The organism is Sphingomonas horti, from assembly GCF_009753715.1.
Lineage (GTDB): Bacteria > Pseudomonadota > Alphaproteobacteria > Sphingomonadales > Sphingomonadaceae > Sphingomonas_B > Sphingomonas_B horti.
In genome coordinates, this window is the sequence record NZ_WQMS01000008.1 from 56,136 (window position 1) to 113,328 (window position 57,193).

Below are 57,193 nucleotides of genomic sequence, written 5' to 3' on the forward strand. Positions count from 1 at the left end.
GATGCCGGCGTTCGCGCCACCAGCCGAGCGCGTCGCGGGTGCCGCGGCGGACCAGCACGAAGAACAGCGGGATATAGAAGAGCGCGAGGATCGTCGCGGTCAGCATGCCCCCGATCACCGAAGTGCCGATCGCGACCCGGCTCTTGGCGCCGGCGCCGGTCGAGATGGCGAGCGGCAGCACGCCGAAGATGAAGGCGAGGCTGGTCATCAGGATCGGGCGAAGCCGGATGCGCGCCGCCTCCAGCGCGGAGTCGATGACGCGCTTGCCGGCCTTTTCGGCGGCCTCTGCGAACTCGATCATCAGGATCGCGTTCTTGGACGCGAGCCCCATCGTAGTCAGCAGCCCGATCTGGAGATAGACGTCGTTCTCAAGGCCGCGCAGCGTGACCGCGAACACGGCACCGACCAGGCCCAGCGGCACGATCAGCAGCACCGCGATCGGGATCGACCAGCTTTCGTACAGCGCGGCGAGGCAGAGGAACACGACCAGCAGCGACAGGCCGTAGAGCAGCGGCGCCTGGCCGGTCGACAGCCGCTCCTGGTAGGACAGGCCGGACCAGGCAACCGACACGCCGGGCAGCTGCGCCGCGAGTTCGGCAATCCGATCCATCGCTTCGCCCGAGCTCGTGCCCGGGCCCGCCTGGCCCTGGATCTCATAGGCCGGCACGCCGCCGAAGCGGGCGAGCGAAACCGGGCCGGTCTGCCACGAGGTCGAGGCGAAGGAGGAGAAAGGCGCCATCTCGCCCGTCTTGCCGCGCACGAACCATTGGTTGAGGTCGTCCGGCGCCGAGCGGAACGGCGCGTCGCCCTGCACATAGACGCGCTTGACGCGGCCGCGATCGACGAAATCGTTGACGTAGCGGCCGCCCCAGGCGGTCGACAGCGTGGAGTTCACGTCGGTCTGGCTGAGGCCCAGCACGGCAAGCTTCTGCTGGTCGATATCGACATGCAGGTTGGGCGTGTCGGGAAGCTCGCTGGGGCGGACCCCGATCAGCCTGGGATCGTTCTCAGCCATCTGCAGCAGGCGGTCGCGTGTCGCCTGGAACTCCTCGCGGCTGAGGCCGCCGGTGTTCTGCAACTGCAGCGTGAAGCCGTTCGACTGGCCGAGACCGCGGATCGCGCCGGGCACCAGCGCGAACACCTGCGCGTCGCGCAGGCCGCCGAACGCCCGGCTCATCCGCTCGGTGATCGCGTCGGCGCTGTTTTCCCTGCCGGGCCGCTGGTCCCAGTCTTTCAGGTTCAGGAAAGCGTTGCCCGCATTCTGACCCGACGGGCCGCCGCCACCGCCGCCCGCGACCGTGAACAACACGTTGATATTCCTCGATTCCGGCCCGCGCAGCAGATAATCCTCGACCCGCTTCTGCACTTCCTGGGTGCGCGACAGCGTCGCGCCCGGCGGCAGGCGGATCTGGGCGCTGGCGAAGCCCTGGTCCTCGGTCGGCAGGAAGCTGGTCGGCAGCCGGAAGAACAGCAGGACGAGCAGCGCGACCGTGACCGCGTAGATGGCGAGGAAGATCAGCTTGCGGTCGATCACGTGCTGGACGGCGATGGTGTAGCGATCGACGGTGCGGGCAAAGCCGGTGTTGAAGCGTTCGCGCGCACGCTCGGTAGCCGCCGCCAGGCGTGGGAAGCGGGTCGAGCGGACCTCGCCGTCATGCTTGCGGCGCTTCAGCAGCGTCGCGGTCAGCGCCGGGCTCAGCACCAGAGCGACGACCACCGACAGCACCATCGCCGAGACAATCGTCAGAGAGAATTGCCGGTAGATGACGCCGGTCGAGCCGCCGAAGAACGCCATCGGCAGGAACACGGCGGACAGCACCATCGCGATCGCGACCAGCGCCGTCGAAATCTCGCTCATCGACTGGATGGTCGCTTCGCGCGGCGTCATCTCGGGATTCTCGTCGAGCAGGCGTTCGACATTCTCGACCACGACGATCGCGTCGTCGACCAGCAGGCCGATCGAGAGCACCAGGCCGAACAGCGTCAGCGTGTTGATCGAAAAGCCCGCGATCGCGAACACGCCGAACGTGCCGAGCAGCACCACCGGCACCGCGATCGCCGGGATCAGCGTCGCCCGCCAGCTCTGCAGGAACACGAACATGACGATGACGACCAGCAGGATCGCCTCGAACAGCGTCTTCACGACCTCGTCGATCGACAGCTTGATGAAGGCGGTCGAATCGTTCGGATAGGCATAGGCGAAGCCGGGCGGGAAATTCTTCGACTGCTTCGCGACTTCTGCCTTCACCAGCTCCGCAGTGGTCAGCGCGTCGGCGCCGGGCGCGAGCGACACCGCGAAACCGGCGCCGGGGTGCCCGTTGACGCGGATGATCGCGTTGTAGTTTTCGGAGCCGAGCTCGACCCGGGCGACGTCGCCCAGGTGGACGGTGGCGCCGTCGGGCTGCGTCTTCAGGATGATGTTGCGGAACTGCTCCGGCGTCTGGAGGCGCGACTGCGACGTCACGGTCGCGTTCAGCATCTGCGTGGGCGGCATCGGCTGGCCGCCGATCTCGCCGGCCGTGATCTCGGTGTTCTGCGCCTGGACGGCGGCGACCACGTCGCTGGGCATCAGCTGGAAGGCGGCGAGCTTGGCCGGGTTTAGCCAGATGCGCATCGCATATTGCGACCCGAACACGTTGGTGTCGCCGACGCCCGGCAGCCGGCTGACCGGGTCCTGCAGGTTGGACGACAGCCAGTCCGACACGTCGCGGTTGGTCTGGCGGTCGGTGGTGTCGTACACCGCCACGATCATCAGGAAATCGGGGTTCGACTTGCTGACCCGCAACCCCTGCTGCTGCACCTGCTGCGGCAGGCGTGGCAGCGCTTCCTGCACCCGGTTCTGGACCTGGACCTGCGCGGTGTCGGGATCGGTCCCCTTCTCGAAGGTCAGGCTGATGCCGACCGAGCCACGCGACGACGAGGTCGAGGTGAAATAGAGCAGGCCGTCGATGCCGGAGAGCTGCTGCTCGATGATCTGGGTGACGCTGTTCTCGACCGTCTGGGCGTTGGCGCCGGGATAATTCGCGCGGATGTTCACCTGCGGCGGGGCGATGTCCGGATATTGCTCGATCGGCAGCGAGAACAGGCTGCCCAGCCCGACCAGCATGATCAGGATGGCGATCACCCAGGCGAAGATCGGGCGGTCGATGAAGATGCGGGAGATCATGCGCGGGGCTCGCGCACGCGCGCCGTCACCCCGGACTTGATCCGGGGCCTGCCTGCCTTCGAAAACCGAAGGAAGAAGGTGGGTCCCGGCTCAAGGCCGGGATGACGAAGGGGAGCGGCGGGCAAGGCTCAGCCCCGCCGTCCGCGGCCGCCGCCCTGCATCGGCCGGTTTGGGTCGATCTTCTGCGGCGTGGTTGCCGGGACGGCGCGGACGGGCTGGTTCGCGCGCACCTTGTTCAAGCCCTGGGTGATGATCTTGTCGCCCGGCCGCAGCCCTTCGGTCACGACCCAGTAGGGGCCTTGAGTCCGATCGGCCTTGACCGTCTTCGCGACGGCGTGGCTGTTCGGGCCCACCACCATCACCGTCGCATTGCCCTGAGGATCGCGGCTGACCGCCTGCTGCGGCACCAGGAAAGCTCCGGTCTGGATCGCCTGGGCGAACACCGCGCGCACGAACATGCCGGGCAGCAGCACACCCTTTGGATTGGGGAAGCTTGCGCGCAGCGTCACCGTGCCGGTGTTCGGATCGACGACGACTTCGGCGAACTCGATCGTGCCGGCCAGCTCATAGTCGCTGCCGTCCTCCAGCTTCAGATGGACCGCGGCCTTGGCCGGCAGCACGTCGCCCTGGGCCAGCGAGCGGCGCAGCGCGAGCAGCTGCGACGTCGATTGCTGGATGTCGACATAGATCGGGTCGAGCTGCTGGATCGTCGCCAGCGGATCGGCCTGGTTCGCCGTCACCAGCGCGCCGACCGTGACCGCGGACCGCCCGATGCGGCCGCTGATCGGCGCCGGCACGCGGGTGAAATTCAGGTTGATCTTCGCGGTCTGGAGCGCCGCCTGCTGCTGCTCGACGGCGGCCGCGGTCTGCCGGGCCTGGGCGGCGGCGTTGGTATATTCCTGCTGGCTGACCGCCTGCATCTGCGCGAGCGGCTTGTAGCGGTTGGCGAGCGTGCGCGCGGCCTCGGCATTGGCTTTGGCGGCGGCGACGTTCGCCTCGGCCTGGGCGGCGCTGGCGCGGTAGAGGCTGGGATCGATCTGGTAGAGCGTCTGCCCGGCGCGGACGTAGCTGCCTTCGGTGAACAGGCGCTTCTGGATCACGCCGGAGACCTGCGGCCGCACTTCGGAAACCGCGTGCGGCACGGTGCGGCCGGCAAGCTCGCTGGTCAGCGCGACCTGGGTCGGCTGCACGACGACATAGCCGACTTCGGGCGTTCCGCCTTCGCCGCGACCGCCGCGGCCTCCCTTCGTGTCCGAGGAATTGCCGCCGCAGCCCGCGAGCAGCGCGACGGCGATGAGAAGGGAGAGCGGCGCTGCGCCTTTGTTCATTTGTTCTGCAGTCCGCAACGAGTCGACACGGGCGACCCGGTTAACGAATCCGCGCGATAAGTCGATACCGGTGGGTATCACCGGCTGACATTCGTCGATCCCTGCTGACGTTCAGCCCGGCCGGCGGCGGATCAGCCCGATCGAGGTCAGCGTCATCACCGGCTCGTCATGCTGGTTGAAGACAGTGGTGCGGCCCCGGTACGATCCCATGTCGGGCCGGCTTTTCGACGGCGTCTTGTCCAGGACCTCGCTTTCGGCGCGCAGCGTGTCGCCCGGATAGACGGGCCTCAGCCAGCGCAGCTCGTCGATGCCGGGCGAGCCGAGCCCCGCCTGCTGCTCGGTCCGCATATGCTCGACCAGCATCCGCATCAGCATCGCGCAGGTGTGCCAGCCGGAGGCGGAGAGGCGGCCGAAATAAGTCTGGGCCGCCGCCTCGTCGGAGAGGTGGAACGGCTGCGGGTCGTATTTCGAGGCGAACTCGATCACTTCCTCGCGCGTGACCTCGTAGCGGCCGAAGCTGGACCGCGCGCCGACCTCGATGTCTTCCCAGTAACGCATCAGCGACCCCTTATCGTCACCCCGCGCGGTGTGGGAAGAAGGCCGGTCCCGGGTCAAGCCCGGATGACGATCAGGGGCGTTTCAGCGTCCGCGAGAAGGTGGCGATCGTCCCGTCGCCGGGATTGGCCTTCACGCCGGCGATCCGCGCGATCAGCGGATAGACGTCGACATTGTCGAAGGCCGCCACGCGCTGGCCGGCGCGGAAGGCCGGGCCGCTGGCGATGAACAGCGCGGCCATTTCGCGCGCGCGCGGATCATAGCCATGGGCGCCGCCGGTGCGCGGGCGCTCGGCGGTCGTCTTGCGGATCGTCCAGCCGCTATCGGCCAGGCACTGGTAGGGCGGGACGCGCGGATTGGCGCCGTAATGCAGCGCCGCCGGGAGGTCCGCCTTCTTCATGCAGCGGACATGATCGTGCGGCTTGAAAAGGGCGGCCTCGAGCGCGGCCTCGCGCCCCGGCACCGCGAACAGCGATGCGTAGGGGCCGGTCTCCAGCACCCGGTAGTCGGCCGGATTCGCGAGCTGGTCCATCGGGATCGAGCGGTCGGCGCTGATCGGCGCCATGCCGTGGTCGGCGACGATCACCAGATTCGCGGGCTGGCCGAGCGCGGCGAGCCCGGCGCGCAGCCTGCCGATCGCCGCATCGACGTCGCGCACCGCCTCGGTCGTGCGCGGATCGTCCGGGCCATATTCATGGCCGGCGGCGTCGACCTCGTCGAAATACAGCGTGACCAGCTTCGGCCGGATCGCGGCCGGGCGGCGCAGCCAGTCGAGCACCGCGTTCACCCGCTGCTCGTCGGTCACATAGCCGCTGAACTGCTGCCAGTCGGCGGGGCGCACGCCGCCTTCGAACGGCGTATGAAAGCGATTGGCCTTGTGCCCGCCCCAGGTGACGTTGGAGCCGGGCCAGAACATCGTGGCGGTGCGGATGCCCTGCTTCTCGGCGCTCACCCAGATCGGCTCCGCCTCGTTCCACCAGAACGGGTCCTCGCTCGCCATGGTGAAGATCTCGCCGGGCCGGCGCGGGTCTTCCATCATGTTGCCGACGATGCCGTTGCGGTCGGGGCGCCTGCCGGTGACGAGCGTCCAGTGGTTCGGAAAGGTCAGCGAAGGGTAGGACGGCCGCATCGGCCCGGTGACGCCGGCCTTCGCCAGCGCCGACAGCGTGGGGCTGGCGCCGCGATCCAGATAATCGGCGCGGAACCCGTCGATCGAGATCAGGATCGTGACGGGCGGCCGCACCGGCGCGCGCTTCGCCTTCGCCGGCGCGGCGGACGGGAGGAGCAAGGCGAGGAGGGCCGCGACCAATATCGTCACCCCGGCCTTGAGCCGGGGCCTGCCTTCTTGTCGGTTGCGTGGAAGGGAGAAGGTGGGTCCCGGATCAAGTCCGGGATGACGATCGCTTTGCATGCGGCCGCTACACATTGAACCGGAACAGCATGACGTCGCCGTCCTGAACCACATAGTCCTTGCCTTCCTGACGGAGTTTGCCGGCCTCGCGGGCGCCCGCCTCGCCGCCGTACTTCACATAATCATCGAACGCGATGGTCTCGGCGCGGATGAAGCCGCGTTCGAAATCGGTGTGGATCTCTCCGGCGGCCTGCGGCGCCTTGGCGCCCTTGTGCACGGTCCAGGCGCGCGCTTCCTTGGGGCCGGCGGTGAAGAAAGTGATCAGGTGCAGCAGCGCGTAGCCGGCGCGGATCACGCGGGCGAGGCCGGTTTCGGCAAGGCCCAGATCGGCAAGGAACGCCTGCCGCTCCTCGGGATCGAGCGTCGCGATCTCCGCCTCGATCGCGGCGGAGACGACGACCGCCTCCGCCCCTTCGGCCTTGGCCTTCTCGAACACGCGGGCGGACAATGCGTTGCCCTCGGCTGCGTCGCCTTCGTCGACGTTGCAGACATACAGAACGGGCTTCGAGGTCAGCAATTGCGCCTGCTCGAAATGGCGGCGTTCCTCGTCATCCTTGGGCTGGGTGAGGCGGGCGGGCTTGCCTTCCCGCAGCAGCTCCAGTGCCTGGCCGAGCACGGAAGCGGCGATCTTCGATTCCTTGTCGCCGGTCTGACCGCGCTTGACGAGGTTCGGGACGCGCTTCTCAAGGCTCTCCAGGTCGGCGAGCATCAACTCGGTCTCGACTGTTTCGGCATCCGCGATCGGATCGACCTTGCCCTCGACATGGGTCACGTCGCCGCCTTCGAAGCAGCGCAGCACGTGCACGATCGCGTCCACCTCGCGGATGTTGGCGAGGAACTGGTTGCCGAGGCCCTCGCCCTTCGACGCGCCGCGCACCAGCCCGGCGATGTCGACGAACGCCAGCTGCGTCTCGATCTTCTTCGCGGAGCCGGCGACCTGCTGCAGCTTGTCGAGCCGCGGATCGGGGACGGCGACCTGGCCGACATTCGGCTCGATCGTGCAGAACGGATAATTAGCCGCCTGCGCCGCCGCCGTCTCGGTCAGCGCATTGAAAAGAGTGGACTTGCCGACATTCGGCAAGCCGACGATACCGCAACGAAAGCCCAACGTGATACTCCGAAATTACAGGCAAGGGTTCAGAACGGGTGGACGCGGAACAGCAAGCATCTTCGCCGTGCGCTCGCGGATTTCCCGTGCGCCTTCTCGATGCAACAGCTGATACATGTTTTCGCCGTCCCCGACGCAGATGGCTTCTCGCTTTGCCATCTCGATCCTCTGCCGGGCCGCTGCCTCGATCTCCGCTTGTGATGTCGAACTGTTTGCGGCGATGAATGCATGGATATCGCGAAGAGCGTCGCCAAGTGCCGCGTCGATATCCTTGTCATCCGGATGACACTTTTCGCCGATGGCTTTCATTTCCAGGTTGATCATCCAGCTACACAGCACCGCGCCATTCTCAGCATCTTCCCGAAAGAATTTTGGGTCGGTCTGAGCATTCGGAGGGCCGCGCCCAGCCGCTTCGGTCGCGCCAAAGATGGGAGCCGCGAGAAGGCTGAGACCCATGGCTATTCCGCTGGCGAGGACAAATAATGCGGACTTTTGATGGCCAGGCATAAGCATGAAAGCGTTAGCCGCTCGCCAGCCGCAGCGCCACGTCGTTCATGAAGCGGGCGTCGTCACCTTTCGCCAGCCATTCGGCTTCGGCGGCGATGGCGCCCAGCGTATCGGACAGGGGCTCGATCTCGGCCTTGGCGAAATTGCCGAGGACATGGCCGGTGACCTTGTCCTTGTGGCCGGGGTGGCCGATGCCCAGCCGCACGCGGCGGAAATCCGGCCCGAGATGCGCGTCCAGGCTGCGGATGCCGTTATGGCCGGCGGTGCCGCCGCCGACCCGCACCTTCACCTTGAACGGGGCGAGGTCGAGCTCATCGTAGAACGCCGTCACGTCCTCGGGCGCGAGCTTGTAGAAGCGCATCGCCTCGCCCGCCGCGCGGCCGCTTTCGTTCATGAAGGTCGCGGGCTTCAGCAGCAGGATCTTTTCGCCGCCGATCCGGCCTTCCTGGGTCCAGCCCTGGAAAGCGCGCCTGGGGGGCGAGAAGTCATGCACCTCGGCGATCGCGTCGACCGCCATGAAGCCGACATTGTGCCGGTGCATCGCATACAGCGCGCCCGGATTGCCGAGGCCGACCCAGATTTGCATGGTGCTGGCGATCGTCACCCCGGGCTCGACCCGGGACCCACCTGCCCTTGCAAAGAAAGGTGGGCCCGGGATCAAGCCCGGGGTGACGACGGAGCTTAGCCCTCGCCGCCTTCGGCTTCGGTCGTCGGCGTCTCGTTGTCGCCTTCGGCGCTCTTCAGGCCGGACGGCGCGACGATGGTGGCGATCGTGAAGTCGCGGTCGGTGATCGCCGACTGGACGCCGGCCGGCAACGCCACATGACTGATATGGATCGACTCGCCGACTTCGAAGCCCTTGAGGTCGATCACGATCTCGTCAGGGATCTCGGCCGCGTCGCAGATCAGCTCAAGCTCATGGCGCACGACGTTCAGCACGCCGCCGCGCTTCAGGCCCGGCGAGGCCTCTTCGTTCTCGAAGCGGACCGGCACGCCGACCGTCACGGCCGCATGCTCGCCGATGCGCAGGAAATCGACATGGAGCGGGCGATCGGTGACGGGATGGAACTGCACGTCCTTGGGGAGCGTGCGCACGCCGTTCACCATCACCACCGAATTGGTGAAGAAGCCGGTGTTCAGGAGCTTCATCAGCTCCCGTTCCTCGACGTGGATGCCCTGCGGCTCTTCCTTGTTGCCGTAAATGACGGCGGGCACGCGGCCTTGGCGGCGAAGGTCACGGGAGGCTCCCTTGCCAGCCCGCTCGCGCACCTCGGCCGACAGCGTCAGCGTCTCGCTCATCGCATGTCTCCAAGTGTTCGATGGTTCATGTACAACCGCCACGCCTCCAGGGATGACCATGACGGAAGCCGGGGCGCATAGCGGGGGAGGGGGCAGAATGCAACCAGGCGTTGCCGATCCAGGCTCGCTGCGCTTCGCTCTGGCCCTCACCCTCCCACTCGCCTACAGGGCTCCCCCTCCCGCAGGCGGGAGAGGGGGCTGGATTTACTGCACCCGTTCGACCTTCAGGCCCTGCTTCCGGAGCAGGTCGATGACCGAACCGTTGCCCGCCAGATGGCCGGCGCCGACGGCAACCAGCACGGTTCCCGGCTGATCGAGCCGCTGCTTCAGCCAATCGACCCAGTTGGCGTTGCGCTGGTCGATCAGCACATGCGCGATTTCCGGCGCCTTTTTCAGCTCGTCGTCGAACGTACGGGCGATCGCGCCGGTGTCGCCGGACGACCAGGCCGTGAGCATCTTGCGGAAATCGGCGCTCGCATTCTTCACGTCATCGATCATGCTGACGAGCAGCTTGCGCTGGGTCGCCTCCGGCATCGTGTCGAAATAGCCGAGCTGCTGCTCGGTGGTCTCCAGCCCTTCGACCGGGCGGCCCTTGAACGCGTTGCGGAGCTGGTTCTCGACGCCGTTATCGGCCGACGCGCCCATGCCGGCATACATCGACGCGCCGATCGTGACCGCGACGGCCCAGGTTTCCATATGGTCGAGCTGCTCGGGCTTCAGCCCCGCCTTCCCGATCGCGGCAGCCAGCGCGGCGCGCTTGCTATCAGGCACGCGGTCGAGGATCGGCGGCAAGCCGGGCGACAGGGCGAGGCGGCGATAGACCTCCGCAACCTTTGTCTTGTCGTCCTGGTCGTTGATCTCCAGCACCAGCTCCTTCGCCTGGCCGACGGTCTGGTCGAACCTGGGCGTCCGCCATTTGAGGTCGTCCGGCAGCACATGGACGGTGCCGAACAGATAGATCGTCGTGTCCGGATCGGAGAGCTTCCACATGGCGGGCTTGGCCTGGGGAGCGGCGGGCGCCGCGCTGCCGCAGGCGGCGAGGGCGACGGTGAGGAGGAGAGTGGCGAAGTTGCGCATCGCGCCGGCTTATCGCCGCAAGGATGAACGAAGCGCAACCGGGGAGCGCGAAGAGGTTAAATGACCGGAATTTCCGTCAGCCCAGGATCGCGCCCTTGCAGCCTTCGGCGTTGCCGCGGGGGGCGAGGAAGGCGGGCATCGACGTGGAGCGGCGGTCGACGCAGCGCTCGGCGCGCTGGATCAGGACCGGGCGCAGGCCGGCAGGGAGACCAGGCTGCCGCGCAAGCTGGCGGTAGAGCCCCTCGCGCCATTCGATGTCGGACGTGCCACCCATGGACGCTGAAACGCGCGCCGTCGGGCGGGGATGCGCTCGTTACGCAGGCGGATGAAAAAATTCCCGCGCCGGCGGTCAGTTGCCGCGCCGCGCCGCGGTGATGACGACGGGCGCGGCCAGATACTGGCCTTTCATCACCCCTTCGCCCTTGTTCGGGTCGGTCGGCTCGGCAAGGACCCGCTTCACCACGTCCATCCCCTCGATGACATGGCCGAAGGCGGCAAAGCCCTGGTTGTCGCCGGGCGCGGCCGGGTCCGCGTCGAGCGACGGCGTGTCGCCGACCGTGATGAAGAAGTCGCCCGCGCCCGTGCCCGGCGCATTGCGGGCGAGCGAGATGGTGCCGCTGGTGTGGGTCAGCCTCGTCTTTGTCGTCGGCTCGTGCGCGATCGGCGGCAGCGTCCGCTTCGGCTCGCCGCGCGTGCCGAACTGGACCAGCCCGTATTGCGGATCGTTGGGTGCCTTGGCGACGCGGTAGAAGGCGGCGCCGTCCAGCTTCTTCTGGTCGACATAGCGCAGGAAATTGGCGGTGGTGACCGGCGCGCGCTCCTTTTCCAGCTCCAGCACGATCGGCCCTTGGGCCGTGGCCAGCGTCACCCTGACCGTCGCCGGAGCGGGCGACGGAGACGGCGCGGGGGCCTGCGAAAGGGCTGGAGCGGCGAGCAGCAGGGCGGAAAAGAGAGTAAACAATCGGGTCATGACTCGCTTTTAGCTTGAGCCGGCGGCGGTTGCGACCGTCTTGAAGTGCCATGCGCTCAAGCACATATCCGGGCCGGCCAGAAAACTGGTCCACAGTTAACGATATTCGGCGGGGAACGCGCCCGCATATTCGGCATTGTGGTTTCGGGAGCGAGGGCTAACATGGCCCGAGCTAGCGATGGTCTGCGCTGAGCAGGCCCAAGGGTGAACTGATGACGAAATTGAGCGGCGGGGATTCGAAGAGCACCCTCTACTGCTCCTTCTGTGGGAAGTCGCAGCACGAGGTGAGGAAGCTCATCGCCGGGCCGACCGTGTTCATCTGCGACGAATGCGTCGAGCTGTGCAACGACATCATCCGCGAGGAAACCAAGTCCGCGCTCGTCTCCAAGAAGGACGGGGGCGTGCCGACGCCGCAGGAAATCTGCGACGTGCTCGACGATTATGTGATCGGGCAGAAGCAGGCCAAGCGCGTGCTCTCGGTCGCGGTGCACAACCATTACAAGCGGCTCGCCCATGGCGCGAAGGGCGCCGATGTCGAGCTCGCCAAGTCGAACATCCTGCTGGTCGGCCCGACCGGCTGCGGCAAGACGCTGCTGGCGCAGACGCTGGCGCGCATCCTGGACGTGCCGTTCACGATGGCCGATGCGACGACGCTGACCGAAGCCGGCTATGTCGGCGAGGACGTCGAGAACATCATCCTGAAGCTGCTCCAGGCCTCCGACTATAATGTCGAGCGGGCGCAGCGCGGCATCGTCTATATCGACGAGATCGACAAGATCAGCCGCAAGGCGGAGAACCCGTCGATCACGCGCGACGTGTCGGGCGAGGGCGTGCAGCAGGCGCTGCTGAAGCTGATGGAAGGCACCACCGCTTCGGTGCCGCCGCAGGGCGGGCGCAAGCATCCGCAGCAGGAATTCCTGCAGGTCGACACGACCAACATCCTGTTCATCTGCGGCGGCGCGTTCAGCGGCCTCGAGAAGATCATCGGCGACCGGCTGCAGGGCAAGTCGATCGGCTTTGGCGCCTATGTTGCGGCGCCGGACGAGCGGCGCACCGGCGAAGTGCTGCGCCAGTGCGAGCCCGAGGACCTGCTGAAGTTCGGCCTGATTCCCGAGTTCGTCGGCCGCCTGCCGGTGATCGCGACGCTCGAGGACCTCGACATCGACGCGCTGGTCAAGATCCTCAGCGAGCCGAAGAACGCTCTCGTCAAACAGTATCAGAAGCTGTTCGACATGGAGGATGTCCGCCTGTCGTTCACCGACGACGCGCTGGTGACGGTCGCGAAGAAGGCGATCGCCCGCAAGACCGGCGCGCGCGGCCTGCGCTCGATCCTGGAGGCGATCCTGCTCGACACGATGTTCGACCTGCCCAGCATGGACGGCGTCGACGAAGTGATGATTGACAAGGACGTGGTCGAAGGCCGCAAGGACCCGGTCCGCGTCTATGCGAAGAAGAAGGAAAGCGGGGCTGCGTGATCGTTAGCCCCTCTCCCTTGGGGGAGAGGGCGACTCGCGCGTCAGCGCGAGCGGGGTGAGGGGGCACAGAGCGAAGCGTAGCGAGCGTGAACGGGCCTGACCCTCACCCTCCCACCGCTTCGCGGCGGGCCCCTCCCTCTCCCGGAACGGGAGAGGGGCCAAATGTCCGCCCAGCCACATCCGCCGACCGCGACGCCGTCTCTCGCCTGCTCGCCGCGGCTTTTTTCGACGATGCGGCGATCACCTACATCTTTCCTGATCCGGACGTCCGCCGCGCGCGGCTGGCGCGGTTCTTCGCGATCCTGTTCGACAGCGACGGCAAGGCCGGCCCGCGCTTCGTTACAGCAGGGGGAGAGGCCGCGACCCTGTGGCGCGGCCCCCGCCGGGCGAAGGTCGGCTGGCTGGAAATGCTGGCGACGGCGGGGCCGCTGCTTCGCACCCTCGGCACCGCGCTGCCGCGCGCGCTCCGCGTCGGCGACGCGATCGACGCGCACATGCCGGACGGCGACTTTCTCTACCTGCACATCGCCGGCTGCGATCCGCGCCATCAGGGTCGCGGCCATGGTTCGGCGGCAATCGCCGCGGGGCTGGGGCAGGCGGGCGAGCTGCCGGCCTATCTGGAGACGCCGAACCCGCTGACGATCCCGCTCTACACGCGCCACGGCTTCCAGCTGACCGGTGAGTGGCAAGTGCCGAAAGGCGGGCCGCGCTTCTGGTCGATGCTGCGGCCCGCCGGATCGCTCAGCGCGAGCGCAGCGTAAGCGTCACGCCATAAGTGCGGGGTTCGCCGCGCTCGACAGCCTGGGTCCCGAAGAAGTCGAAGATGCGGTTGTCGACGTAGCGCGTGTCGAGCAGGTTGCGCACCCAGCCGGCGACTTCGAAGCGGCCGCCGACGAGCGCCGCGCGGGCGCCGAGCAGGTGGCGCGCATCGATCCGCTGGCGCGCGAGATTCTCGGGCCCGCTGAAGCTCGCCGAACGGTAGGTCCAGTCGCCCGACAGGTCGAGCTTCAGGTCCGACGCGAGCGGAATGCCATAGCGCAGCTCGCCCGAGGCAGTCAGCCGCGGCGCATAGGGCAGGCGGTTGCCGTCGAGGTCCACGCCGGGCCCGCCGCCGTCCGGAAAGCGATCGAAGGTCGCGTGCGCATAGCCCACGCCCAGCGACAGGTTCAGACGCTCGACCGGGCGCGCCTCCAGGCTCGCCTCGCTGCCCCAGCTCCGCGCCTTGGTGGCATTGCGCAATTGCAGCGAAACCTGGCCGGCGCCCAGGTCGACGAATTGGTCGATCTGATAATCGCCGATCGTCGTGTAATAGCCGGCGAGCGCCAGGCGCAGCCCCGGCCGCGCGAACTTCAGTCCCGCCTCGGCTGAATTGACGCGCTCCGGGGTGAAGCGGATGCGATCGGCGAACTGCGCCGCGCTGAGGAAGTCGACGTTCCAGCCACCGCTTTTGTAGCCATGGGCGTAGCGCGCATAGAGGTTCAGGTCCGGCGTCGCCGCCCAGCTGAGCGCCACGCTGGGGTCGAAGCTGTCGTTCGACTGGCGGTCGGCGAAGCCCTCGATCCGGCCGAGCCCGAACACCGGCGAGCCGAAGCTCGAATAGTCGTCGAGGCGCAGCCGGTCGTGCGTGAAGCGGCCGCCGATGTTCAGCGTCAGCGTGTCCGCGAAGCGCCAGTCGGCGGCGCCGAATGCGGCGTAGGAGCGCGTCTTCACTTGGGCCAGCACCTGCGCGGAAAGGCCGGGCGCCAGGCCGAACGGCAGCAGGCCGACCTGGCTGCCGGCGATCACCCGGCGATCGGTGCGCGCAGTCTCGTCGAAGACATAGAGTCCGGCGACGCCGTTCAGCCGATCCGAGGCGAAGTTCAGCCGGACCTCCTGGCTCGTCTGCGCGAAGCGGTCGCGATAATCCATCATCGCGAGGTCGAGCGGAACATAGTCGAGGTCATTGCGGCGGTGCCAGGACGTGCCGCGATAGCCGGTGATCGACGTGAGGCTGAGCCCCTGGCCGAGCGCCCAGCCGATCGTCGCGGAGCCGCCGCCGGTGCGGATGCGCTGCAGCGGATCGACATTATAGGGCGTGTCGAACGCGCCCGGCAGCGGCGACGGGCCGGTGTTGAACGTGTCGGTCAGCGCCTCGCCGATCGCCTTGTTGGTGCGATCGTGGCTGTAGTCGGCGGCGAGGTCGAGCGTCACGTCGCCGAACTCCGCGCGCATCCGTCCGCGCGCGGAATCGCGGTTGATATTGTCGAGGTCGGTGCCGGTCGGCACGTTCAGCGTGAAGCCGTCGCGCTCCCGGTGCGAGCCGGACACGCGGATCGCGACCTGATCCGACAGCGGCGCGTTCAGCGTGCCGCGCAGCTCGAACAGGTCCTTGTTGCCATAGCCGGCCTGAAGCGAGCCGCCGAAGACATGCCCGGGCGCTTCGGTGACGATGCTGATCGCGCCGGAATCGGTATTGCGGCCGAACAGATGGCCCTGCGGTCCGCGCAGGAATTCGATCCGGGCGATATCCAGCGCGTCCTGGTTCACCGACGCGAACTGGCCGGCATAGACGCCGTCGACATAGACGCCTGCGCGGGTGGTGAAGCCGATGTTGCGCCCGCCGCCGCCGATCCCGCGCACGAACACGGTGTCGATCGCGCCCTGGCGCTGGATCGACACGTTCGGGACCCGGGTGGCCGCCGCGCGCAGGTCGCGCGCCTCACCGCGGTCCAGTGCTGCGGCATCGACCACGTCGATCGACAGCGGCACGTCGTGCAGGCTCTGCTCGCGCTTCTGCGCGGTGACGACGATGGTGTCGAGCGCGTCGCCCATATCGGCAACGGCGGTTTGCGCCGAACCCGCGACAGCCGCGGCGGCGAGAACGGAAACCAGAATCATTGTGGTGCGAGCCCCTGAATGGAGCCCGTGCCGCTAGGCGAGGCTGGTTACCGAAAGGTTAATGCGCGGCTGCGGACCAGAGCGGGCTTGCGACATCTCGCGACAATTTCGTTCGCGCCGCGACATAGTCCTGCGACAGGGCGATGCGAAAAGGTCATTCGACGGCGGATGACCCCTCGCCAGCGCATGACAACTCCCTGAACCAGCCCCGCTCCGCACCCCCGGAGCGGGGCATTTTTTTGGCATAGGGTCCGTCATCGCAGCTTCGGGAAGAAGGCGCCGGTGCGCCGGGCATAGACATCGAACGCGCTGCCGAATGCGACACGAAGCAGCTTTTCCTCCTCGATGATGCGGATGCGAGTGCCAATCGCGAAGACCGGTATCGCCCAGAGCAGTTGCAGGTAATGGCCGGTCGCGACCGCAAGGGCGATCAGGAAAAACAGCATCGACACATAGATCGGATGCCGCACCAGCGCGAACGGGCCGGTCGTGACCAGCTCATGGCCCGCGCGGGTGCGGGCAACCAGACTCCAGTTCCGTCCCATCGTCCTGGACGACCAGCGGAACAGGGCGGCAGCGCCGAGCAGCAGCAGCGCGGCAAGCGCGGCCGCGGCGAGGGAACGAAGGTCGCCGGGCCGAAGGCCCAGCTGAACGCCGCCGATACCGGCGAGCGCGACGCCGAGGGTCTGGAGCAGGATGCCCGCGATCGATCGCCTGGAACGCGCGCGGCCGGATTCGCGTCGCGATTCAAGGCGCGCCGCGAGCACTGCCAGCCCGTAAAGTGCCGAGCCGGCCCAGAATATCCACAGATCAAGCATCGAAACCGGCATATTAACGCATCGTCGCTATGGTCTCTGGCCGCGAAGTGATTGATGCTCCTGGCGTGGGCCCCATATAAAAGGGAAACGCGCCCACCGGCGCAACCGGAGTTTGCATGAGCCAGAGTTTCCCCGTTCTTCCGCTTCGGGACATCGTCGTCTTCCCGAACATGATCGTGCCGCTGTTCGTCGGCCGCGACAAATCGGTCGCGGCGCTGGAACAGGCGATGGCCGAGGACAAGCAGATATTCCTGGTCGCCCAGCTCGATCCGGCGAATGATGATCCCGACCGCGACGATCTTTACGACGTCGGCGTGGTCGCGACCGTGCTGCAGCTGCTGAAGCTGCCCGACGGGACCGTCCGCGTGCTGGTCGAAGGCAAGCAGCGCGCCTCGCTCGATTCTCTCGAGCGCGAGGGCGAGCACCTCGCCGCGACGGTGACGCTGATCGACGAGCAGGGCAGCGAGAGCGTCGAGGCCAAGGCGCTGATGCGCTCGGTCGTCGAGCAATTCGAGAATTACGCGAAGCTCAACCGCAAGCTGCCGGCCGAAACCGCGGTGCAGCTCGCCGACATCGAGGAGCCGTCGAAACTGGCGGACGCGGTCGCGTCCAACATCACCGTGAAAGTCGCCGACAAGCAGTCGCTGCTGGTCGAGCTCGATCCGGCGCGGCGGCTGGAGATGGTGTTCGCCTTCATGGAAGGCGAGCTGGGCGTGCTCCAGGTCGAGAAGAAGATCCGCAGCCGCGTCAAGCGCCAGATGGAGAAGACGCAGCGCGAATATTACCTCAACGAGCAGCTGAAGGCGATCCAGCGCGAGCTGGGCAACGAGGCGGAAGAGGATGGCGACGAGATCGCCGAGCTCACCGCCAAGATCGCCAAGCTGAAGCTCAGCAAGGAAGCGCGCGCCAAGGCGACCGCGGAGCTGAAGAAGCTGAAGACGATGGCGCCGATGTCGGCCGAAGCGACCGTCGTGCGCAATTATCTCGACGTGCTGCTGGGCCTGCCCTGGGGCAAGAAGTCAAAGCTGAAGCGCGACATTCCCGAAGCCGAGCGGGTGCTCGACGAGGATCATTACGGCCTGGAAAAGGTCAAGGACCGGATCGTCGAATATCTCGCGGTTCAGGCGCGCACCAACAAGCTGAAGGGCCCGATCCTGTGCCTGGTTGGCCCGCCGGGCGTCGGCAAGACGTCGCTCGGCAAGTCGATCGCGCGCGCGACCGGCCGCGAGTTCGTGCGCCAGTCGCTGGGCGGCGTGCGCGATGAGGCGGAGATCCGCGGCCACAGGCGGACCTATATCGGCTCGCTGCCGGGCAAGATCGTGACCAACCTGCGCAAGGCCGGCACGTCGAACCCGCTGTTCCTGCTCGATGAGATCGACAAGCTGGGCCAGGATTTCCGCGGCGATCCGGCTTCGGCGCTGCTGGAAGTGCTCGATCCCGAGCAGAACAACAAATTCCAGGACCATTATCTCGAGATCGACGTCGACCTTTCGGACGTGATGTTCGTCACGACCGCCAACTCGCTGAACCTGCCGCAGCCTTTGCTCGACCGCATGGAGATCATCCGGCTGGAAGGCTATACCGAGGACGAGAAGGTCGAGATCGCCAGGCGCCACCTGGTCGAAAAGCAGATCGAGGCGCATGGCCTGAAGCCCGGCGAGTTCGTGCTGACCGAAGCGGGCCTGCGCGACCTGATCCGCTATTACACGCGCGAGGCCGGCGTCCGCACGCTGGAGCGTGAAATCGCGAAGCTGGCGCGCAAGGCGCTGCGCCGCATCCTTGAAGGCAAGGCGGAGCGGGTCGAGATCACGCCCGAGAACCTTGCCGACTATGCCGGCGTGCGGAAGTTCCGCCACGGCATCGGCGAGGAAGAACATACGATCGGGGCGGTAACCGGGCTCGCCTGGACCGAGGTCGGCGGCGAGCTGCTGACGATCGAGAGCGTGACGGTGCCCGGCAAGGGCCAGGTCAAGACGACCGGCAAGCTGGGCGAAGTGATGCAGGAATCGGTGCAGGCCGCCTTCAGCTTCGTGCGCGCGCGCTCGCCCAGCTATGGCATCAAGCCGAGCCTGTTCGGGCGCAAGGACATCCATATCCACCTGCCCGAAGGCGCGGTGCCAAAGGACGGACCGTCGGCCGGGGTCGGCATGGTCACGTCGATCGTCTCGACCCTGACCGGCGCGCCGGTGCGCAAGGACGTGGCGATGACCGGCGAAGTGACGCTGCGCGGCCGCGTGCTGCCGATCGGCGGGCTGAAGGAGAAGCTGCTCGCGGCGCTGCGCGGCGGCATCACCACGGTCTATATCCCGCAGGAGAATGAGAAGGACCTCGCGGAGATTCCGGCCAACATCAAGGAAGGGCTGGAGATCATCCCGGTGCGCCATGTCGACGAGGTGCTGGCGGGCGCGCTGACCCAGCCGCTCACGCCGATCGAATGGACCGAGGCGGACGAGCTGGCGGCGCAGCCGCCCAGCGGCCTGCCGCCAGTCCCGGGCCAGGGCGAGGCGACCGTCCGCCACTGATCCATATTAGATCAGTCTGGCGCCGCCTTGCCGGTTGACGGCAGGGCGGCGCATCGCCTTACTGGCCGCTTGCGTGCTGCCGATTCCTTAAGGGAAATCCGCGCGCCTCAACGAGGGGAAAGGGTCAGATGAACAAGCAGGAACTGATCGGCGCGGTTGCCGATACGGCGGGTCTCAGCCGCGGCGACGCGGGCAAGGCCGTGGAGGCCGTATTCGACACGATCTCGTCGGCGCTGAAGCGCGGCGACGAAGTGCGCCTGGTCGGGTTCGGGACTTTCACCGTGACGCGGCGCAAGGCGTCGACCGGCCGCAACCCGCGCACCAAGGAGCCGATGTCGATCCCGGAAAGCGTGCAGCCCAAGTTCAAGGCGGGCAAGAACCTGAAGGACGCCTGCAACCGGTAGCATCACTCTGGACAGGCTCGCGCCGCTCGCCTAAGGGCGGCGCTCCATCGCGTGGGCGCGTAGCTCAGTGGTAGAGCACACCCTTCACACGGGTGGGGTCGCAAGTTCAATCCTTGCCGCGCCCACCACGCCATAAGCCCCGGAAGCCCAGGCTTTCCGGGGCTTTTGCTTGCCGCTGCCCGCCGCGTCCCATCTCCGTTGAATCACGGACTCGCGAATCCCTCCCAAGCCTCGCATGATCGCGCCGGGCGCGATCCGCCCGGCGAGCGAGCGAGGGGATGCAGATGTCGATCCGTCCGGTTGCGCAACTCGATACCCATGAGGTGTCGAACCAGCCGCCGCCCTTCGAAGACGTGAATCTGTTCACGACCGATCGTGCGCTGGTCGATGCGGTTTCGCGTGCCGGGGGACGCACGCAGCTGGAAATGCTCGGCGCGCTCGGCGCGCGGGCCGGCTCCGCCGAAGTGCTCGATTGGGGCGTGCAGGCCAACCGGAACCCGCCGGTGCTCGAAACCTTCGATCGCTACGGCCGCCGGATCGACGAGGTGAGCTTCCATCGCGCCTACCATCATCTGATGAAGCTGGGGCTGGAAAGCGGCTTCGCCTCGGTCGCCTGGGATGGCAGCCCGGCCGGCCATCTCGCCCATGCCGCGATCCTGTTCCTCACGGGCCAGGCCGACTCCGGCACCAGCTGCCCGATGACGATGACCTATGCGGCGATGCCTGCCCTGCGCGCGGAGCCGGCGGTCGTAGAAGAATGGGGGCCGCGCGTCCTTGCCGGCCGCTATGATCCGGCCGTGCGCCCCGCGGCGGAGAAAACCGGCGTCACCATCGGCATGGCAATGACCGAGAAGCAGGGCGGATCGGACGTCCGCGCCAACACCACGCGCGCGGAGCCGGCGGGCGACGACGGCTGGTACCGGCTGACGGGGCACAAATGGTTCTGCTCCGCACCGATGTGCGACGCGTTCCTGACGCTTGCCTACGCCCCGGGCGGGCTGACCTGCTTCCTGCTGCCGCGCTGGCTGCCGGACGGGGAGCGCAACGCCGGATTCCGGGTTATGCGGCTGAAGGACAAGCTGGGCGACCGATCGAATGCGTCGTCGGAGGTCGAGTATCATGGCGCGCTGGCCTGGCGCGTAGGGCTCGAGGGCAGGGGCGTCGCGACGATCATCCAGATGGTCCAGCACACGCGGCTCGACTGCGTGGTGGGTTCTGCGCTGCAGATGCGCGGCGCGCTCGCGCAGGCGCTGTGGCACACCGCGCATCGTACCGCGTTCCAGCGCCGCCTGATCGATCAGCCGGCGATGACCGCGGTGCTGACCGACCTGGCGATTGAAAGCGAGGCGGCGACGGCCCTTGCGATGCGGCTGGCACAGGCGTTCGACGAAGGCGATCCGCTGGCCAGGCTGCTGACGCCGATCGCCAAATACTGGATCTGCAAGCGCGCGCCCGGCCTCGTCTATGAGGCGATGGAGGCGCATGGCGGGGCGGGCTATATCGAAGCGGGGCCGATGCCGCGCCTGTTCCGCCAGTCCCCGCTCAACGCGATCTGGGAAGGGTCCGGCAATGTGATCGCACTAGACCTGCTCCGCGCGATCGGGCGCGAGCCCGAAGGATTGGAGGCGCTGCGGGCGTTTCTCGACGCCCAGCGGGGACGCAATGCCGGGTACGACGTCTTCCTCGACGCGATCGATCTGCAGCATGCGCAGGAGGGGACCGCCCGGCTGCTGGCCGAACGGCTCGCGCTGGCGGCGGAAGCGGCGGTGCTGCTTGCCTGGGATAATCCGATGGCTGACGCTTTCTGCACGCTGCGGCTCCAGCCGCGCGGCATGGCCTATGGCGCGTTCGACGCCGCAGTCGACACGCAGGCGCTGCTCGCCCGCGCCATGCCAGCGGTCGAGGCCTAGGCGCGCCTCGGCAGCATGCGGCGCAGGACATCGTCGCGGAGCAGATAATGATGCGCGAGGGCGGCCGCCGCGTGCAGGGCGACCAGTGCGTAGCCGGCCGTGGCGCCGGCTTCGTGCAGCTCCTCGAAAATCTCTGCGCGCGATTCGCTCGGCGCCAGCAGCGGCGGCAGCTCCCACGCGAAGAACGGCACCGGCTTGCCCTCGGCGCTCAGAATGGCCCAGCCGAGCAGCGGCAACCCGATCATCAGTGCGTAGAGGCCGACGTGCACCGCCGCCGCCGCCAGCTTGGCCGCGCCCGACTGGGCGCGGTCGCGAGCGGCGGGCGTGAGCAGGCGCAGCATCACCCGCAGCCAGACCAGCACGAACACCGACAGGCCGATCGAGTAGTGCGCCGCCTTCATCGCCTCGCGGGCATCGCTGCCTTTCGGGAAATAGCCGCGCAATTCCATGGTGGCATAGGCGCCGACGATCAGCACCAGCATCAGCCAGTGAAGCGCGATCGATGTCGGGCGATAGCGGGCACCTTCGGCGGGATTCGGCATGCGTACCTCCGCCCGCAAAGTGGCGGCGGTCGTCCTTCGTTGCATTGAGCAGGATCAATGCCGTCCGGTGCCGCGGGCGGCGGCCGGCTAGAAGATCAGATAGGCCGTGATCAGCACGCAGATCGCGACCACGACCAGCCAGATCAGCGGCCACCCTTCTCCTTCGCCTTCCTTGGCGGACGCGGTGTCGATCGGGGCGGGGCTGGTATGGGTGGTGTCGTGCGACGTGTCGGTGGTGCTTTTCAGCGCCGGGTTCAGCGGCGCGTCGGTGGCCGAGTCTCTCGCATTGTCGTTCATTGCGGAATCCTCCCTGCCGTTGGGCCAGCCTGGCGAGCATGGTCCCCGCAGCGCGGCGCGGTCAAGCGCCAGTCGACCATCGCCAGCAGGCAGGTCGTGCCGGGATCGGCGCTGTCGCGGATGCCGGAGATCAGCGTCGCCCAATCCTCCTCGCTCGCGAGCCGGGAGAAGTCCGCGACCGCGGCCCGGACGAAGCCGGTCGGGCTGAGGCCTTCGCCGCGCGCCGCTTCGCGCAGGTTGCCGGCCAGGCCGGGGTCGGCATGGGTGAGCCAGGCCTCGAACCGGCCCGAGGACTCGCGGGCCGCGGCAAGCAGGTCGCCCAGCATCGGCATCAGCCCGCCCCTTCGGCTATTCTGATCCCCTCGACGTCGCCGCGGGCGGCAAGCGCGGCGACATAGCGGGCCGCCTCGACCGACCAGCTGCGCGCCTCCAGCATGTCGGCGATGCGCGGCCGCACCGCCTCGAACGGCAGGATATGGCCCGGGATGCGCCGCTGCAGCCGCAGCACGTGCCATCCGAAGCGCGAACGCACCGGCGCGCGCGCGGTCGTGCCGTCGGCGAGCGCCTCGATGCCGGCTTGGACCGGGCCGACCAGCTCGCCGCGCCTGATCTGGCCGAGCGACCCGTCCTGCTGGGCGGACGCGCAGCCGGAAAAGGCGCGCGCCGCTGCGGCAAAGGCGGCGGGATCGTCGCCCACTTCCGCGGCGATTGTCAGCGCGCGCGCTTCGGCCGCGGCCCATGCGGCTGGGCTGTCTTCTTCCGGCTCGATCAGGATGTGCGATGCCTCGAACAGGTCGGGCGTGCGGAAGCGGGCGCGATTTGCCTCGTAATAGCGGCGGCACTCGGTCTCCCCGGCCCGGGCCGGCTGCACCTCTTCCTCCAGCAGCGCGCGGACCAGCGCGTCGTCGTCCGCCTCGGCGCGTCCCGCCTCGTCATTGTCGGGCTCGGCCTCGATGCCGAGCCGGCGCGCTTCCTGCAACAGCAGCTCCCGCACCGCGAGCGCACGCGCCGCCTCGATCCAGGCCGTCTCGGCGTCCGGGGCAGGGTGATGCTGGATTTCCTGCGCGATCGCCTCGGGCGTGATCTCGACGCCGTTGACGCGCACCTCGCCGAAGCTCGGCGGCGGGGGGAGGTCCGGCTCCGGACCGCCGCAGCCGCCGCTCGCGCACGCGCCCGGCATCACCGGAGCGGGGCGCGCCTCCGGGTCGCCGATGTTGATGACGTCGAGCGGCCGGGTCATGCGCCTTCCTGCCCGCTTTCGGCCATCTGCCGGAGCACCGTCGTGCCGCCAAAGCTGGGCGCGACGCCGACGGGGCCGTGGGTGTAGGAATATTGGGGCCGCTTCGATTTGGAGCGCGACCGCACGATCTGGAAGCCGGGGCGCAGCAGGAACCAGACCGGCGCGCTCCAGATATGCACCAGCCGCGTGAACGGCGTGATCAGGAACAGCGTCAGGCCCAGCACGATGTGCAGCTTATAGACCAGCGCCACGTCGACGATCAGGTCCGCGGCATTGGGATTGAAGGTCAGAAGCCCGTTGGCCCAGCCCATGAACAGCACCATTTCCTCGCCTTCGAGATGCTGGAAGGTCCAGAAGGTCGTGGCGATGCCCAGCACCAGCTGGCACCAGATCAGCACCAGCACGGCGATGTCGCCCCAGGACGAGCTCTGCCGGATGCGGGGATCGAACAGGCGGCGATGGAGGAGCAGAGAGCAGCCGACAAAGGCGCTGATGCCCGCCAGGCCGCCTACGACCAGCGCGGCGCTCTGCTTGAACTTGTGGCTGATGCCGGCGGCGTCGAGCACCGTCACCGGCGTCAGCAGGCCGACGAAATGGCCGACGAGCAGGATCAGCACGCCCAGGTGGAACAGGTTGGAGCCCAGCATCATCTGCTTGCGGCGCAGGAACTGGCTCGATTGGGCGCGCCAGCTATACTGGCTGGCGTCGAAGCGCAGGATGCTGCCGACGATCAGCACCGTGACGGCCAGATAGGGATACCAGCCGAACGCGAGTTGGTTCAGGAAACTGTTCATCGTCCCGCCTCCCTGCCGGCGCGGTTGGCCGCCCGGATCTTGGCGACGACCCCGGTGGGGCCGCCCATTTCGTGCGCGGCGGTGGCGTTGAACGTCACCGGCGCTTCTTCCCAATCGTCGTCGAGCCGGGCCGGGTCCTCGTCCGGCTCCCGTTCCCGCAATTCGCGGAGCGCTTCGACGTCCAGCTTGCCGCCTGCCAGCGCCACCAGCGCGTGGAAGATCGCGGCATAGGGCGTCTCCCGCTTGTCCAGCCGCTCGGCAAGGGCGGCATAGACATGCGCCGGCTGCGCCAGCATCTCGCGCGCCTCCGCCGGCGGCAGGCAGGACGCGAACTCCAGGAACACCGGCACGAAATCGGGCAACTCGCCGCCATCGAGGAAGAAGCCGCTTTCGACATATTGCTGGCCCAGGTCGATCATCGCCTGGCCGCGCTCGCGATTGTCGCCATGGACATGCTCGAACAGGTGCAGCGACAGCGACCGGGAGCGGTCGAACAACTCGCTATAGTCGGACTGGAGGTCGAGCAGGTCGCGCGACTCCAGCCGCCTGAGCAGCGGCTCCAGCCCGTCCAGCGCGGCCCCGGGGAGGGCCGCTTCCGAGCGGAGCGCATCCCGGACCTCGCCGGCATGGGCCTGGAGCTCGGGCGACGGATAGCCGAGCAGCGCCGCCAGCGCGCGCAGCGTCGTCTGCATAGCGGGCGCCCTCATGTCGGCACGTCCATCATCGGCTTGCGCGGCGTGCGCTTCGATCCGCCGAACAGGTTCACCTTGGTCGATCCGGTCGTGCCTTCGCGGAAGCCGAAGCCGGACGAGCCGCGGAGCACATAGGCGTCCTCCTCGAACTCGCGGCGGGCGGTCGGAATCACGTAGCGATCTTCATAGGCGGCGAGCGCCATGATCCGGTACATCTCCTCGATCCGCGCGCGGGTGAGGCCGACACGCTCCGGGATCGACTCGTCGATCCGGCCCTCTACGCTCTTCGCCCGCATATAGGCGCGCATCGCGAGCATCCGCTCCAGCGCCGCCGCGATCGGCGCCTCGTCGCCGGCGGTCAGCAGGTTGGCGAGATAGCGCAGCGGAATGCGCAGCGACCGCACATCGGGCATGCCGTCCTTGGCCGAAATCTTGCCGGCTTCGGCCGCCGACTGGATCGGCGACAAAGGCGGCACGTACCAGACCATCGGCAGCGTGCGGTATTCAGGATGGAGCGGGAAGGCGACCTTCCATTCCATCGCCATCTTGTAAACGGGCGAGCGGGTCGCCGCCTCCAGCCACTGGTCGGGCACGCCGTCGCGCCGGGCCTGCTCCTGCACCGCGATGTCATTGGGGTCGAGGAACACGCCGAGCTGGGCCGGGTAGAGGTCCTTCGGGTCCTCGACCGAAGCAGCTTCCTCGATCCGATCGGCGTCGTACAGCACCACGCCCAGATAGCGGATGCGGCCGACGCAGGTTTCCGAGCAGACGGTCGGCTGGCCGGTCTCGATTCTGGGATAGCAGAAGATGCACTTCTCCGACTTTCCCGACGACCAATTGTAATAGATCTTCTTGTACGGGCAGCCGGACACGCACATCCGCCAGCCGCGGCATTTCTCCTGGTCGATCAGGACGATGCCGTCCTCCGCCCGCTTGTAGATCGCGCCCGACGGGCAGGAGGCGAGGCAGGAGGGATTGAGGCAGTGCTCGCACAGCCTCGGCAGGTACATCATGAACGTCTTTTCGAACTGGCCGTAAATCTCCTTCTCGACCCCTTCGAAATTATAGTCGCAGCTGCGCTTCTCGAACTCGCCGCCCAGCATGTCCTCCCAGTTGCCGGACCATTCGATCTTGTTCAGCAACTCGCCGGTGACAAGCGAGCGAGGACGGGCGGTCGGCTGGGCCTGGAGCTCCGGCGCGGCCTGCAGCCATTCATACTCGAACGTGTAGGGTTCGTAGAAATCGTCGATCTCCGGCAGGTGCGGGTTGGCGAAGATCTTGGAGAGGATGCGCCATTTCGCGCCCTGCCGGGGCACGATCGAGCCGTTCTTGCGGCGGACCCAGCCGCCCTTCCAGCGTTCCTGGTTCTCCCAGTCCTTGGGATAGCCGATGCCGGGCTTGGTCTCGACATTGTTGAACCAGACGTATTCGACGCCTTCGCGGTTGGTCCACACGTTCTTGCAGGTGATCGAGCAGGTGTGGCAGCCGATGCACTTGTCCAGATTCAGGACCATCGCGATCTGGGCACGGACCTTCATCGCGCGACCTCCTTTCTCGCCGCGCGCTGGGCGGGCGTTCCCGTTCCCCAGTCGGCGGTGCCGCCCTCGACGTTCGCGGCGTCATCGGCGGTTTTGTCGAACCAGTTGATCTGGCTCATCTTGCGCACCACTACCCATTCGTCGCGATTGGCGCCGACGGTGCCGTAGTAGTTGAAGCCGTAGGCGAGCTGGGCATAGCCGCCGATCATGTGCGTCGGCTTCATGTTGATGCGCGTGACGGAGTTGTGGATGCCGCCGCGCTGGCCGGTGATCTCCGATCCGACCGTGTTCACCAGCTTTTCCTGCGCGTGGTACATGATCGCGGAGCCAGGCCGGATGCGCTGCGAGACGATCGCGCGGGCGGTCAGCGCGCCGTTCACGTTGAACGCCTCGATCCAGTCATTGTCCTCGATTCCCGCGGCCTTCGCATCGTCCTCGCTGATCCAGAACATCGGCCCGCCGCGATTGAGGCTGAGCATGATCAGGTTCTCGGTATAGGTCGAGTGGATGCCCCATTTCTGGTGGGGGGTGAGGAAGTTCAGCATGATCTCGGGATTGCCGTTTGGCAGCTTGCCGAGCACCTGCCGGACGGTCTTGGTGTCGATTGGGGGGCGCCAGGTAACGAAGCCCTCGCCGAACGCCCGCATCCAGTGATGGTCCTGGTAGAGCGCCTGGCGGCCGCTGAGCGTGCGCCAGGGGATCAGCTCGTGCACATTGGTGTAGCCGGCATTGTAGCAGACCTTCTCGCTCTCCAGCCCCGACCAGATCGGCGACGAGATGATCTTGCGCGGCTGGGCGGCGACGTCGCGGAAGCGGATCTTCTCCTCCTCCTTGCCTTCGGCGAGGTGGGCGTGGTCGCGACCGGTGGTCTTGCCAAGTGCTTCCCAGGCCTTCAGCGCCACTTCGCCGTTGGTTTCCGGCGCCAGCATCAGGATCGTCTCGCAGGCGTCGATGTCGGTGTCGATCTTCGGCCGGCCGGCGGTCGGGCCGTCGAGCACCCGGCCGTTCAAGTCGCCGAGCAGCTCGATCTCGTGTTTCGCGTCCCACATCATGCCTTTGGCGCCGTTGCCGGTGGCCTCCAGCATCGGACCCATCGAGGTGAAGCGCGCGAAGGTCTCCGGATAATTGCGCTCGACGAGCGTGACGTTCGGCATCGTCTTGCCCGGGATCGGCTCGCATTCCCCTTTCAGCCAGTCCTTCGGCTCATACGGCTGGGCAAGCTCGCCCGGCGTGTCGTGCAGGATCGGACTCATCACCAGGTCGTGCTCGACGCCCAGCACTTCCGGTGCGACGTCGGAGAATTTCTTGGCGATTGCGCGGAAGATGTTCCAGTCGCTCTGCGCTTCCCAGGCCGGGTCCACCGCCGCCGACAGCGGGTGGATGAAAGGATGCATGTCCGACGTGTTGAGGTCGTGCTTCTCGTACCAGGTGGCGGTCGGCAGCACGACGTCCGAATAGACGCTGGTCGTCGACATACGGAAGTCGATGTTGACCATCAGGTCGAGCTTTCCGACCGGCGCCTCGTCGCGCCACACCACGTCCTTCGGCCGGTCGATGCCGGCGCCTTCCTCGTCGGTGCCGATCACGCCGTGCAGCGATCCGACCAGGTGCTTCAGGAAATACTCATGGCCCTTGCCGCTGGCGCCGAGCACGTTGGAGCGCCAGAAGAACATGTTGCGCGGCCAGTTGACCGGATTGTCCGGGTCCAGGCTGGCCGGCTTCAGGTTGCCGGCCTTGATCCCGTCGACGACGACGCTGGCCGGGTCGGCGCCGGTCTCCTTGATGTGGCGGCCCAACTCGATCGGGTTGCTTTCCATCTGCGGCGCTGACGGCAGCCAGCCCATCCGCTCCGCCTTGGCATTATAGTCGATCATGCTGCCCGACCAGTCGCCGTCCGGAGCGAGCGGCGAGATGATCTCGGAAATCTTCAGCGTCTCATACCGCCACTGGTCGGTATGCGCGTAGAAGAAGCTGGTGCCGTTCATCTGGCGCGGCGGACGCGTCCAGTCGAGCGCGAAGGCGAGCGGCAGCCAGCCGGTCTGCGGGCGCAATTTCTCCTGGCCCACATAGTGCGACCAGCCGCCGCCCGACTGGCCGATGCAGCCGCACATCACGAGCAGCGCGATGATCCCGCGATAGCTCATGTCCATGTGGTACCAGTGGTTGAGCCCGGCCCCGAGGATTACCATCGAGCGGCCTTTGGTCTTCTCCGCCGTATCGGCGAATTCGCGGGCGACCTGGATGATCGCCTGGCGCGGCACGCCCGTCACCTTCTCCGCCCAGGCGGGGGTGAAGGGCACGTCCTCGTCATAGCTTTTTGCGACATTCTCGCCGCCGAAGCCACGATCGACGCCGTAATTCGCGCAGAACAGGTCGAACACGGTCGCGACCTGCGCGGTGGTGCCGTCGGCCAGCTCCAGCGTCTTCACCGGCACGTTGCGCAGCAGCACCTCGTCATGGTCGGTCGCGGTGAAGTCGTGCGGCGCGGTCGTGCCGAAATAGGGAAAGGCGACCGGCACGATCGCGTCGTGCTGGCCGGCAAGCGTGGTGCGCAGCCTCACCGTCTTGCCGGCGCCGTCTCGCTCCTCCAGGTTCCACTTGCCCTGCTCGCCCCAGCGGAAGCCGACCGAGCCGAGCGGCGCGACCAGCTCGCCCGACAGCTCGTCGAACGCGACCGTCTTCCAGTCCGGGTTATTGGCTTCGCTGAGCGTGCCGGGCACATCGGCGGCGCGCAGCATCCGGTCGGCGACCAGCCGGCCGTCCCGCTCGACCAGCTTCACCAGCAGCGGGAAGTCCGAATATTGCCGGGTGTAATCGGCGAAATACTGCGCCTGCCGGTCGACGAAGAACTCACGCAGCACGACATGACCGAGCGCCAGCGCGAGCGCGGCGTCGGTCCCCTGCTTCGGGTGCAGCCACATGTCCGAGAATTTGGCCGCCTCGTTGTAGTCGGGCGCGATGACGACGCTCTTGGCGCCGCGGTACCTCACCTCGGAATAGAAATGCGCGTCGGGCGCGCGGGTCATCGGGATGTTGGATCCCCAGACGAGCAGGAAGCCGGCATTGTACCAGTCCGCGCTCTCCGGAACATCGGTCTGCTCTCCCCATGTCTGGGGAGAGGAGGGCGGCAAGTCGCAATACCAGTCGTAGAAGGACAGCAGATTGCCCCCGATCAGCGACAGGTAGCGGCTGCCGGCCGCATAGGAGATCATCGACATGGCTGGGATCGGCGAGAAGCCGGCGATCCGGTCTGGCCCATATTGCTTGATCGTATAGGCGTTGGCGGCGGCGATGATCTCGGTCGCTTCGTCCCAGCCGACGCGGACGAAGCCGCCGCGCCCGCGCTTCGATACCCAGTCGCGGCGCTTTTCCGTGTCCTGCACGATCGACTTCCAGGCCGCGACCGGCGCCATCGTCTTGCGCGCCTCGCGCCAGTGGCGGATCAGCCGCGCGCGGACGAGCGGGTATTTGATGCGCGTGCCGGAATAGAGATACCAGCTGTAGCTCGCCCCGCGCGGGCAGCCGCGCGGCTCGTGATTGGGGAGGTCCGGGCGGGTGCGCGGATAGTCGGTCTGCTGCGTCTCCCAGGTGACGATGCCGCCCTTCACATAGATTTTCCACGAGCAGGAGCCGGTGCAGTTCACGCCGTGTGTGGAGCGCACGATCTTGTCCGCCGCCCAGCGCTTCCGATAGGCGTCCTCCCATTCGCGGCTCTCGTTGGTGGTGATGCCGTGGCCGTCCGCGAATTTGTCCCGCTGCCGCCGGAAATAGGTGAGTCGATCGAGAAAATGGCTCATCCTTGGCTCCTTGGGTCAGGCAGAGAGGGCTGGTCTGGGGGCAGACGCGGGGCGATGATCGAGGTTCCGCAGCAGGCCGCCGGGGCCGCTATAGGCAGCCCAGGTCAGCACCGCGCAGCTGAGATAGAAGATCATGAATCCCCACAGCGCGGCGTCGGCGCTGCCGGTCAGGTCGATCGACGATCCATAGGCCTTGGGAATGTAGAAGGCGCCATAGGCGGCGATCGCGGAGGTGAAGCCGATCACCGCCGCCGACTCGCGCTCCGACTGCAGCCGGCGTTCGCCCTCGGGCAGTCCGGCTGCGGTGCGATCGACTTCGGAGCGCATGATCGCCGGCACCATCTGGAAGGTCGAGGCGTTGCCGACGCCGCTGACGAAGAACAGCGCCAGCACCATCGCGAAGAAGCCCGCGAAGCTGTGCGCCTCCAGGAACCAGAGCATCCCCGCGATCGCCGCGATCTGGGCGATGAACACCCAGAAGGTCACGCGCGCGCCGCCGAGCCGGTCGGCGATCCAGCCGCTGCCGGCGCGGGACAGAGCGCCCAGCAGCGGCCCGATGAATGCGTAGCTCAGCGCGTTCTTCTCGGGGAAGACGAGCTTGGACAGCAGCGGGAAGCCAGCCGACATGCCGATGAACGTGCCGAAGGTTCCGGTATAAAGCCAGCACATCGTCCAGGTGTGGAGGCGGCCGAAGATCGTTGCCTGGTCGGCGAAGGAGGATCTGGCGGTCAGCAGGTCGTTCATGCCGAACCAGGCCGCGAGCGTGCCGATCATGACCAGCGGCACCCACACGAAGCCGGCATTCTGCATCCACATCCGGCTGCCGTCCGCGGCGACCTGAGCCTGGCCGCCGAGCGCGCCAAACAGGCTCATCGTGATCACCACCGGCACCAGGAACTGCATCAGGCTGACGCCGAGATTGCCGAGGCCGGCGTTGATCGCCAGCGCGTTGCCCTTCTCGCTCTTGGGGAAGAAGAAGCTGATATTCGCCATCGACGAGGCGAAATTGCCGCCGCCAAGGCCGCAGAGCAGCGCCAGCACCAGGAAGATCAGATACGGCGTGTCGGGGTTCTGGACCGCATAGCCGATGCCGAAGGCCGGGATCAGCAGCGACGCGGTGGACAATGTCGTCCACAGCCGCCCGCCGAAGATCGGCACCAGGAAGGCGTAGAAGATGCGAAGCGTGGCGCCCGACAGGCCCGGCACGGCGGCCAGCCAGAAGAGCTGGTCGGTCGTGAAGCCGAAGCCGATGCCGGGGAGCCGCGCGACGACGATGCTCCACACCATCCAGACCGCGAAGGACAAGAGCAGGCAATAGGTAGAGATCCACAGGTTGCGGCGGGCGACGGCGCGGCCGCCCTTCAACCAGAAGTCCGGCTCTTCGGGCCGCCAGTCCGCGATCGGACCGGCGCGGCGCGGCGGGATCGCGACGCCCGGCTCGCCCAGGCCCTGCATTTCCGGCAGCTCCGGCACCTGCGCCTGGGTGCCCTTGCGCGCGGCGGCCCGCTCCATCTGGCGGATGGCGAAGTGCATCCAGGTCAGCGCCAGCGTGACCAGCACGAACAGCAGCACGAAGCAGCTGGTCCACACGCCGGTGATGTCGTTCAGCGCGCCGAAGGCGAGCGGCAGCACGAAGCCGCCCAGCCCGCCGATCATGCCGACCAGCCCGCCGACCGCGCCGACATGGTTCGGATAATAGACCGGGATGTGCTTGAAGACGGCCGCCTTGCCCAGGCTCATGAAGAAGCCGAGCACGAAGATCGTCACCAGGAACGGGATCAGCCCCATCGAGGTACGGAAGGTGATCGGCCCGTGCACGCCGTCGACGATGTAGGTGGTCGGCGGATAGGAAAGCATAAAGGTGCAGAACACCGAGATGCCGAACGTCACGTACAGCACCGACCGCGCGCCGTAGCGGTCCGACAGCTTGCCGCCATAGATGCGGAACACGCTCGCCGGCACCGAGTAGAAGGCCGCCAGCATGCCGGCGCTTTCCACGTCCAGCTTGTACACGCCGATCAGGTAGCGCGGCAGCCACAGCGCCAGCGCAACGAAGGCGCCGAAGACGAAGAAATAATAAAGCGCGAACCGCCAGACCTGGACGTTCTTCAGCACCGACAGCTGCTCGCGCATCGTCGCGGCGCTGCGCTTCTCCTGCCGCCGCGCCGCGCTTTCGGGGTCCTCGCGGGTGAGCAGCAGGAACACGACCGCCATCACCAGCAGCCCGGCCGCCCAGACCTGCGCGACCGCCTGCCAGCCCATCGCGACCATCACGAAAGGCGCGACGAACTTGGTGACCGCCGCGCCGACATTGCCCGCGCCGAAAATGCCGAGCGCCGTGCCTTGCCTGTTGGCGGGATAGAATTTGGAGACATAGGTGACGCCGACCGAAAAGCCGCCGCCGGCCAGCCCGACGCCCAGCGCCGCCACCAGCAATTGCCCGTAGGTCTGGGCGAAGGACGTGAGGAAGGTCGCGATCGCGGCGAGGACCATCACCGCCGCGAACACGCGCCGGCCGCCGATCTGGTCGGCCCAGACGCCGAGCAGCACTCGCGCCAGCGACCCGGTCAGAATGGGCGTCCCGATCAGCAGCCCGAACTCGGTCTCGGTCAAGCCCAGCCGGTCCTTCACGCCCAGGCCGATGATCGAGAAGATCGTCCAGACAGCGAAGCAGGCAGTGAAGGCGGCCGTGCTCGTCCAGAGAACCTGGCCGGCGCCTGCGGCGGGTCGATCGATGGCCGTTGCCATTTCCCCCCTCCCGTCGGGATCGTTGTCCTAGTTCAACAATGCAACTGCAGCATTCGGGTTCCCGGTCAAGTCGTTACGTGTTCGAATCGGTTCGGGTCAATCAATCGCATCACTTAAGAGGATGAAGACCGTGCGGCCGCCGGATTGAAGCGCGGCCAGCGCGCGGCGATCCAGCTGCGCACCCGGGCCCGCGGATCGCCGCCGGGCTCGGGCTCTTCGAGCGCCGATTCGACCCGCGTCACTTCGGGGACATAGCGCTTGATCGCCTGTTCGATGCCCTGCTTCAGCGTGGTCCGGCCTGACGGACAGCCGCCGCACGCGCCGCCCATGCGAACATAGGCGATGCCGGTTTCGGCATCGAAGCGCAGCAATGTCGCCTCGCCGCCGTCGCGCGCGAGCATCGGTCGCACATAGCGTTCGATCACCTCGACGATCTGCTGCGCGACCAGACCGCCTTCGGCGGGCGGCGGGGGCGCGGGCAGCAGCGAGGCGGGGAGGGCGGGCTCGCCGGAGAACAGGAAGTCGGCCAGCTCGGCCAGCAGCTGGGGCTTCAGCGCGGCCCAGGGAAACTCGGCCGAGCGGCGGACAGCAGTCACGAAATCGGGGCCGATCATGATGCGATCGATGCCGTCGATCGCCAGCAGCGCCGCCGCGAGCGGGGCCTGCGCGGCGGCATCGCCCGGGGCGATCTCGACCGGAGGGCCTTTCAGCAGCGACACGCCGGGAAGCAGCCGAAGCGCGTCGGGATTGGGCGTCTGCTCGACCTGGATGATGGGCGCGTGGATCATCGCCGCTCAGGATATCATCGTGAGGGCGATGCCGAAGAAGCCGAGCGTCAGGAACAAGGGAGGGATCAGCATCCGGATCAGCGCCGCGCCACGGTGGTCACGGCCGGAGACGGTGTCGATGCCCTGACGCATGAACTGCTGGAGCCCGGCGCGCTCGGTGTCTTGCGCTTCGATCTCCGGGATCGGAACCGGCGCGACCTGCGCGCTGACGGGCCATACGGCGGCGACGTCGACTGAATCGATGCGGCCGGACACGGCAATCTTCTCCTGCAGCATTGGCGGTCCTCCTGATCGGCCAGGCCTTGAATGCTGGTCCTGTTCTATGATTCCGCCCCCTGGCTGGACATCTGGATATTCACCCTAAGGGGTTTTCCGGAGGCGCCGGCGCATCATCGACGAGGATGCGCAGGGCTGCCCCCTCCATGTCGTCGAACTGGCCGCTGCCGAGCGCCCAGAAGAACGCGACCAGGCCGGACAGGCCGAGCAGCAGCGCGAGCGGGATCAGGAGGGCGAGGCCGTTCATTGCGGCACTCTCCGCAACCGCAGCGCATTGCCGACGACGATGATCGACGATCCCGACATCGCCAGCGCGGCGACGAGCGGCGTCACCAGCCCGAGCAGCGCGAGCGGGATGGCGACCATGTTGTAGCTGATCGCGATCGCGAAATTCTGCCGCACGATCCGCATCGTCCGGCGCGCGACCATGATCGTCGTGGCGATCGGGGCGAGGCTGTCGCCCATGAACACGGCGTCCGCCGCGGTCTGGCCGACATCGCTTGCCGAGGCCGGCGCCATCGAGGCGTGGCCGGCGGCGAGGGCCGGTCCGTCGTTCAGCCCGTCGCCGACCATCAGCACCTTGGCGCCGGTGGCGGCGAGGCTGCCGATCGCGGCGAGCTTGTCTTCCGGCCGCATGTCCGTCTGCGCAGCCAGGTTGAGCGCCTGGGCGACAGGCGCGACCGACTCGGCCCGGTCGCCGGATGCGATCGAACCTCGGATGCCGAGGCGATCGAGGCGCGCGAGCGTGGCTCCGGTGCCGGGCCGGATCGCGTCCTCAAAGTGCAGGAGGCACGGCTCCAGCCCGTCCATCGTGAAGGCGACCGCCATCTGGCTGTCGGCCTCGTCGGCGCCGGGCCGGCCGAGGGACACCGGCGCGCCCAGATAGCGGCCGCGCATCCCGAAGCCGGGCTCCTCGCGGATCTGCTCGACGGGGGCCGGGGTGACGCCTTGCTGCTCCAGCGCGGTGCGCAGCGCGGCGCTGAGCGGGTGGCGGCTGCCCTGGGCAAGCGCGAGCACGGCCGGCTTCATCACCGGCCGCAGTCTGTCGAGATCGACCGGCTGCGGGCGGCCGAGCGTCAGCGTGCCGGTCTTGTCGAACAGCGCGCGGTCGACCTCGGCCAGCCGTTCCAGCGCCGAGCCGTCCTTGATCAGCACGCCCGACCGCATCAGCGTGCCGGCGGCGACGATCTGCGCGGCGGGCACGGCAAGGCCCAGCGCGCAGGGGCAGGTGATGATCAGCACGGCGGCCGCGATCAGCAGCGAATGGTGCCAGCCCGCGCCCGCCAGCATCCAGCCGAAAAAGGACAGCAGCGCCAGCGTGTGGACTGCAGGCGCGTAGAGCCGCGCGGCGCGATCGGCGATGCGGACATAGCGTGAGCGCGCCTGCCCGGCCTGCTCCATCAGCCGGGCAATATCGGCGATCGCCGTGTCCGGCCCCGCGGCGGTGATCCGCACCGTTAGCGGCGCGTCCAGGTTCAACGTGCCGGCATGCACCTTCGCGCCTTCGCCCACCGGTTGCGGCGCGCTTTCGCCGGTCAGCAGCGCCAGATCCAGGCTGCTGGCGCCCGCCTCGACGACGCCGTCCGCCGCGAGCCGCTCGCCCGCCGCGACGATCATCCGCATGCCCGGCGCCAGCGTGTCGGCGGCTCGCCACTCCGTGGTGCCATCCGGCTTCAGGGTGAGCGCTCCGGGCGCGGTCTGCTTCAGCAGCGCGGCGACCCCGTCGCGCGCGCGGTCGCGCATCACGCTGTCCAGCACGCGGCCAACCAGCAGGAAGAACAGCAGCATCACCGCGCCGTCGAAATAGGCATGGGCGCCGCTGGTCAGCGTCTCGAACAGGCTGAGCGCCGTCACCAGCAGCACGCCGATCGAGATCGGCACATCCATGTTGGTGCGGCCGTGGCTGAGCGCGGCCCAGGCGGACTTGAAGAACGGCCGGCCGGAATAGGCGACAGTGGGGATCGCGATCAGGGCGGACAAAAGGTGGAACAGGTCGCGCGTCGCCCCGGCCGCGCCGGACCAGACCGAAACCGAAAGCAGCATCACGTTCATCGACGCGAAGCCGGCGACGGCGGTCGCCTTCAGCAGGTCGCGACTTTCGGACGGTGCCGGCGCATTGCCCTGGATCGGCTGCGCCTCGAATCCCAGTTTCGCGATCGCTGCCTGCAGGTCGGGCAGCTGGAGCCCCGGCGCATGATCGATCGCGACCTGCCTCGCCGTGAAATTGACGCGCGCCGACGCGATCCCCGGCACCGGCGCGAGGCCGCTTTCCAGCTTTGCGATGCAGCCGGCGCAGCGCATCCCCGGCACGGCGAACAGGGTGCGGGTCGGATCGCCGGCGATCGCGGTCATGACAGATTCTCGATCAGCCGCGCTTCGTTCGCGCCGCTGCGCACGGTCAGGTGGACGAGCCAGCGGCCCGCCGGCAGCGCCTCGACGGAGCGGAGCCGGCCGTCGCCTGCCGGCGCGAAGCGAAGCGGCACGTCGGCCTCCCGCCCGAGCGGGTGGCGGGCGACGGCGCTGGCCGAAAGTCCGGCGAGCGGCTGGCCATCGGCAGAGGATGCCGCGATCGTCACGTGCCGCCGCGCGTCGACGGCGACCGTCTTGGTCCAGCCGAGCTGCTCCTGCGCACGCGCCTCGGCCAGCCAGCGATTGAATTCCTGGCTGGCGACATAGCTGTTGTCGACGACGGTGCCGCCGAAGGTGCGGGTCGCGTACCAGGCCATGACGAAGTTGACCGCGATCACCGTGCCGAAGAAGGCGATCAGGATCGCGAGCATGTGCCAGCCGGTGAAACGCCGCGTCATTGCCCTGCCTCCGGCCGCTCGAAGCGGCTTTCCACGCTCGCCGTCTCGGCTTCGTCGTCAAGCGAGCGCACCTTGAACGAGAAGTCTTCCTTCGCCGCGCCCGAGCCCGGCGCCGCGACGAACAGCTTCAGCTTGGCGACGCTGTCCGCGGGCACGTCGAGCTTCGTGGAGCGCGCGGCGCTTTCGCGGCTGCCGTCGATCGACCAGGCCTTTGCCCCGGCAAGGCCGTCCAGTGCGATCTCGACCTGGCGCGGCCGCGCTTCCATGTTGCGGACCTTGACCGTGTAGCTGTTACGGATCTCGCCGTCCGACAGGCGGACATAGATGGGGTTGCGGTCCTGCTGCGCGCTGATGTCGATGCGCGTGCGTCCGCCCAGCGCGAACAGCATCGCCAGGCCGATCGATGCCCAGACCGCGAAATAGATGATCGTGCGCGGGCGCAGCACCGTCTTCCACAGCGGCTTGGGCGTGCCGCCGGCGGCTTCGATCGCGCAATCGTCCAGCGTCGCATAATCAATCAGGCCGCGCGGGCGGCCGATCCGCGTCATCACCTTGTCGCAGGCATCGATGCAGAGCGCGCAGGTGATGCAGCCGACCTGCGGTCCGTTGCGGATGTCGATTCCGGTCGGGCAGACCGCGACGCACTGGTTGCAGTCGATGCAGTCGCCCACGCCGAGGCCGAGGTCCTCCAGCGTCGCCGCCTTCTTGGTGCCGCGCGAGCGCGGCTCGCCCCGCCACTGCTTGTAGGTGACGATCAGCGACTTTTCGTCGAGCATCGCCGACTGGATGCGCGGCCAGGGGCACATGTAGATGCACACCTGCTCGCGCATGAAGCCGCCCAGGATATAGGTCGTGGCGGCGAGCACGCCGACCGTCGCATAGGCGACATAGGCCGCCTGTCCGGTCACGAAATCGCGGAACAGGGTCGGCGCGTCGGCGAAGTAGAAGATCCAGGCGCCGCCGGTCGCCAGCGCGATCGCGATGAAGACCGCGTGCTTGGTCATGCGTTTCGCGACCTTGGCCGGCCCCCATGGCGCCTTGGCGAGCCGGATCTGGGCATTGCGGTCGCCGTCGATCCAGCGTTCGACATGCTGGTACACGTCGGTCCAGACCGTCTGCGGGCAGGCATAGCCGCACCAGGCGCGCCCCGCGACCGACGTCACCAGGAACAGCCCGATCCCCGCCATCACCAGCAGGCCCGTCACATAATAGAATTCGTGCGGCCAGATCTCGATGCCGAACATGTAGAAGCGGCGGCCGGCGAGATCGATCAGCACTGCCTGGTCGGGCGCATAGGGCCCGCGGTCCCAGCGCAGCCACGGGGTCAGGTAGTAGATGGTCAGCGTGACCGCCATCACCAGCCATTTCAGCCGGCGGAAGCGGCCGTCGATCTTCTGCGGATAGACGGGCTCCCGCTTGGCGTAGAGGCTCTTCTTGCCGACGCCGATCAGGTCCTCAGGGGCGGCCATTGTTCGTCGCTCCCGCCTCGGCGAGCTCCGGCTTCGGCGCCTGCTCGCCGCCGCCCAGCGAGTGGACATAGGCAGCGAGCATCTTGATCGTCACCGGATCGAGGTGATTGCCCCAGCGCGGCATCACGCCGTAGCGGCTGTTGGCGATGGTATGCGCGATCGAGTCCGCGTCGCCGCCATAGAGCCAGATCGCGTCGGTCAGGTTCGGGGCGCCGACCGCGCGGCTGCCCTTGCCGTCGGGACCGTGGCAGGCGGTGCAGTTCTGCTCGAACAGCACGGCCCCGCGGCGGGACGCGGCATCGGGCTTCTGCTGGCCGGAAATGGTGCGGACATGAGCGACCAGGTCGGCGATCTGGTCGGACTTCAGGATGCCGTCCTTCCCGAACGCCGGCATCTGCGACATGCGCGTCGCATCATGGTCCGGCTGCCGGACGCCATGCTCGATCGTGTACTGGATCGTCGCGATGTCGCCGCCCCACAGCCAGTCGTCGTCGTTCAGGTTCGGATAGCCCTTCGAACCAGCTGCGCCGGAGCCGTGGCACTGGGTGCACGACACCTTGAACGCGGCGCGGCCGCCCTCGATCGCCGCCTGCATCAGCTGCGGATGCTGGCCGAGCTGCTCGATCGGCGTGTCCGCGATCGCGCGCATCAGCGGCGCGCGCGCGGCGCGCTGCTGCTGCAGCTCCGCCTCCAGCTGGCCGGTGCTGGTCCAGCCGAGCACGCCGGCGGTCGCGCTGTGCACGAGCGGCCAGGCGGGGTAGAGCACGACATAGACCGCCGCCCAGGCGATCGACGCGTAGAAGGCCCAGAGCCACCAGCGCGGCAGCGGCGTGTTCAGCTCCTCGATGCCGTCCCATTCATGACCCATGGTCTCGGTGCCGGTCGGCTGGTCGATACGCTTGTCAGCCATTGTCCCGCTCCTTGGCCGGGTGGTCGTCGTCGAGGATGATGCGCGCGGCGGCGCGGTTGGCGGCCCGGTTGCGGGGCAGCAGCGCCCAGCCGACCAGCACCAGATAGGTCAGGCCCATGAACACCAAGCCCCAGCTGTCCGCGAAATGACGGAATTCATTGTAGTTCACCGCGCCTGCTCCTGCGCAGCGGCGGCGTCGAAATCGACCAGAGTGCCCAGCATCTGCAGATAGGCGACGAGCGCGTCCATCTCCGTCAGCCTGCCCGGATTGCCGTCGAAATCGCGGAACTTGACCTTCGGGTAGCGGCCGAGCAGCGCGTCATGATCGGCGTCCGGATCGGCCTGCGCCTTCAGGTCATCGTTGGCGGCAGCGATCGCCGCTTCCGAATAGGGCACGCTCACCCGCTTCAGCGCGCGCAGGTCGCGGCTCATGTCGCCGACCTTCAGGTCGCGATCAGCCAGGAAGGCATAGCTGGGCATGATCGACTGCGGCACCACGGCGCGCGGGTCCTTCAGGTGCTGCACGTGCCATTCGTCGGAATAGCGGCCGCCGACGCGCGCCAGGTCCGGCCCGGTGCGCTTCGAACCCCATTGGAACGGGTGGTCGTACATGCTTTCCGCCGCCAGGCTGTAATGGCCGTAACGCTCCACCTCGTCACGGAACGGGCGGATCATCTGGCTGTGGCAGGTGTAGCAGCCCTCGCGGATATAGATGTTGCGGCCCGCCTGCTCGAGCGGCGTGTAAGGCCGCACGCCTTCGACCTTCTTCACGGTCGAATCGATCCAGAACAGGGGCGCGATCTCGACGATGCCGCCGATCGTCACCGCGATGAAGGCCAGCACCGAAAGCAGCGTCACGTTGCGCTCGATGCGGCCATGGTCGAGAAACTTGGTCGCCATGGGTCAGGTCCTATTCGGCGGCGATGGGCATGGGGGTGAAGGTCGGCCGGGCCGGCGCCGGGCGGGCCGCGAGCGGCCGGTCCTTCTCGGGATCATAGGCGGCGTCGCTCATCGGCTTTTCGACGCGCACCTTGCCCTGGATCGTCATCCAGACGTTCCAGACCATGATCAGCGCACCGGCGAGGTACAGCGCCCCGCCCGCGGCGCGGATCAGGTACATCGGGAACATCGCCGCGACGACTTCGACGAACGAATAGACCAGGTAGCCGTCCGCTCCATATTCGCGCCACATCAGGCCCTGCATGATGCCGGCGACCCACATCGCGGCGGCGTAGAGGACGATGCCCAGGGTCGCGCACCAGAAGTGCCAGTTGACCATGCGCTGCGAATAAAGGCGCGTGCGGCCCCATAGGCGCGGCACCAGGTAATAGACGGCGGCGAAGCTGATCAGGCCGTTCCAGCCGAGCGCGCCGGCATGAACATGGCCGATCGTCCAGTCGGTATAGTGGCTGAGGGAATTGACCGCCTTGATCGACAGCATCGGCCCCTCGAAGGTCGCCATGCCGTAGAAGGCCATCGCCATCACCATCATGCGGATGATCGGATCGGTGCGGATCTTGTCCCATGCCCCGTTGAGGGTCATCAGGCCGTTGATCATGCCGCCCCAGCTGGGCATCCACAGCATGATCGAGAACACCATGCCCAGCGTCTGCGCCCAGTCGGGCAGCGCCGTGTAGTGGAGGTGGTGCGGACCCGCCCAGATGTAGAGGAAGATCAGCGACCAGAAGTGGATGATCGACAGCCGGTAGCTATAGACCGGCCGCTCCGCCTGCTTCGGCACGAAGTAATACATCATCGCGAGGAACGGCACGGTCAGGAAGAAGGCGACCGCGTTGTGGCCGTACCACCACTGGGTCAGCGCATCCTGCACCCCGGCGAAGGCCGAGTAGGATTTGGAGCCGAACAGGCTGACCGGCATCGCCAGGTTGTTGACGATGTGCAGCAGCGCGATCGTGATGATGAACGACAGGTAGAACCAGTTGGCGACATAGATGTGCGGTTCGCGGCGCTTCGCCAGCGTCGCCACGAACACGGCCAGATAGGCGACCCAGACGATCGTCAGCCACAGGTCGACATACCATTCGGGCTCGGCATATTCGCGGCTCTCGGTGATGCCGAGCAGATAGCCGCTCGCGGCGAGCACGATGAACAGCTGGTAGCCCCAGAACACGAACCGGGCGAGCGACGGCAGCGCGAGACGAGTGCGGCAGGTGCGCTGGACGACGTAGAAGCTGGACGCGATCAGGATGTTGCCGCCGAACGCGAAGATCACGCCCGACGTGTGCAGCGGCCGCAGCCGTCCGAAGCTGGTATATTCGATGCCGAGGTTCAGCACCGGGAAGGCAAGTTGGAGGGCGATGTAGAGGCCGGCGAGCAGGCCCACTACCGCCCAGCCGACGGTGGCGATCACGCCCCAGCGGACAGGATCGTCGTCGTAGCGGCTCGCGTCCACCGGCGGCGTCGGGCGGCCGCTATAGTCCGCCTGCGTAACGGTCCAGACCAGTGCGCCCAGCGCCGCCAGCGCCAGAATCACCATCTGCACGGCAAAGCCGAAGTCCGCCGCCAGAGCTGCCGCGGCCAGCGCCACGATGACAGCCGTCAGCCATCCGCCTGCCTTGAATGCTATCGTATCCATGCGCCATCCCGCAAAGCCGGCCGCGCTGCAGCGCGCGGCCCGGCCCATCGTTGATCCAGATCAAAGGCAGGCAGTGCGTGACTGCTACCGATTCCGGGCCCGGATAGAGCCGGGCCGGCATCCGCGACATTCGGGACCTCTCCCTAAGGGGAATCCCGGAGTTGCCCCGGCTGTCAGTGCATATGGTGCGATTCGGCCGGCTTCAGCTCGATCATCGGCGCCGGGCGCTTCATCGAACCCCAGCTCTGGCCCTCGGCGGGGATTTCGCTCCACTCGACCGAATCCGTGCCGCAGCTCTGGCGCACGGGAAGATAGAGCGGCCCGGTGCGGCCGTCCGGCAGCTTCAGCATCAGCCCGAAGCCGTCGAACTGGTCGCCCGGCAGCTGCCCGCGCCAGGTGATCGCGGACACGCGGTCGCGAACCTCGCGGCCTTCGGACATCACCGGCGCGGGGAGCGGCGCACGCTCCATCTCGATCGTCCAGCCGGGCTTGGGGCGGGGGCGGGCGATCAGCACATCGGCGGGGATAGTGACCCTGACGGCAGTCGTCGCCGCGTCGCCGCAGCCATGGCCGACGCGGAATTCGCCGGCATAATAGCTGCCGGCCGGCGCCTCGGCCGGCGCGAACACGATATGCGCCCCGGCCGGGACCGCGATCATGGCCGCGGCGGCGATCATCAGCCTCTTCATCTCGTCGACTCCTTCAAAAGCTCAGCTTGACGCCGCCGTAGATCGCGCGGCCGTCGGTGGGGTAATAGATCGCGGACTGGGGCGTTGCGGCGACGACCGCGGACAGGTCCACGACGGCCTTCTTGCCGGTCAGGTTCCGCGCGTCGAGGAACAGCTCGGTTCCACGGTTCAGCTGAAGCGACGCGTGCGCGCCGATCAGCGCATAGCCGGGCACGCGCACGCTGTTGCGATATTCAGCCCAGGCACCCCAAGGCGTCCATTCGATATTGGGGGCGATGCTGAAGCCCTTGCCGCTGTAGCGCAGCTCGCCGCGATAGACGTGGATCGGCGCGGCCGGCAGGCGATTGCCGCCATATTGCGGATCGTCCCTGAAGCGGAAGTCGTCGAGCTGATAGACCTGCCGCAGGACCAGATCGCCCGGGCCGCGCAGCAGCGTCCAATCCAGCCGCGCCTCGATCCCCTGGTGGATCGTGCGACCGGCATTGAAGGTCGCGGCGGGGATGTCCGGGTTGGTGGTGAACTGCAGCATCTCCCCGCGCAATTGCGAGCGGTAGAGGCTGACGTCCCAGGCAAGCGGCCCGTGCTCACCGCGGCTGCCGACCTCCACCGTCCAGGCAGTCTGGGGCGCGAGCGGCACGAAGCCGACCACCGGCTGCTGCACGAGCTCGGAAAAGGTCGGGATCTCGGCCGAGCGGCTGACATTCGCATAGAGCTGCACCTTTTCGCCCGGCGACCAGAGCAGCCCGAATTTGGGCGCCCATTGATCATAGTCGCGCGCGTCGCTGGCGGCGGGCCGCAGCCTGTTGTCGAGCGCGCGGTGGCCGTGGACGAACTGAAGCCCGGCGATCAGCGCCAGCGGCTCGACCGGGTGCAGGCGCAGCTCGCCATAGGCGTCGATCGTGCTGGCCTTCTGGACAGCGTTCGCCGTCAGCGCCCCGCGCTTGCCGCCAATGTTCACGAACTGCTTCGCGTCGATCCGCCCGATCCGGGCCGTCGATCCGAACGTGAAGTCGAGCGGCATGCCGCCGACATGGGTGCGCCCCTCGGCGCGCAGATAGCCGCCCCAATCGGTCGAATCCTGATCGATGACCTGGAAGATCGGGTGGTAGAGGCTTTTCAGATTGGCGAAGGCGCCGAACTCGATCCGCGTGTCGCCCAGCCGCAGCGCGGTGCGGTTCTGCAGCCGCAGCGAGCGGATGTTGCGCGCATAATCGTTCGCGATGTTGATCGCCGGCGCCGTCCGCGGCCGGTGCAGCCCATCGTCGAGCGTGATGGTGCCGGGCACTTCCTGGTCCAGCCGGTTCGCCGACAGATAGAAGCGCGTCTCCAGGTTCGGCGCGAGGCGGATGCCCAGGTTGCCGTTGAAGCGGAGCTTCTCCTGCGCGCTCTGCTGGCGAAACCCGTCTGACGTCGAGCCGGTGACGGTCGCCGCGGCATCGACGGTGTCGGTCTCGAACCCGCCCGTCATGCTGGCGCGGAGCGTCCCGAAGGAGCCGCCGTCGACGCGGAGCATCACCGGGCCGGTCAGATCGTGGCCGGACAAAGTGACGGCGTTGACCGCGCCGCCGAGGCTGGAGCTGCCGTAGCGCAGCGCATTGGCGCCGCGATAGACGGCGATGTGCTGCAGCGCGTTGGGGTCGAGCTCCTGGAAGTCGCCTGAGCCGTCAGCCTGGCTGATCGGCACGCCATCCTGCAGCAGGGTCACGCCGCGAAGGTGAAAGCCGCGGCCGAGGCCGGAGCCGCGGATCGACAGCCGCACTTCCTCGCCGTAGCGGGCCTGCGCGAACACGCCCGGCGACCAGGCCAGCATGTCGTGGAAGCTGACCGCATAGCTGTTGGAGAACTCCTTAGCGTCGACCAGGTCGGCGCCGCCCGGCGTACGGGCGACGTCGCCGCGCGCCCGGACGAGGATTGGAGCGGTATCGGCGGTGACGCGCGCGGCGGTGACGATGATCGTCGCCCCGTCGCCGTCATCGGCGGCCAGCGCCGGTCCGCCGAGGATGAGTGCCATCGCGGCGAGCGATGCGCCGGAAAACGTGCGAAGCGACGTGGACAGGGGGTTTTCCCTTGTTCTTATATTCGAATGGTCGGCGCCTCTAGCCGCGGACCGGACAGCGCGGAATTCCGGTCGTACCCCTAAGGGACTTTCCCGAGTTGCGACACAAGGCCCGCCCCCTGAAATCACGTGCAGAACCAGGGGAGCATGCCTTGAAGCCCGAAATCCTGGCGCGCTACGCCGACCGGCCGCTGCCGCGCTACACCAGCTACCCGACCGCGCCGCATTTCGGCGCCGATGTCGATGCGGCCGTCTATTCGGATTGGCTCGGCACGCTGCCGCCCGGTAGCGCGGTTTCGCTGTATCTGCACGTGCCGTTCTGCCGGTCGATGTGCTGGTATTGCGGCTGCCACACGACGATCACCGCGCGCGACGAGCCGATTGCGCGCTACCTGGACGCGCTGCACCGCGAGATCGCGCTGGTCGCCGATGCGATCCCCGGCCGTTTGCATGCGGGCCATGTCCATTTCGGCGGCGGCACGCCGACGCTGATGCAGCCGGGCCAGTTCATCGCCCTGATGGACGCGCTGCGCGCCCGCTTCGACTTCAACGCCGACAGCGAGATCGCGATCGAGATCGATTCGCGCACGCTGGAGCCGGACATGATCGCGGCGCTTGGCCAAGGCGGCGTCACCCGCGCCAGCCTGGGCGTGCAGAGCTTCGATCCCGTCGTCCAGCACGCGATCAACCGCGTCCAGACCTATGAACAGACGGCGGCGGCGACGGAGGGGCTCCGGGCCGCCGGCGTTGCGGGCGTCAATTTCGACCTGATCTACGGGCTGCCGCACCAGAGCGTCGCGTCGTGCCTGGAAACGGTCGCGCAGGCGGTGTCGCTCGCGCCCGATCGCTTCGCGGTGTTCGGCTATGCCCATGTGCCGAGCTTCAAGCTGCACCAGCGCAAGATCGACGAAGCCGCGCTGCCCGACGGCGCCGCGCGGCACCAACAGGCGGAAGCGATCGCGGCGGCCCTGGTCGACGCGGGCTATGTGCGGATCGGCCTCGACCATTTCGCCCGGCCGGACGACGAGCTTGCCCGCGCCTTCGCGAGCGGTACGCTGCACCGCAATTTCCAGGGCTACACGACCGACGCCTGCGACACGCTGATCGGCTTCGGCGCGTCCTCGATCGGGCGGCTGCCGCAGGGCTATGCCCAGAACGCGGTGCTGATCGGCGAGTATCAGCGGCGGATCGGCGAGGGGCGACTCGCCACCGGAAAGGGCCGCGCCTTCGCTGCCGAAGACCGGCTGCGTGCCGCCGTGATCGAGCGGATCATGTGCGATCACCGCGTCGATCTTGCCGAGGTCTGCGCGCCCTTCGGTGCCAGCCCGGGCCGGCTGATCGACGACAGTGCGCTGGACCAGCTCGTCGCGGACGGGATCGCGCGGCGAGACGACAATGTCGTCGTGCTTGCGGATGAAGCGCGCCCGCTCGTCCGCGTCCTCGCCGCCGCTTTCGACCAATATCTCGGCCAGGCGCCCGCACGCCATTCCCGCGCCGTTTGAGGATTGACGGACCATGCTTGCAGTCCCTCGCACCCCATCCCTCCCCGCCGATCATCCGTGCGCGTCGTGCGACATCCGCATGCGCACGTTCTGCAGCGTCCTAGATGCCGCCGAGCTGGAGAAGTTCCGTTGCCAGGGCTCCACCGCGAGGATCGAGGCAGGTCGGCCGCTGTTCCACCAGGGCGATCCCGCCGACGTGATCTTCAACCTGAAGAAGGGCAGCCTGAGGCTCTACAAGCTGCTGTCCGACGGCCGGCGGCAGGTCACCGGCTTCCTGTTCCCCGGCGCTTTTCTTGGCTTGGCGGTGCGGGACGAGCACGCCTTTTCCGCGGAAGCGATCGAGCCGGTCGAGGTCTGCCGCTATACCCGGCAGCGCTTCGATGCGTTCGTCGAGGGTCACCCGCTGATGGAGCGGGAGCTGTACCGCATCGCGGCACACGAGCTGGCGGTCGCGCGCGAGCAGATGGTGCTGCTGGGCCGCAAGACCGCGGTCGAACGGCTCGCCACGTTCCTGCTGAGCCTGCTGGACCGCGTGCGCGAGCACGAGCCCGGCGCCGACCTGATCGCCCTGCCGATGAACCGGCTCGACATTGCCGATTATCTCGGCCTCACCAAGGAAACGGTGAGCCGGGTGTTCACGGCGTTCAAGACGACCGGGCTGATCCGCCTGCTGGCCGACGACCAGGTGCTCGTGCTCGACCAACTGCGGCTTGAGCAGGTCGCCAATGGCGAGGTGACGTTTCACTAAAACCTGAACTGCGCGCTGGTCATCGCGAAGTCGACGCTCCGCCCGCCGGCCCGTTCGATCGCCGCGCCGGCGCTGTGGTGCAGGTAATAGGCCCTGAGCGCCACGTGCCGGTTGAGCTGCAGCGCGGCGTCCAGCGAATAGACCTGGCCGATCGTCCGCGCCGTGCCGCCGGCCGTTCCGGCGAGCGGCGCCGAGGGGCCGACATAGACCGCATCGCCCGGCGTCTCCCGCCATTTGAACTGGACCGCGGCCTCGACGTCGAGCGCCTTGGCCGGCTTGATCTTCAGGCCCGGCCGCAGCGCCAGCAGGTTGGTGAAGCTGGTGAGGTTCGCTTCGTTGAAATAGGGCCCTTTGGGGAACAGCGGATTGAAGCTGCCGAGCGTGCCGTCGGCGCAGTCGGCATCGCCCGATCCGGCATCGAACCGCAGCCCGATCCGCGGCTTGAGCGGCGCGGCGGCGAAGGTGCGGCCGAGGTCGAGCGCCCCGCCCCAGGCGGCGATGTCGCGGCCGGCGAAGCGTCCGCGCTGGACCAGCGCTTCGGCATCCCAGTCCCAACCGTTCGCGGCGCCGCCGAAGCGGAGGCCGAAGCTGTGGCGATGCTCCTCGCCGGTCACGCCGCCATAGCTTGCGCCCTCGCGGTCGAGGTAGAACCAATAGCCGTCAAGAGAGACGGTCTTGCCGACTGCATAGGCGCCGTACACGCCGCCGAAAGCCTGCTTGTCGTTCGGTTCGTCGTCGAACACGCCGCGTTCGAGCGCGACGGGGCGCGTCAGGAATCCGTCGACGCGCAGCCTGCCGGTCTTCAGCGTCGCCCGCGCCCCGTCAAAGGCCTGGCGGATGTTGGTGCCGTCGCGGAACGACACGAAGCGCTGGGCGGGATTGAACGCCATTTCCTGGCGCCCGACCCGGAGCGACAGGCTTTTCGACGGGTTCAGTTCGACGAACAGCTGCTGGATATCGAGATGATCCTCGTCGGGCGCGGAGAGGATCTTCTTGCCGAACGCCTCGTGCGCGCCGAGCTGTGCGTACACTCTCGCCGACTCCCCGAAGTGGAAGTCGCTGTGCAGCAGCACGCGCTGGAGCAGGTAGCTGTCTGCTTGCGTGCCGCCGATGCCGAAGCGTGGCGCGTCGATCATTTCCAGCCGTTCGCGCACTTCGCCGCCGAACGAGGCAGTGACCGGCGCGGCCAGGGCAGGCGCCGCGACCGAAGCCGCGGCGGCTAACAAAAAAACATTGTATCTCATTACGCTATCCACATTTCGAGTAGCCGCATTCCAGGCAATTGTTGCAGCCTTCGACCTTGATCAGCGCCGCCGCGCCGCATTGCGGGCAGGCGCGGAGCGCGATGGCCTTGGGCTGATCGACCGGATCGGGGGCAGGCGAGGGAAGCGCGGGCTCCAGCCCGGTCAGATGCCGCTCGATCACACCGCCGATCGCCGCCAGCAGCGAAGGGACGTAGCGGCCCTGCATCCAGGCGCCGCCGCGCGGATCGAACACCGCCTTCAGCTCCTCGGCCACGAAGGTCACGTCGCCGCCGCGCCGGAACACGGCGGAGATCATCCGGGTCAGCCCCAGCGTCCAGGCATAATGCTCCATGTTCTTGGAGTTGATGAAGATCTCGAACGGCCGCCGTTCGCCATCTTCCTCGACATCGTTCAGCGTCACATAGACGGCATGGGCACTGTCCGGCCATTTCAGCTTGTAGGTCGTGCCCTCCAGCGCCTCGGCGCGCGGCGCGAGCTCGACCTCGGTGCGTGTCGCCTTGGCGGGCGCGGTGCTGAGCACCGATCCGGTCACGGGGTTGGGCCGATAGGTCGTCAGCCCCTTGCAGCCGAGGTGATAGCCCTCGACGTAAATATCGGCGAAGGCGTCGAACGGAATGTCCTCCGGGCAATTGACCGTCTTCGAAATCGAGCTGTCGATCAGCGCCTGCGCGGCCGCCTGCATCGTCAGGTGATCGGACGGCGTCAGCGTCTGCGCGCTGACGAACAATTCCTCCGGCGGAGGTGCGTCGCCCTTCAGCCGGCGCCACGCCTGCATCGCATAATCCTCGACCGCTTCCTCGCGCGACGTGCCGTCGCCCTGGCGGATCTTGCGCGTGTAGGAATAGGCGAACACCGGCTCGACGCCCGACGAGACGTTGCCGGCGAGCAGCGACGTGGTGCCGGTCGGAGCGATCGAGGTCAGGCAGCCGTTGCGCAAGCCGTGCTCCGCGATCAGCGCGCGCGTGTCCTCATCCAGGCCGACCAGGTTGGGCCGGTCCAGCATGCAGGGATCATAGAGCGGGAAGGGGCCTTTCTCCGCCGCGATCTCGGCCGAGGCGCGATAGGCTTCGCGCTTGATGACGCCGAGCCATTGCCGGGTCAGCGCGACCGCCGGACCGGTGCCATAGGCCGTGCCGCAAAAGAGCAGGGCGTCGGCCAGCCCCGTCACGCCCAGGCCGATCCGCCGCTTCGCTTTCGCTTCCGCCTCCTGCTGCGGCAGCGGATAGCGGGAGATGTCGATGACGTTGTCGAGCAGGCGCACGGCGGTGCGGGTCAGCTCGCCGAGCGCCGCCTCGTCCAGCGCGGCATGGGGGCCGAACGGATCGTCGACCAGCCGGGCCAGGTTGATCGAGCCGAGCAGGCAGGCGCCATAGGGCGGCAGCATCTGCTCGCCGCACGGGTTGCTGGCGCTGATGGATTCGCAATAAGCGAGGTTGTTCTGCTGGTTGACGCGGTCGACGAAGATCACGCCGGGCTCGGCGGTGTCGTAGGTCGCGCGCATCAGCCGCTGCCACAGGTCCTTGGCGGAAACGACCCGGCGGATTTCGCCGTCGAACAGCAGCGGCCAGTCGCCGGCCGCGGCGAGCGCCTTCATGAAGTCGTCGGTCACGAGCACCGACAGGTTGAAGTTGCGGAACCGGGCCGGGTCGCGCTTGGCGTCGATGAACGCCTCGATATCCGGGTGATCGATGCGCAGGCAGCCCATCATCGCGCCGCGGCGCTGTCCGGCCGATTGCACCGTGCGGCACATCGCGTCCCAGCAGTCCATGAAGCTGAGCGGGCCGGACGCATCCGCGCCGACGCCGGTGACCGGGCTGCCCGAGGGCCGGATCGTGGAGAAGTCCATGCCGACCCCGCCGCCCTGCTGCATCGTCAGCGCCGCTTCGCGCAGATGGGCGAAAATGCCTTCCAGGCTGTCCGGAATCGTGCCCATCACGAAGCAATTGAACAGCGTCACGCTGCGGTCCGTGCCGGCGCCGGCCAGCACGCGGCCGGCGGGGATGAAGCGGAAGTCGGTCAGCGCCTCGGCGAACCGGTCCCGCCAATAGGCCCGGCGCTCCGGCGCCTCGGCCTCGGCGACCGCGCCTGCGACCCGCGCCACGGTCGCTTCGAATCCTTCGTCGGCGGCGTCGCCGCCGGGCGCGACGAACCGGTATTTCGCGTTCCAGATTTCCTCGGCCAGCGCGTTTTCGAAGCCCATCGCTCGATCCCCTCCCGAATCCATATGTTGTGGGTGCGAAGGCTATCGAGCCGCGATGGATTGCGAATTGATCCATCTCAATCGTCGGTCGCAAGCAGGCCAATTGATGCAGCGCAACGCCCTTTCCGCGCCTGACGCGCATGACGATCCGGTCACATGCGGACGGCTGTTCCGTCCGCCATCGATGGAGACGAACAATGCGTATTTCGACTCTCGCTGCAGGCGCCGCGGCCGCCGCGTTGCTGGCGTTCCCCGCCGCTGCGAAGGACGTGACCGTCCAGATGCTCAACAAGGGCAAGGCCGGCATGATGGTGTTCGAGCCGGCGCTGGTGAAGATCGCGCCCGGCGACACCGTCACCTTCGTGCCGACCGACAAGAGCCACAATGTCGAGAGCGTCGCCGGCATGATCCCCGCCGGGGCCAAGCCTTTCAAGTCGGCGATGAGCCAGCCGCTGAAGGTCACCTTCACCCAGGCCGGCGTCTATGGCTACAAGTGCATGCCGCACTATGCGATGGGCATGGTCGGGGTGGTGGTGGTCGGCAATGGCGGCGCCAATGCCGCAGCCGCTCAGGCAGCCAACCATCCCGGCAAGGCCAAGCAGGTCTTCACCGGGCTGCTGAGCCAGACCGGCGTCCGGATGGCATCGCGCTAAGCCTTCCCGTTTCAATGAAGGAGGCCCCGGTCAGTTGACCGGGGCCTCTTTTTTGTGCGTTCGCGCCAGGCAAACAAAAGGGCGGCGGGATCGCTCCCGCCGCCCTTGCCTTCGGGCTCTCCTCCCGGTCAGTGGCCCATGCTGGCGCCGGACGGATCGTCCGTCTGGTGCGACCTGAAGATGGCCGGCTGCTCGGCGCCGTCGACCACCAGCAGGCCCTTCAGCCCGCGCTCCATCCGCGACAGGGCATGGTCGACCAGCACGAAGCGGCCGGGCACGTCGACCTTGAACTCCGTCACCGCCGCGCCGCCAGGCGGCACGGTGATCGTCTGCACGTCCGTCATCGGCGCCGAGGTGATCGAGGCGAGCGGATAGGCCTTGTCGAAAATCTCGCCGATCACGTGGAAGCTCGACGTCTTGTTGGGGCCGCCGACGCCGAAGAAGATGCGGACCGTTTCACCGGTCTTCGCCTTCAGCGGCTTCTTGACGAGCGCGTCGGCCGCGCCGTTGAAGACATAATATTCCGGCGTCTCGGCGAGCAATTTGTCGAGGCTCTCGGTCAGCTCGCCTTCGGTGCCGTGCGCCTGCTCGGTGTAGATCTCGCCCTGCATCACATAATATTCGCGGTCGACCTTGCTGAGGCCTTCCTCGGGCTCGACCAGGATCATGCCGTACATGCCGTTGGCGATGTGCTGTGCCACCATCGGTGTCGCGCAGTGATAGACATAAAGGCCGGGCTGCAGCGCCTTGAAGGTGAAGCCTTTGCTGACGCCGGGCTCGGCCATCGTCGCCGCCGCGCCGCCGCCGGGGCCGGTGACCGCGTGGAAGTCGACATTGTGCATCATCACGCTGTCGGCCGCGTTCTTCAACTGCACCTCGACCGTGTCGCCGACGCGGACGCGGATGAACGGCCCGGGCACTTTCCCGTTGAAGGTCCAATAGTGATAGGTCGATCCGTCAGCCAGCTGCCCGGTCACTTCGATCGTGTCGAGATCGACCTTGACCGTCTGCGGGCCGCGCCGCGCGAGCGGGCCCGGCAGGTCCGACGCGTCACGGATCACGTCGCCGACGACGGCTGCATGTGCGTGCGCCGCGGGGGCAGCCGGCGCGGCGGGTGCGTCCGCCGCGAATACGGGCGACGCGAACATGGCCGCGCCGGCGAGGAACAGAGCTAAGCTTTTCATTTCGAACATCGCTTTCATTGCTGAACGATGGTCTCGGCCTAGGTTCGGCCCCCTTTGTGCGAATTGAGCAGGATCAATTGGGCTTGCCCACTTCCCTCCGTAAATGTCCGTAATGGCGGTGCCGCGCCGTTTCCGGTTTAGCGTCTTGGTTTGCATCGGATTCAGGCAGCGACATGGACTACAACCGCATTTTCACGCAGGCGATCGACCGGTTGCATGGCGAGGGCCGGTACCGTGTGTTCATCGACATCTTGCGCAACAAGGGGACGTTTCCCAATGCGCGCTGCTTTGCCGGGCACAATGGTCCGAAGCCGATCACGGTGTGGTGCTCGAACGACTATCTGTCGATGGGTCAGCATCCCAAGGTGATCGCGGCGATGGAGGAGGCGCTGCACGATGTCGGCGCCGGTGCCGGCGGCACGCGCAACATCGCCGGCAACACGCATTACCATGTCGATCTGGAAGCGGAGCTCGCCGACCTGCACGGCAAGGAAGCGGCGCTTCTGTTCACGAGCGGCTATGTTTCGAACGAGGCGACGCTCTCCACGCTCGCCAAGATCCTGCCCGGCTGCGTGATCTTTTCCGACGAGCTCAATCACGCCTCGATGATCGCCGGCATCCGCAACTCGGGTGCCGAGAAGCGGGTGTTCCGGCACAATGACCTAGAGCATCTGGAAGAGCTGCTCGCGGCGGCGGACCCGGAGGCGCCCAAGCTGATCGCGTTCGAGAGCGTCTATTCGATGGACGGCGACGTGGCCCCGATCGCCCGGATCTGCGACCTTGCCGACAAATATGGCGCGCTCACCTATCTCGACGAANGAAAGCGTTCGGCGTGATGGGCGGCTATATCGCAGCCGATAAAGTGATCGTCGACGTGATCCGCAGCTATGCGCCGGGCTTCATCTTCACGACCTCACTGTCGCCGGTGCTGGTCGCAGGCGTGCTCGCAAGCGTGCGGCACCTGAAGCAAAGCTCCGTCGAGCGCGAAGGGCAGCAGGCCGCCGCCGCGACGCTGAAGGCGATGTTCCGCGATGCCGGGCTGCCTGTCATGCCCAGCACCACCCATATCGTGCCGCTGATGGTCGGCAATCCCGTCAAGGCCAAGCGGATCAGCGATATCCTGCTCGCCGAATACGGCGTCTATGTGCAGCCGATCAACTTCCCGACCGTGCCGCGCGGCACCGAGCGCCTGCGCTTCACGCCCGGCCCGACCCACAGCCCCGAGATGATGCGCGAGCTCACCAACGCGCTGGTGGAGATCTGGGACCGGCTCGACGTCGACATCAACCTCGCCGCCTGATCTTCAACGTCCGCTACGGGTGGTTCGCGGACCAATCACCTCTCCCATAGGGAGAGGTCGAGTCAGCGCTTGCGCTGACCGGGTGAGGGGTTGGACCTCGCCACGAAGTCGTGGTCCCCTCACCCCGCTCGCGGCGGAGCCGCGAGTCGCCCTCTCCCCATGGGAGAGGGGCTGAAATCCGCTATCGCTTAGGGCCGCCCATCCGGCCGCGCCCCGAGCAGCTTCGGTCCATAGGTTAACGCGAACAGCAGGAAGGCGCCGGCCCAGGCGGTGCCGGCGATCTCGATCGCGCGCATATAGTCGATCGGCAGCCAGTGGGCCGTCACGCGCAGCGCGGCACCCAAGGTGACGAGCGCGTAGATCGCGGTCGTCCAGCCGTCGGCGCGGAGCGGACGGCCGGTGTGGCCGAGCGTGGCGCGCGTCATCACCGCCAGCGTCATCGACGCCATTGCCCCGGCCGCGAGCGCGTGGATGGCGCTGCTCCGCGGCAGCTCGGGCATGAAGATGCTCGCGCCGAGCAGCAGCAGGCCGATCGGCAGCCAGGCATAGGCGACGTGCAGGATCAGGACCAGCGGATCGCGCACGGTGCGCAGCCCCGACCAGCGGGCGAGCCGCGCGACGTGCAGCGCGCCGGCTGCCAGCAGCAGGATCGCCGTCGCCTGCGCGTCCGGGAACGCGGCCCAGGCGAGCAGCGCAAGCGCCATGGCGCCCAGCGACGCGAGATCGAAGCGGGTGGGCTGGCCGGGCAGGCCGGTCGTCGCCCCCTGCTTCATCAGCCAATTGCGCGTGAAGGACGGAATGATCCGGCCGCCGATCAGGCCGATCATCATCAGCACCAGGCCAAGGCCGAGCCGCCACCCCAGCCCGCCAAGATCGATGCAGCCGAGCGCTTCGCCATGGTCGATCGCGTTGGCGAGCGCGAACAGCAGGATCATCACGACGATCGGCAGGTTGCGGTTCTTCGCGGCGATCACTTCGCGCGCGGCGACGAGGCCCAGCACGACGAAGAAGCCGACATCGACGAAGAAGGCGAGGGTCGAACCGACCGTCGCCGAGAAGAGAAGGGCGAGCCGGGCCGCGAGCCACAATGCCCAGAGGCCCGCCAAGGGGCTGCCCGAGATCGGCAGCCGGCCGGTCCAGTTCGGGATCGCCGTCAGCAGGAAGCCGCAGATCACCGCGCCCAGATAGCCGAACAGCATTTCATGCCGGTGCCAGGCGAGCGGGTCGAATCTGGTCGGCAGCATGATGGCCCCGGACAGGGCGCAGACCCAGAGGACGACGACCACGACGGCCCAGGCCGCGCCGCTGAAAAAGAACGGCCGGAAGCCGCCGCGCAGGACGGGCGGCAATGCCATCAGCCGGTCGTGACGCTCGCTTGCCGAAATACCCGCCATCGCTGTCATCCCATTCTTCTGTCTTCAAAAAGGCAAGGACCCGGCCCCGGCGGACCGGGACCGGGTCCTGCTCGCTTACTCGGCCGGAACCAGGCTCGGGTCCAGACCGATCTCCCGCCGTGCCTTGCGGCCGGTCAGCAGCTTCAGCATGAACACGGCCAACAACACCGGTCCGACGCTGAACACGATGTCCCCGGGAACGCGCATCCAAACCAGCGTTTCCATCACCGGCCCGTGCACGATCTCAGGCGAGCGCGCGTACCAGAAGCTGTGGGTGATGCTCTGGTAGGACTGGTAGATGCCCGCCGGCACCAGGCTCAGGAACACCATCATCGCAAGCCCGATGTTCAGCGTCCAGAAGGCCGGCTTCAGGATCGCGTCCGACCAGACGGCCGAGCGATAGGCGGTGCGGAGGCAGAACAGCATCAGCCCGACGCCGAGCATGCCATAGACCCCGAACAGCGCGGCATGGCCGTGGCTGGGCGTCATGTTCAGCCCCTGGATGTAATAGAGCGAGATCGGCGGATTGATCGAGAAGCCGAGGATCCCCGCGCCGACCAGGTTCCAGAACGAGACCGCGACGAAGAACAGGATCGGCCATTTGTAGGTCTGCACCCACGGCGCCGCCTTCGTCATGCGGTAGTTGTGGAACGCCTCCACGCCCAGCAGCGCCAGCGGCACCACCTCGAGCGCCGAGAACATGGCGCCCCACGCGATCACCGGCGTCGTCGTGCCGGAGAAATAGAGGTGGTGCAGCGTGCCGAGGATGCCGCCGGTCAGGAACACCGCGGTCGAGAAGACCACCGCCGTGTTCGCCGCACGGGCGCGCACCAGGCCGAGCCCCGCGAAGATCAGCGCGATCACCGCGGTCGCGAAGACCTCGAAGAAGCCCTCGACCCACAGGTGGACGACCCACCAGCGGAAATACTCGATCATCGACAGCGGGCTGTGCCGGCCCCAGGTGAGCGCGGCGCCGAAGAACAGGCCGATCGCGATCGTCGAGACGAACACCATGCCGATCAGGCCGCGCGTTTCGCTCGGCCGCTTCAGCGCCGGCCAGAGCGCCCGGCCGACCAGCGTCAGCCAGATCATCAGCCCGACGAACAGCAGGATCGCCCAGAAGCGGCCCAGATCGACGAACTCATAGCCCATATGGCCGAACCAGAAGTTCGCGCCATGGCCGAGCTTCTGCTGGATCGCCATCCATTCGCCCGCGAACGAGCCGATCACGACGACGAGCAGCGCGACCCAGAGGACATTGACGCCGAGCCGCTGGAATTTCGGCTCATGGTTCGACAGCATCGGCGCGACGTAGAGGCCGGTCGCCAGCCACGCGGTCGCGATCCAGAAGATGCCGAGCTGCGTGTGCCAGGTGCGCGTCAGCGCATAGGGGATCAGCTCGGAAATCTGGAAACCGTAAAAGTCCTGGCCCTCGACCGCATAATGCGCGGTGATCGCGCCCAGCAGAACCTGCGCCAGGAACAGCCCCAGCACGGTCACGAAATATTTGGTCGTCGCCCGCATCGAGGGCGTCGGCTTCATCTGCAGGAACGGATCGCCCGCCGGCGCCTCGATATGGTCGTCCTCGCCGCGACGCGCCTGATACCAGAGCAGCCAGCCGATGCCGGCGATCAGGAACAGGACGCTTGCGATCGACCAGATGCCGAGCGAGGCCGACGGCGTGTTGCCGACCAGCGGCTCGTGCGGCCAGTTGTTGGTGTAGGTGATCGTGTCGTCGGGACGGTTCGTGACGCTCGTCCACGAGGTCCAGAAGAAGAAAGCGCCAAGCTGCTCGCGCTGCTTCGCGTCGACGATCGACTTTTCCGGAATGGCATACTGGACGCGCAGTTCCTTCAGCGCCGGATCGCTGCTGAACAGCGACGCGTAATGCCGGCCCACGGCGGCCATCGCTTGCGCACGCTCGTCGGACACGGTGATCGCGCCCGTGGACGCATCATAGCCATTGGTCCGAAGCTCCCGCTTCAGCCGGTCCTTCAGCGCGGCCTGGTCTTCCAGGTTCAGGGCAGCGAAATCCTTCGCCCCTTTTTCCCTCGCCCAGACGTCGAGCAGGGTTAGCGCCTCGCGGTGCAGCCAGTCGGCGCCCCAGTCGGGCGCGACATAGCCGCCATGCCCCCAGACCGAGCCCAGCTGCATCCCGCCCAGCGTCTGCCAGACTTCACGGCCCGTTTCGATATCGACGCGGGTGTAGATCGTCTGGCCGCTGGCCGACACGATCTTTTCCGGCACCGGCGGCGCCTTCACGTAAATCTCCCGGCCGATC

47 protein-coding genes, 1 tRNA gene and 2 pseudogenes (2 of these 50 only partly in view) are annotated in these 57,193 nt (G+C 67.4%); 11 read left to right on the top strand and 39 right to left on the bottom strand.

All coding sequences use genetic code 11. The annotated features are described in order from the left end of the window. The 11 genes from GON01_RS07695 to GON01_RS07745 form a co-directional block, all read right to left on the bottom strand. Nucleotides 1–3,166, bottom strand: the 5' portion of a protein-coding gene (locus tag GON01_RS07695) for an efflux RND transporter permease subunit (protein ID WP_157026794.1). 23 nt of this gene lie to the left of the window's left edge; 3,166 of the gene's 3,189 nt are visible here — the first part of the coding sequence; it begins with the start codon at nucleotides 3,164–3,166; its stop codon lies beyond the left edge, outside the window. A 128-nt stretch (nucleotides 3,167–3,294) separates the two neighbouring features. After that, nucleotides 3,295–4,494 carry an efflux RND transporter periplasmic adaptor subunit gene (locus GON01_RS07700; RefSeq protein ID WP_157026795.1) on the bottom strand — a complete coding sequence of 400 codons (1,200 nt, stop codon included), beginning with the start codon at nucleotides 4,492–4,494 and terminating at the stop codon, nucleotides 3,295–3,297. Between the two features lie 111 nt (nucleotides 4,495–4,605). Beyond that, the gene (locus tag GON01_RS07705; protein WP_157026796.1) at nucleotides 4,606–5,052 is read right to left on the bottom strand and encodes a MaoC family dehydratase; all 447 of its coding nucleotides are present in this window, start codon (nucleotides 5,050–5,052) and stop codon (nucleotides 4,606–4,608) included. A 70-nt stretch (nucleotides 5,053–5,122) separates the two neighbouring features. After that, a complete protein-coding gene (locus GON01_RS07710; protein WP_408640908.1) occupies nucleotides 5,123–6,367 on the bottom strand; it encodes an alkaline phosphatase family protein in 1,245 nt (414 codons plus the stop codon). A 100-nt stretch (nucleotides 6,368–6,467) separates the two neighbouring features. Next, complete coding sequence (gene ychF, locus GON01_RS07715) at nucleotides 6,468–7,568, bottom strand: redox-regulated ATPase YchF (RefSeq protein WP_157026798.1); 1,101 nt, start codon at nucleotides 7,566–7,568, stop codon at nucleotides 6,468–6,470. A 15-nt stretch (nucleotides 7,569–7,583) separates the two neighbouring features. Then, nucleotides 7,584–8,075 (bottom strand): hypothetical protein, encoded by a 492-nt coding sequence (locus tag GON01_RS07720; protein ID WP_198159808.1) that lies wholly within the window; start codon nucleotides 8,073–8,075, stop codon nucleotides 7,584–7,586. 13 nt (nucleotides 8,076–8,088) lie between these two features. Next, nucleotides 8,089–8,661, bottom strand: coding sequence for an aminoacyl-tRNA hydrolase (gene pth, locus GON01_RS07725; RefSeq protein WP_157026915.1), 573 nt, complete (start codon nucleotides 8,659–8,661; stop codon nucleotides 8,089–8,091). A gap of 95 nt (nucleotides 8,662–8,756) precedes the next feature. Continuing rightward, nucleotides 8,757–9,374 (bottom strand): 50S ribosomal protein L25/general stress protein Ctc, encoded by a 618-nt coding sequence (locus GON01_RS07730; RefSeq protein ID WP_157026800.1) that lies wholly within the window; start codon nucleotides 9,372–9,374, stop codon nucleotides 8,757–8,759. Between the two features lie 204 nt (nucleotides 9,375–9,578). Further along, on the bottom strand, nucleotides 9,579–10,451 hold the full coding sequence (locus tag GON01_RS07735) for a TraB/GumN family protein (RefSeq protein ID WP_157026801.1): 873 nt from the start codon (nucleotides 10,449–10,451) through the stop codon (nucleotides 9,579–9,581). A gap of 76 nt (nucleotides 10,452–10,527) precedes the next feature. Further along, nucleotides 10,528–10,725 carry a hypothetical protein gene (locus GON01_RS07740; RefSeq protein WP_157026802.1) on the bottom strand — a complete coding sequence of 66 codons (198 nt, stop codon included), beginning with the start codon at nucleotides 10,723–10,725 and terminating at the stop codon, nucleotides 10,528–10,530. 75 nt (nucleotides 10,726–10,800) lie between these two features. Then, nucleotides 10,801–11,421, bottom strand: a complete 621-nt coding sequence (locus tag GON01_RS07745) for a peptidylprolyl isomerase (protein ID WP_157026803.1) — start codon at nucleotides 11,419–11,421, stop codon at nucleotides 10,801–10,803. 212 nt (nucleotides 11,422–11,633) lie between these two features. Here GON01_RS07745 and clpX point away from each other — a divergent pair, with 212 nt between their 5' ends. Beyond that, the gene (clpX, locus tag GON01_RS07750) at nucleotides 11,634–12,896 is read left to right on the top strand and encodes an ATP-dependent Clp protease ATP-binding subunit ClpX (protein WP_157026804.1); all 1,263 of its coding nucleotides are present in this window, start codon (nucleotides 11,634–11,636) and stop codon (nucleotides 12,894–12,896) included. Nucleotides 12,897–12,982: 86 nt separating this feature from the next. Then, nucleotides 12,983–13,657 carry a GNAT family N-acetyltransferase gene (locus GON01_RS07755; RefSeq protein WP_309503606.1) on the top strand — a complete coding sequence of 225 codons (675 nt, stop codon included), beginning with the start codon at nucleotides 12,983–12,985 and terminating at the stop codon, nucleotides 13,655–13,657. Here GON01_RS07755 and GON01_RS07760 read toward each other — a convergent pair. Next, nucleotides 13,638–15,773: a TonB-dependent receptor gene (locus GON01_RS07760; protein ID WP_157026805.1), complete on the bottom strand. Its 2,136-nt coding sequence runs from the start codon at nucleotides 15,771–15,773 to the stop codon at nucleotides 13,638–13,640. The two genes, GON01_RS07755 and GON01_RS07760, sit on opposite strands and share 20 nt — an antisense overlap. A gap of 254 nt (nucleotides 15,774–16,027) precedes the next feature. Continuing rightward, nucleotides 16,028–16,591: a methyltransferase family protein gene (locus tag GON01_RS07765; protein WP_198159809.1), complete on the bottom strand. Its 564-nt coding sequence runs from the start codon at nucleotides 16,589–16,591 to the stop codon at nucleotides 16,028–16,030. A 116-nt stretch (nucleotides 16,592–16,707) separates the two neighbouring features. On the opposite strand from GON01_RS07765, the gene lon reads away from it, so the two are divergent. The 4 genes and pseudogenes from lon to GON01_RS07785 all read left to right on the top strand — a co-directional run bounded on the left by lon (nucleotide 16,708) and on the right by GON01_RS07785 (nucleotide 21,427). Next, a complete protein-coding gene (lon, locus tag GON01_RS07770) occupies nucleotides 16,708–19,113 on the top strand; it encodes an endopeptidase La (protein WP_157026807.1) in 2,406 nt (801 codons plus the stop codon). A gap of 116 nt (nucleotides 19,114–19,229) precedes the next feature. Then, nucleotides 19,230–19,517 (top strand): annotated as a pseudogene (locus GON01_RS07775) (HU family DNA-binding protein); the annotation flags it as partial. 53 nt (nucleotides 19,518–19,570) lie between these two features. Then, nucleotides 19,571–19,645, top strand: a tRNA-Val gene (locus GON01_RS07780). 156 nt (nucleotides 19,646–19,801) lie between these two features. Then, entirely contained in the window at nucleotides 19,802–21,427 is a 1,626-nt protein-coding gene (locus GON01_RS07785; protein ID WP_232328729.1) for an acyl-CoA dehydrogenase family protein, read from the top strand. On the opposite strand, the gene GON01_RS07790 is transcribed toward GON01_RS07785, so the two are convergent. From GON01_RS07790 to GON01_RS07890, 21 genes are all read right to left on the bottom strand, one after another. Beyond that, nucleotides 21,424–21,969: a cytochrome b gene (locus GON01_RS07790; RefSeq protein WP_157026810.1), complete on the bottom strand. Its 546-nt coding sequence runs from the start codon at nucleotides 21,967–21,969 to the stop codon at nucleotides 21,424–21,426. The genes GON01_RS07785 and GON01_RS07790 overlap by 4 nt on opposite strands. Nucleotides 21,970–22,056: 87 nt before the next feature. Then, the gene (locus GON01_RS07795) at nucleotides 22,057–22,266 is read right to left on the bottom strand and encodes a hypothetical protein (protein WP_157026811.1); all 210 of its coding nucleotides are present in this window, start codon (nucleotides 22,264–22,266) and stop codon (nucleotides 22,057–22,059) included. Continuing rightward, nucleotides 22,263–22,598 (bottom strand): hypothetical protein, encoded by a 336-nt coding sequence (locus GON01_RS07800; RefSeq protein ID WP_157026812.1) that lies wholly within the window; start codon nucleotides 22,596–22,598, stop codon nucleotides 22,263–22,265. The genes GON01_RS07795 and GON01_RS07800 overlap by 4 nt, the downstream gene beginning before the upstream one ends. Then, nucleotides 22,598–23,506 carry a peptidylprolyl isomerase gene (locus tag GON01_RS07805; RefSeq protein ID WP_157026813.1) on the bottom strand — a complete coding sequence of 303 codons (909 nt, stop codon included), beginning with the start codon at nucleotides 23,504–23,506 and terminating at the stop codon, nucleotides 22,598–22,600. Before GON01_RS07805 ends, GON01_RS07800 begins: the two co-directional genes overlap by 1 nt. Next, nucleotides 23,503–24,300, bottom strand: a complete 798-nt coding sequence (narI, locus tag GON01_RS07810) for a respiratory nitrate reductase subunit gamma (RefSeq protein ID WP_157026814.1) — start codon at nucleotides 24,298–24,300, stop codon at nucleotides 23,503–23,505. The genes GON01_RS07805 and narI overlap by 4 nt, the downstream gene beginning before the upstream one ends. After that, nucleotides 24,297–25,007, bottom strand: coding sequence for a nitrate reductase molybdenum cofactor assembly chaperone (gene narJ / locus GON01_RS07815; RefSeq protein WP_198159810.1), 711 nt, complete (start codon nucleotides 25,005–25,007; stop codon nucleotides 24,297–24,299). Before narJ ends, narI begins: the two co-directional genes overlap by 4 nt. Next, on the bottom strand, nucleotides 25,004–26,530 hold the full coding sequence (gene narH / locus GON01_RS07820) for a nitrate reductase subunit beta (RefSeq protein WP_157026815.1): 1,527 nt from the start codon (nucleotides 26,528–26,530) through the stop codon (nucleotides 25,004–25,006). Before narH ends, narJ begins: the two co-directional genes overlap by 4 nt. After that, entirely contained in the window at nucleotides 26,527–30,327 is a 3,801-nt protein-coding gene (locus GON01_RS07825; protein WP_157026816.1) for a nitrate reductase subunit alpha, read from the bottom strand. The genes narH and GON01_RS07825 overlap by 4 nt, the downstream gene beginning before the upstream one ends. Before the next feature lie 15 nt (nucleotides 30,328–30,342). Further along, nucleotides 30,343–33,075, bottom strand: a complete 2,733-nt coding sequence (locus GON01_RS07830) for a nitrate/nitrite transporter (RefSeq protein ID WP_157026817.1) — start codon at nucleotides 33,073–33,075, stop codon at nucleotides 30,343–30,345. Between the two features lie 113 nt (nucleotides 33,076–33,188). Then, complete coding sequence (locus GON01_RS07835) at nucleotides 33,189–33,863, bottom strand: NifU family protein (RefSeq protein ID WP_157026818.1); 675 nt, start codon at nucleotides 33,861–33,863, stop codon at nucleotides 33,189–33,191. Nucleotides 33,864–33,869: 6 nt separating this feature from the next. After that, entirely contained in the window at nucleotides 33,870–34,139 is a 270-nt protein-coding gene (locus GON01_RS07840) for a hypothetical protein (RefSeq protein ID WP_157026819.1), read from the bottom strand. Between the two features lie 79 nt (nucleotides 34,140–34,218). Further along, the gene (gene ccoS, locus GON01_RS07845) at nucleotides 34,219–34,386 is read right to left on the bottom strand and encodes a cbb3-type cytochrome oxidase assembly protein CcoS (RefSeq protein WP_157026820.1); all 168 of its coding nucleotides are present in this window, start codon (nucleotides 34,384–34,386) and stop codon (nucleotides 34,219–34,221) included. Continuing rightward, nucleotides 34,383–36,491: a heavy metal translocating P-type ATPase gene (locus GON01_RS07850; RefSeq protein WP_157026821.1), complete on the bottom strand. Its 2,109-nt coding sequence runs from the start codon at nucleotides 36,489–36,491 to the stop codon at nucleotides 34,383–34,385. Before GON01_RS07850 ends, ccoS begins: the two co-directional genes overlap by 4 nt. Continuing rightward, nucleotides 36,488–36,946 carry a FixH family protein gene (locus GON01_RS07855; RefSeq protein ID WP_157026822.1) on the bottom strand — a complete coding sequence of 153 codons (459 nt, stop codon included), beginning with the start codon at nucleotides 36,944–36,946 and terminating at the stop codon, nucleotides 36,488–36,490. Before GON01_RS07855 ends, GON01_RS07850 begins: the two co-directional genes overlap by 4 nt. Continuing rightward, the gene (gene ccoG, locus GON01_RS07860) at nucleotides 36,943–38,415 is read right to left on the bottom strand and encodes a cytochrome c oxidase accessory protein CcoG (RefSeq protein WP_157026823.1); all 1,473 of its coding nucleotides are present in this window, start codon (nucleotides 38,413–38,415) and stop codon (nucleotides 36,943–36,945) included. The genes GON01_RS07855 and ccoG overlap by 4 nt, the downstream gene beginning before the upstream one ends. Further along, nucleotides 38,402–39,325, bottom strand: coding sequence for a cytochrome-c oxidase, cbb3-type subunit III (gene ccoP / locus GON01_RS07865; RefSeq protein WP_157026824.1), 924 nt, complete (start codon nucleotides 39,323–39,325; stop codon nucleotides 38,402–38,404). Before ccoP ends, ccoG begins: the two co-directional genes overlap by 14 nt. After that, nucleotides 39,318–39,494: a cbb3-type cytochrome c oxidase subunit 3 gene (locus GON01_RS07870; RefSeq protein ID WP_181600112.1), complete on the bottom strand. Its 177-nt coding sequence runs from the start codon at nucleotides 39,492–39,494 to the stop codon at nucleotides 39,318–39,320. The genes ccoP and GON01_RS07870 overlap by 8 nt, the downstream gene beginning before the upstream one ends. After that, nucleotides 39,491–40,225, bottom strand: coding sequence for a cytochrome-c oxidase, cbb3-type subunit II (gene ccoO / locus GON01_RS07875; protein ID WP_157026825.1), 735 nt, complete (start codon nucleotides 40,223–40,225; stop codon nucleotides 39,491–39,493). Before ccoO ends, GON01_RS07870 begins: the two co-directional genes overlap by 4 nt. A 10-nt stretch (nucleotides 40,226–40,235) precedes the next feature. Continuing rightward, on the bottom strand, nucleotides 40,236–41,921 hold the full coding sequence (gene ccoN / locus GON01_RS07880) for a cytochrome-c oxidase, cbb3-type subunit I (RefSeq protein ID WP_157026826.1): 1,686 nt from the start codon (nucleotides 41,919–41,921) through the stop codon (nucleotides 40,236–40,238). 173 nt (nucleotides 41,922–42,094) lie between these two features. Then, the gene (locus GON01_RS07885) at nucleotides 42,095–42,610 is read right to left on the bottom strand and encodes a YcnI family copper-binding membrane protein (protein WP_157026827.1); all 516 of its coding nucleotides are present in this window, start codon (nucleotides 42,608–42,610) and stop codon (nucleotides 42,095–42,097) included. 13 nt (nucleotides 42,611–42,623) lie between these two features. Continuing rightward, entirely contained in the window at nucleotides 42,624–44,621 is a 1,998-nt protein-coding gene (locus tag GON01_RS07890; RefSeq protein WP_157026828.1) for a TonB-dependent receptor family protein, read from the bottom strand. Between the two features lie 197 nt (nucleotides 44,622–44,818). On the opposite strand from GON01_RS07890, the gene hemN reads away from it, so the two are divergent. Then, on the top strand, nucleotides 44,819–46,168 hold the full coding sequence (gene hemN, locus GON01_RS07895) for an oxygen-independent coproporphyrinogen III oxidase (protein WP_157026829.1): 1,350 nt from the start codon (nucleotides 44,819–44,821) through the stop codon (nucleotides 46,166–46,168). A gap of 13 nt (nucleotides 46,169–46,181) precedes the next feature. Next, nucleotides 46,182–46,916 carry a cyclic nucleotide-binding domain-containing protein gene (locus tag GON01_RS07900; protein ID WP_157026830.1) on the top strand — a complete coding sequence of 245 codons (735 nt, stop codon included), beginning with the start codon at nucleotides 46,182–46,184 and terminating at the stop codon, nucleotides 46,914–46,916. Here GON01_RS07900 and GON01_RS07905 read toward each other — a convergent pair. Together GON01_RS07905 and GON01_RS07910 are read right to left on the bottom strand one after the other, a co-directional pair. Then, nucleotides 46,913–48,160: an alginate export family protein gene (locus tag GON01_RS07905; RefSeq protein ID WP_157026831.1), complete on the bottom strand. Its 1,248-nt coding sequence runs from the start codon at nucleotides 48,158–48,160 to the stop codon at nucleotides 46,913–46,915. The two genes, GON01_RS07900 and GON01_RS07905, sit on opposite strands and share 4 nt — an antisense overlap. A gap of 4 nt (nucleotides 48,161–48,164) precedes the next feature. Then, the gene (locus GON01_RS07910; protein WP_157026832.1) at nucleotides 48,165–50,381 is read right to left on the bottom strand and encodes an adenosylcobalamin-dependent ribonucleoside-diphosphate reductase; all 2,217 of its coding nucleotides are present in this window, start codon (nucleotides 50,379–50,381) and stop codon (nucleotides 48,165–48,167) included. A 197-nt stretch (nucleotides 50,382–50,578) separates the two neighbouring features. On the opposite strand from GON01_RS07910, the gene GON01_RS07915 reads away from it, so the two are divergent. After that, a complete protein-coding gene (locus tag GON01_RS07915) occupies nucleotides 50,579–51,034 on the top strand; it encodes a pseudoazurin (protein WP_157026833.1) in 456 nt (151 codons plus the stop codon). A 128-nt stretch (nucleotides 51,035–51,162) separates the two neighbouring features. On the opposite strand, the gene nirK is transcribed toward GON01_RS07915, so the two are convergent. Next, on the bottom strand, nucleotides 51,163–52,218 hold the full coding sequence (gene nirK, locus GON01_RS07920) for a copper-containing nitrite reductase (protein ID WP_157026834.1): 1,056 nt from the start codon (nucleotides 52,216–52,218) through the stop codon (nucleotides 51,163–51,165). A 173-nt stretch (nucleotides 52,219–52,391) separates the two neighbouring features. On the opposite strand from nirK, the gene hemA reads away from it, so the two are divergent. Beyond that, nucleotides 52,392–53,036: 5-aminolevulinate synthase (hemA, locus tag GON01_RS16930; RefSeq protein WP_232328730.1), on the top strand; the 645-nt coding region annotated here is incomplete at its 3' end. A gap of 1 nt (nucleotide 53,037) precedes the next feature. Next, a pseudogene (locus GON01_RS16935) lies at nucleotides 53,038–53,518 on the top strand (aminotransferase class I/II-fold pyridoxal phosphate-dependent enzyme); the annotation flags it as partial. 188 nt (nucleotides 53,519–53,706) lie between these two features. On the opposite strand, the gene GON01_RS07930 reads toward GON01_RS16935, so the two are convergent. Together GON01_RS07930 and GON01_RS07935 are read right to left on the bottom strand one after the other, a co-directional pair. Continuing rightward, nucleotides 53,707–54,912 (bottom strand): NnrS family protein, encoded by a 1,206-nt coding sequence (locus tag GON01_RS07930; RefSeq protein WP_198159811.1) that lies wholly within the window; start codon nucleotides 54,910–54,912, stop codon nucleotides 53,707–53,709. 75 nt (nucleotides 54,913–54,987) lie between these two features. Continuing rightward, nucleotides 54,988–57,193 carry the 3' portion of a nitric-oxide reductase large subunit gene (locus GON01_RS07935; RefSeq protein WP_157026835.1) on the bottom strand. 71 nt of this gene lie beyond the right edge of the window, so only the last 2,206 of its 2,277 coding nucleotides appear in the window; its start codon lies off the right edge, out of view — the gene reads right to left on this strand; the stop codon is at nucleotides 54,988–54,990.

Bases quoted from the DNA above. Each gene is read 5' to 3' on its own strand.
- GON01_RS07700 (WP_157026795.1), bottom strand. From the start codon at position 4,494: ATGAACAAAGGCGCAGCGCCGCTCTCCCTTCTCATCGCCGTCGCGCTG.
- GON01_RS07705 (WP_157026796.1), bottom strand. From the start codon at position 5,052: ATGCGTTACTGGGAAGACATCGAGGTCGGCGCGCGGTCCAGCTTCGGC.
- GON01_RS07720 (WP_198159808.1), bottom strand. From the start codon at position 8,075: ATGCCTGGCCATCAAAAGTCCGCATTATTTGTCCTCGCCAGCGGAATA.
- pth (WP_157026915.1), bottom strand. From the start codon at position 8,661: ATGCAAATCTGGGTCGGCCTCGGCAATCCGGGCGCGCTGTATGCGATG.
- GON01_RS07730 (WP_157026800.1), bottom strand. From the start codon at position 9,374: ATGAGCGAGACGCTGACGCTGTCGGCCGAGGTGCGCGAGCGGGCTGGC.
- GON01_RS07735 (WP_157026801.1), bottom strand. From the start codon at position 10,451: ATGCGCAACTTCGCCACTCTCCTCCTCACCGTCGCCCTCGCCGCCTGC.
- GON01_RS07740 (WP_157026802.1), bottom strand. From the start codon at position 10,725: ATGGGTGGCACGTCCGACATCGAATGGCGCGAGGGGCTCTACCGCCAG.
- GON01_RS07745 (WP_157026803.1), bottom strand. From the start codon at position 11,421: ATGACCCGATTGTTTACTCTCTTTTCCGCCCTGCTGCTCGCCGCTCCA.
- clpX (WP_157026804.1), top strand. From the start codon at position 11,634: ATGACGAAATTGAGCGGCGGGGATTCGAAGAGCACCCTCTACTGCTCC.
- GON01_RS07760 (WP_157026805.1), bottom strand. From the start codon at position 15,773: ATGATTCTGGTTTCCGTTCTCGCCGCCGCGGCTGTCGCGGGTTCGGCG.
- GON01_RS07765 (WP_198159809.1), bottom strand. From the start codon at position 16,591: ATGCTTGATCTGTGGATATTCTGGGCCGGCTCGGCACTTTACGGGCTG.
- lon (WP_157026807.1), top strand. From the start codon at position 16,708: ATGAGCCAGAGTTTCCCCGTTCTTCCGCTTCGGGACATCGTCGTCTTC.
- GON01_RS07785 (WP_232328729.1), top strand. From the start codon at position 19,802: ATGTCGATCCGTCCGGTTGCGCAACTCGATACCCATGAGGTGTCGAAC.
- GON01_RS07790 (WP_157026810.1), bottom strand. From the start codon at position 21,969: ATGCCGAATCCCGCCGAAGGTGCCCGCTATCGCCCGACATCGATCGCG.
- GON01_RS07795 (WP_157026811.1), bottom strand. From the start codon at position 22,266: ATGAACGACAATGCGAGAGACTCGGCCACCGACGCGCCGCTGAACCCG.
- GON01_RS07800 (WP_157026812.1), bottom strand. From the start codon at position 22,598: ATGCCGATGCTGGGCGACCTGCTTGCCGCGGCCCGCGAGTCCTCGGGC.
- GON01_RS07805 (WP_157026813.1), bottom strand. From the start codon at position 23,506: ATGACCCGGCCGCTCGACGTCATCAACATCGGCGACCCGGAGGCGCGC.
- narI (WP_157026814.1), bottom strand. From the start codon at position 24,300: ATGAACAGTTTCCTGAACCAACTCGCGTTCGGCTGGTATCCCTATCTG.
- narJ (WP_198159810.1), bottom strand. From the start codon at position 25,007: ATGAGGGCGCCCGCTATGCAGACGACGCTGCGCGCGCTGGCGGCGCTG.
- narH (WP_157026815.1), bottom strand. From the start codon at position 26,530: ATGAAGGTCCGTGCCCAGATCGCGATGGTCCTGAATCTGGACAAGTGC.
- GON01_RS07825 (WP_157026816.1), bottom strand. From the start codon at position 30,327: ATGAGCCATTTTCTCGATCGACTCACCTATTTCCGGCGGCAGCGGGAC.
- GON01_RS07830 (WP_157026817.1), bottom strand. From the start codon at position 33,075: ATGGCAACGGCCATCGATCGACCCGCCGCAGGCGCCGGCCAGGTTCTC.
- GON01_RS07835 (WP_157026818.1), bottom strand. From the start codon at position 33,863: ATGATCCACGCGCCCATCATCCAGGTCGAGCAGACGCCCAATCCCGAC.
- GON01_RS07840 (WP_157026819.1), bottom strand. From the start codon at position 34,139: ATGCTGCAGGAGAAGATTGCCGTGTCCGGCCGCATCGATTCAGTCGAC.
- ccoS (WP_157026820.1), bottom strand. From the start codon at position 34,386: ATGAACGGCCTCGCCCTCCTGATCCCGCTCGCGCTGCTGCTCGGCCTG.
- GON01_RS07850 (WP_157026821.1), bottom strand. From the start codon at position 36,491: ATGACCGCGATCGCCGGCGATCCGACCCGCACCCTGTTCGCCGTGCCG.
- GON01_RS07855 (WP_157026822.1), bottom strand. From the start codon at position 36,946: ATGACGCGGCGTTTCACCGGCTGGCACATGCTCGCGATCCTGATCGCC.
- ccoG (WP_157026823.1), bottom strand. From the start codon at position 38,415: ATGGCCGCCCCTGAGGACCTGATCGGCGTCGGCAAGAAGAGCCTCTAC.
- ccoP (WP_157026824.1), bottom strand. From the start codon at position 39,325: ATGGCTGACAAGCGTATCGACCAGCCGACCGGCACCGAGACCATGGGT.
- ccoO (WP_157026825.1), bottom strand. From the start codon at position 40,225: ATGGCGACCAAGTTTCTCGACCATGGCCGCATCGAGCGCAACGTGACG.
- ccoN (WP_157026826.1), bottom strand. From the start codon at position 41,921: ATGGATACGATAGCATTCAAGGCAGGCGGATGGCTGACGGCTGTCATC.
- GON01_RS07885 (WP_157026827.1), bottom strand. From the start codon at position 42,610: ATGAAGAGGCTGATGATCGCCGCCGCGGCCATGATCGCGGTCCCGGCC.
- GON01_RS07890 (WP_157026828.1), bottom strand. From the start codon at position 44,621: ATGGCACTCATCCTCGGCGGACCGGCGCTGGCCGCCGATGACGGCGAC.
- GON01_RS07900 (WP_157026830.1), top strand. From the start codon at position 46,182: ATGCTTGCAGTCCCTCGCACCCCATCCCTCCCCGCCGATCATCCGTGC.
- GON01_RS07905 (WP_157026831.1), bottom strand. From the start codon at position 48,160: ATGAGATACAATGTTTTTTTGTTAGCCGCCGCGGCTTCGGTCGCGGCG.
- GON01_RS07910 (WP_157026832.1), bottom strand. From the start codon at position 50,381: ATGGGCTTCGAAAACGCGCTGGCCGAGGAAATCTGGAACGCGAAATAC.
- GON01_RS07915 (WP_157026833.1), top strand. From the start codon at position 50,579: ATGCGTATTTCGACTCTCGCTGCAGGCGCCGCGGCCGCCGCGTTGCTG.
- nirK (WP_157026834.1), bottom strand. From the start codon at position 52,218: ATGAAAAGCTTAGCTCTGTTCCTCGCCGGCGCGGCCATGTTCGCGTCG.
- GON01_RS07930 (WP_198159811.1), bottom strand. From the start codon at position 54,912: ATGGCGGGTATTTCGGCAAGCGAGCGTCACGACCGGCTGATGGCATTG.